This is a genomic window from Halomonas rhizosphaerae (assembly GCF_030012485.1).
GTDB lineage: Bacteria > Pseudomonadota > Gammaproteobacteria > Pseudomonadales > Halomonadaceae > Halomonas > Halomonas rhizosphaerae.
The window spans coordinates 338,127-391,567 of sequence record NZ_JASCQQ010000012.1; the positions used below are offsets into that span (position 1 = coordinate 338,127).

Annotated in this window: 52 protein-coding genes and 1 tRNA gene; 31 read left to right on the forward strand and 22 right to left on the reverse strand. The window is 66.8% G+C overall.

All coding sequences use genetic code 11. From position 1 onward, the window contains the following. Positions 1-10 precede the first annotated feature (10 nt). From QLQ86_RS07255 to QLQ86_RS07280, 6 genes are all read left to right on the forward strand, one after another. A complete protein-coding gene (locus QLQ86_RS07255) occupies positions 11-2,866 on the forward strand; it encodes a molybdopterin-dependent oxidoreductase (protein WP_282816384.1) in 2,856 nt (951 codons plus the stop codon). A 10-nt stretch (positions 2,867-2,876) separates the two neighbouring features. Beyond that, a complete protein-coding gene (fdh3B, locus tag QLQ86_RS07260; protein ID WP_106231288.1) occupies positions 2,877-3,491 on the forward strand; it encodes a formate dehydrogenase FDH3 subunit beta in 615 nt (204 codons plus the stop codon). A gap of 12 nt (positions 3,492-3,503) precedes the next feature. Then, positions 3,504-4,562 carry a formate dehydrogenase subunit gamma gene (locus QLQ86_RS07265; RefSeq protein ID WP_282816385.1) on the forward strand — a complete coding sequence of 353 codons (1,059 nt, stop codon included), beginning with the start codon at positions 3,504-3,506 and terminating at the stop codon, positions 4,560-4,562. Between the two features lie 94 nt (positions 4,563-4,656). Beyond that, positions 4,657-4,980 carry a DUF1244 domain-containing protein gene (locus QLQ86_RS07270; RefSeq protein WP_282735914.1) on the forward strand — a complete coding sequence of 108 codons (324 nt, stop codon included), beginning with the start codon at positions 4,657-4,659 and terminating at the stop codon, positions 4,978-4,980. Further along, entirely contained in the window at positions 4,977-5,498 is a 522-nt protein-coding gene (moaB, locus tag QLQ86_RS07275) for a molybdenum cofactor biosynthesis protein B (protein ID WP_282816386.1), read from the forward strand. Before QLQ86_RS07270 ends, moaB begins: the two co-directional genes overlap by 4 nt. Before the next feature lie 247 nt (positions 5,499-5,745). Next, positions 5,746-6,954, forward strand: a complete 1,209-nt coding sequence (locus QLQ86_RS07280; protein ID WP_282816387.1) for a molybdopterin molybdotransferase MoeA — start codon at positions 5,746-5,748, stop codon at positions 6,952-6,954. Here the strand turns inward: QLQ86_RS07280 and QLQ86_RS07285 are convergent. From QLQ86_RS07285 to QLQ86_RS07315, 7 genes are all read right to left on the reverse strand, one after another. Further along, a complete protein-coding gene (locus tag QLQ86_RS07285) occupies positions 6,941-7,528 on the reverse strand; it encodes an acyl carrier protein phosphodiesterase (RefSeq protein WP_282816388.1) in 588 nt (195 codons plus the stop codon). The genes QLQ86_RS07280 and QLQ86_RS07285 overlap by 14 nt on opposite strands. Positions 7,529-7,538: 10 nt before the next feature. Continuing rightward, complete coding sequence (locus QLQ86_RS07290; RefSeq protein ID WP_282816389.1) at positions 7,539-7,892, reverse strand: TusE/DsrC/DsvC family sulfur relay protein; 354 nt, start codon at positions 7,890-7,892, stop codon at positions 7,539-7,541. Continuing rightward, a complete protein-coding gene (gene tusB / locus QLQ86_RS07295) occupies positions 7,892-8,182 on the reverse strand; it encodes a sulfurtransferase complex subunit TusB (RefSeq protein ID WP_282816390.1) in 291 nt (96 codons plus the stop codon). Before tusB ends, QLQ86_RS07290 begins: the two co-directional genes overlap by 1 nt. Positions 8,183-8,203: 21 nt before the next feature. Continuing rightward, a complete protein-coding gene (tusC, locus tag QLQ86_RS07300) occupies positions 8,204-8,578 on the reverse strand; it encodes a sulfurtransferase complex subunit TusC (protein ID WP_282816391.1) in 375 nt (124 codons plus the stop codon). 20 nt (positions 8,579-8,598) lie between these two features. After that, entirely contained in the window at positions 8,599-8,991 is a 393-nt protein-coding gene (gene tusD, locus QLQ86_RS07305; RefSeq protein WP_282735907.1) for a sulfurtransferase complex subunit TusD, read from the reverse strand. Between the two features lie 69 nt (positions 8,992-9,060). Further along, positions 9,061-9,729: a Bax inhibitor-1/YccA family protein gene (locus tag QLQ86_RS07310; protein ID WP_133634050.1), complete on the reverse strand. Its 669-nt coding sequence runs from the start codon at positions 9,727-9,729 to the stop codon at positions 9,061-9,063. Positions 9,730-9,808: 79 nt separating this feature from the next. Beyond that, positions 9,809-10,279, reverse strand: coding sequence for an NUDIX hydrolase (locus QLQ86_RS07315; protein ID WP_282816392.1), 471 nt, complete (start codon positions 10,277-10,279; stop codon positions 9,809-9,811). A gap of 124 nt (positions 10,280-10,403) precedes the next feature. Here QLQ86_RS07315 and QLQ86_RS07320 point away from each other — a divergent pair. Next, positions 10,404-10,493 (forward strand) — tRNA-Ser (locus QLQ86_RS07320). Positions 10,494-10,589: 96 nt separating this feature from the next. On the opposite strand, the gene QLQ86_RS07325 is transcribed toward QLQ86_RS07320, so the two are convergent. After that, a complete protein-coding gene (locus QLQ86_RS07325) occupies positions 10,590-11,240 on the reverse strand; it encodes a metallophosphoesterase (protein ID WP_282816393.1) in 651 nt (216 codons plus the stop codon). A gap of 89 nt (positions 11,241-11,329) precedes the next feature. Here QLQ86_RS07325 and QLQ86_RS07330 point away from each other — a divergent pair, with 89 nt between their 5' ends. Next, positions 11,330-11,884 carry a YaeQ family protein gene (locus tag QLQ86_RS07330; RefSeq protein WP_282816394.1) on the forward strand — a complete coding sequence of 185 codons (555 nt, stop codon included), beginning with the start codon at positions 11,330-11,332 and terminating at the stop codon, positions 11,882-11,884. Positions 11,885-11,912: 28 nt separating this feature from the next. Here the strand turns inward: QLQ86_RS07330 and QLQ86_RS07335 are convergent, their stop codons facing one another. After that, positions 11,913-13,619: a potassium/proton antiporter gene (locus QLQ86_RS07335; RefSeq protein ID WP_282816395.1), complete on the reverse strand. Its 1,707-nt coding sequence runs from the start codon at positions 13,617-13,619 to the stop codon at positions 11,913-11,915. A 161-nt stretch (positions 13,620-13,780) separates the two neighbouring features. Between QLQ86_RS07335 and QLQ86_RS07340 the strand changes: the two genes are divergently transcribed. Next, entirely contained in the window at positions 13,781-15,004 is a 1,224-nt protein-coding gene (locus QLQ86_RS07340) for an ABC transporter substrate-binding protein (RefSeq protein ID WP_282816396.1), read from the forward strand. Here QLQ86_RS07340 and QLQ86_RS07345 read toward each other — a convergent pair. The 3 genes from QLQ86_RS07345 to QLQ86_RS07355 all read right to left on the reverse strand — a co-directional run bounded on the left by QLQ86_RS07345 (position 15,001) and on the right by QLQ86_RS07355 (position 18,587). Then, positions 15,001-15,780, reverse strand: coding sequence for an alpha/beta fold hydrolase (locus QLQ86_RS07345; protein WP_282816397.1), 780 nt, complete (start codon positions 15,778-15,780; stop codon positions 15,001-15,003). The two genes, QLQ86_RS07340 and QLQ86_RS07345, sit on opposite strands and share 4 nt — an antisense overlap. A gap of 22 nt (positions 15,781-15,802) precedes the next feature. Further along, on the reverse strand, positions 15,803-16,486 hold the full coding sequence (locus QLQ86_RS07350; RefSeq protein WP_282816398.1) for a 7-cyano-7-deazaguanine/7-aminomethyl-7-deazaguanine transporter: 684 nt from the start codon (positions 16,484-16,486) through the stop codon (positions 15,803-15,805). A 190-nt stretch (positions 16,487-16,676) separates the two neighbouring features. After that, positions 16,677-18,587 carry a propionyl-CoA synthetase gene (locus tag QLQ86_RS07355; protein WP_282816399.1) on the reverse strand — a complete coding sequence of 637 codons (1,911 nt, stop codon included), beginning with the start codon at positions 18,585-18,587 and terminating at the stop codon, positions 16,677-16,679. Between the two features lie 334 nt (positions 18,588-18,921). Between QLQ86_RS07355 and QLQ86_RS07360 the strand changes: the two genes are divergently transcribed. Next, on the forward strand, positions 18,922-19,251 hold the full coding sequence (locus QLQ86_RS07360; RefSeq protein WP_282735898.1) for an ArsR/SmtB family transcription factor: 330 nt from the start codon (positions 18,922-18,924) through the stop codon (positions 19,249-19,251). Positions 19,252-19,260: 9 nt separating this feature from the next. Here QLQ86_RS07360 and sohB read toward each other — a convergent pair whose 3' ends face one another. After that, positions 19,261-20,301, reverse strand: a complete 1,041-nt coding sequence (gene sohB, locus QLQ86_RS07365) for a protease SohB (protein ID WP_282816400.1) — start codon at positions 20,299-20,301, stop codon at positions 19,261-19,263. A 130-nt stretch (positions 20,302-20,431) separates the two neighbouring features. Between sohB and QLQ86_RS07370 the strand changes: the two genes are divergently transcribed. After that, positions 20,432-20,743, forward strand: a complete 312-nt coding sequence (locus tag QLQ86_RS07370) for an SCP2 sterol-binding domain-containing protein (protein ID WP_282735896.1) — start codon at positions 20,432-20,434, stop codon at positions 20,741-20,743. A 39-nt stretch (positions 20,744-20,782) separates the two neighbouring features. Here QLQ86_RS07370 and nudC read toward each other — a convergent pair whose 3' ends face one another. From nudC to QLQ86_RS07390, 4 genes are read right to left on the reverse strand one after another with little or no spacing between them, the layout of a single operon-like run. Further along, on the reverse strand, positions 20,783-21,556 hold the full coding sequence (gene nudC, locus QLQ86_RS07375) for an NAD(+) diphosphatase (RefSeq protein WP_282735895.1): 774 nt from the start codon (positions 21,554-21,556) through the stop codon (positions 20,783-20,785). Beyond that, the gene (dnaQ, locus tag QLQ86_RS07380) at positions 21,556-22,317 is read right to left on the reverse strand and encodes a DNA polymerase III subunit epsilon (RefSeq protein ID WP_282816401.1); all 762 of its coding nucleotides are present in this window, start codon (positions 22,315-22,317) and stop codon (positions 21,556-21,558) included. Before dnaQ ends, nudC begins: the two co-directional genes overlap by 1 nt. Positions 22,318-22,354: 37 nt before the next feature. After that, positions 22,355-22,825: a ribonuclease HI gene (gene rnhA / locus QLQ86_RS07385; protein ID WP_282735893.1), complete on the reverse strand. Its 471-nt coding sequence runs from the start codon at positions 22,823-22,825 to the stop codon at positions 22,355-22,357. After that, on the reverse strand, positions 22,818-23,591 hold the full coding sequence (locus QLQ86_RS07390) for a methyltransferase domain-containing protein (RefSeq protein ID WP_282735892.1): 774 nt from the start codon (positions 23,589-23,591) through the stop codon (positions 22,818-22,820). Before QLQ86_RS07390 ends, rnhA begins: the two co-directional genes overlap by 8 nt. 96 nt (positions 23,592-23,687) lie before the next feature. Here QLQ86_RS07390 and gloB point away from each other — a divergent pair, with 96 nt between their 5' ends. The 7 genes from gloB (at position 23,688) to QLQ86_RS07425 (ending at position 33,405) form a co-directional block, all read left to right on the forward strand. Next, positions 23,688-24,455 (forward strand): hydroxyacylglutathione hydrolase, encoded by a 768-nt coding sequence (gene gloB / locus QLQ86_RS07395; RefSeq protein ID WP_282816402.1) that lies wholly within the window; start codon positions 23,688-23,690, stop codon positions 24,453-24,455. A gap of 73 nt (positions 24,456-24,528) precedes the next feature. Next, entirely contained in the window at positions 24,529-25,716 is a 1,188-nt protein-coding gene (locus tag QLQ86_RS07400; protein ID WP_282816403.1) for a transglycosylase SLT domain-containing protein, read from the forward strand. A gap of 42 nt (positions 25,717-25,758) precedes the next feature. Beyond that, complete coding sequence (locus QLQ86_RS07405) at positions 25,759-27,588, forward strand: extracellular solute-binding protein (RefSeq protein WP_282816404.1); 1,830 nt, start codon at positions 25,759-25,761, stop codon at positions 27,586-27,588. A 59-nt stretch (positions 27,589-27,647) separates the two neighbouring features. Next, a complete protein-coding gene (locus QLQ86_RS07410) occupies positions 27,648-28,721 on the forward strand; it encodes a microcin C ABC transporter permease YejB (protein ID WP_282816405.1) in 1,074 nt (357 codons plus the stop codon). Positions 28,722-28,725: 4 nt separating this feature from the next. Beyond that, complete coding sequence (locus QLQ86_RS07415) at positions 28,726-29,820, forward strand: ABC transporter permease (protein WP_282735887.1); 1,095 nt, start codon at positions 28,726-28,728, stop codon at positions 29,818-29,820. Continuing rightward, positions 29,813-31,411, forward strand: a complete 1,599-nt coding sequence (locus QLQ86_RS07420; RefSeq protein ID WP_282816406.1) for an ABC transporter ATP-binding protein — start codon at positions 29,813-29,815, stop codon at positions 31,409-31,411. Before QLQ86_RS07415 ends, QLQ86_RS07420 begins: the two co-directional genes overlap by 8 nt. Positions 31,412-31,662: 251 nt before the next feature. After that, positions 31,663-33,405: a sensor domain-containing diguanylate cyclase gene (locus tag QLQ86_RS07425; RefSeq protein WP_282816407.1), complete on the forward strand. Its 1,743-nt coding sequence runs from the start codon at positions 31,663-31,665 to the stop codon at positions 33,403-33,405. Between the two features lie 55 nt (positions 33,406-33,460). Here QLQ86_RS07425 and QLQ86_RS07430 read toward each other — a convergent pair whose 3' ends face one another. Then, positions 33,461-34,159, reverse strand: coding sequence for a pseudouridine synthase (locus tag QLQ86_RS07430; protein ID WP_282816408.1), 699 nt, complete (start codon positions 34,157-34,159; stop codon positions 33,461-33,463). Beyond that, positions 34,159-34,974, reverse strand: a complete 816-nt coding sequence (locus QLQ86_RS07435; protein ID WP_282816409.1) for an amidohydrolase — start codon at positions 34,972-34,974, stop codon at positions 34,159-34,161. The genes QLQ86_RS07430 and QLQ86_RS07435 overlap by 1 nt, the downstream gene beginning before the upstream one ends. Positions 34,975-35,109: 135 nt before the next feature. On the opposite strand from QLQ86_RS07435, the gene rarD reads away from it, so the two are divergent. Next, positions 35,110-36,039 carry an EamA family transporter RarD gene (gene rarD / locus QLQ86_RS07440; RefSeq protein ID WP_282816410.1) on the forward strand — a complete coding sequence of 310 codons (930 nt, stop codon included), beginning with the start codon at positions 35,110-35,112 and terminating at the stop codon, positions 36,037-36,039. A gap of 76 nt (positions 36,040-36,115) precedes the next feature. Next, entirely contained in the window at positions 36,116-37,267 is a 1,152-nt protein-coding gene (locus QLQ86_RS07445) for an NAD(P)/FAD-dependent oxidoreductase (RefSeq protein WP_282816411.1), read from the forward strand. Between the two features lie 62 nt (positions 37,268-37,329). On the opposite strand, the gene QLQ86_RS07450 is transcribed toward QLQ86_RS07445, so the two are convergent. Beyond that, complete coding sequence (locus QLQ86_RS07450; protein WP_282735880.1) at positions 37,330-38,160, reverse strand: sterol desaturase family protein; 831 nt, start codon at positions 38,158-38,160, stop codon at positions 37,330-37,332. A 9-nt stretch (positions 38,161-38,169) separates the two neighbouring features. Continuing rightward, entirely contained in the window at positions 38,170-38,826 is a 657-nt protein-coding gene (locus tag QLQ86_RS07455) for an ArsR/SmtB family transcription factor (RefSeq protein WP_282735879.1), read from the reverse strand. Between the two features lie 107 nt (positions 38,827-38,933). Between QLQ86_RS07455 and QLQ86_RS07460 the strand changes: the two genes are divergently transcribed. The 4 genes from QLQ86_RS07460 (at position 38,934) to QLQ86_RS07475 (ending at position 41,096) form a co-directional block, all read left to right on the forward strand. Continuing rightward, entirely contained in the window at positions 38,934-39,278 is a 345-nt protein-coding gene (locus QLQ86_RS07460; protein WP_282816412.1) for a DsrE/DsrF/TusD sulfur relay family protein, read from the forward strand. 50 nt (positions 39,279-39,328) lie between these two features. Then, positions 39,329-40,546 (forward strand): MFS transporter, encoded by a 1,218-nt coding sequence (locus QLQ86_RS07465; RefSeq protein ID WP_282816413.1) that lies wholly within the window; start codon positions 39,329-39,331, stop codon positions 40,544-40,546. A 96-nt stretch (positions 40,547-40,642) separates the two neighbouring features. After that, the gene (locus tag QLQ86_RS07470; RefSeq protein ID WP_282816414.1) at positions 40,643-40,906 is read left to right on the forward strand and encodes a hypothetical protein; all 264 of its coding nucleotides are present in this window, start codon (positions 40,643-40,645) and stop codon (positions 40,904-40,906) included. 52 nt (positions 40,907-40,958) lie between these two features. Further along, positions 40,959-41,096, forward strand: a complete 138-nt coding sequence (locus tag QLQ86_RS07475) for a hypothetical protein (RefSeq protein ID WP_282816415.1) — start codon at positions 40,959-40,961, stop codon at positions 41,094-41,096. An 84-nt stretch (positions 41,097-41,180) separates the two neighbouring features. Here the strand turns inward: QLQ86_RS07475 and QLQ86_RS07480 are convergent, their stop codons facing one another. After that, a complete protein-coding gene (locus tag QLQ86_RS07480) occupies positions 41,181-42,455 on the reverse strand; it encodes an O-acetylhomoserine aminocarboxypropyltransferase/cysteine synthase family protein (RefSeq protein ID WP_282816416.1) in 1,275 nt (424 codons plus the stop codon). Between the two features lie 144 nt (positions 42,456-42,599). Between QLQ86_RS07480 and QLQ86_RS07485 the strand changes: the two genes are divergently transcribed. The 7 genes from QLQ86_RS07485 to QLQ86_RS07515 form a co-directional block, all read left to right on the forward strand. Further along, entirely contained in the window at positions 42,600-44,324 is a 1,725-nt protein-coding gene (locus QLQ86_RS07485) for a SulP family inorganic anion transporter (protein WP_282816417.1), read from the forward strand. 371 nt (positions 44,325-44,695) lie between these two features. After that, positions 44,696-45,859 (forward strand): TAXI family TRAP transporter solute-binding subunit, encoded by a 1,164-nt coding sequence (locus QLQ86_RS07490; protein ID WP_282816418.1) that lies wholly within the window; start codon positions 44,696-44,698, stop codon positions 45,857-45,859. Positions 45,860-45,933: 74 nt separating this feature from the next. Beyond that, on the forward strand, positions 45,934-47,946 hold the full coding sequence (locus QLQ86_RS07495) for a TRAP transporter permease (protein ID WP_282816419.1): 2,013 nt from the start codon (positions 45,934-45,936) through the stop codon (positions 47,944-47,946). A 43-nt stretch (positions 47,947-47,989) separates the two neighbouring features. Next, a complete protein-coding gene (locus tag QLQ86_RS07500) occupies positions 47,990-49,429 on the forward strand; it encodes an enoyl-CoA hydratase/isomerase family protein (RefSeq protein WP_282816420.1) in 1,440 nt (479 codons plus the stop codon). After that, on the forward strand, positions 49,426-50,622 hold the full coding sequence (locus tag QLQ86_RS07505; protein ID WP_282816421.1) for an acyl-CoA dehydrogenase family protein: 1,197 nt from the start codon (positions 49,426-49,428) through the stop codon (positions 50,620-50,622). The genes QLQ86_RS07500 and QLQ86_RS07505 overlap by 4 nt, the downstream gene beginning before the upstream one ends. A 9-nt stretch (positions 50,623-50,631) precedes the next feature. Then, on the forward strand, positions 50,632-51,753 hold the full coding sequence (locus QLQ86_RS07510) for an acyl-CoA dehydrogenase family protein (protein WP_282816422.1): 1,122 nt from the start codon (positions 50,632-50,634) through the stop codon (positions 51,751-51,753). A 27-nt stretch (positions 51,754-51,780) separates the two neighbouring features. Then, positions 51,781-53,441, forward strand: a 1,661-nt coding sequence (locus tag QLQ86_RS07515; RefSeq protein WP_282816423.1) for an electron transfer flavoprotein-ubiquinone oxidoreductase, incomplete at its 3' end; no start/stop codon positions are given.

The following is a 53,441-nucleotide window of genomic DNA, read 5'->3' on the forward strand; positions in this document are numbered from 1 at the left end:
GAGCGATGCCATGCGTCTGACACCTAGATCCGATACCCCGAGGGCCGGCGGGCTGGGCATTTCCCGCCGCCAGTTCCTCAAGCGCAGCGGGGCCACCACCGGCGGGCTGGCCGCCGCGGGCTTCATGGGGGCCCCCATGATGCAGCGCACCGAGGCGGACGAGAAGACCGCCTGGTCCGATGCCCCGGTGGAGACCAGGCGGACCGTCTGCTCCCACTGCTCGGTGGGCTGCGGCGTCTACGCCGAGGTCCAGGAGGGCGTCTGGACCAGGCAGGAACCCGCCTTCGACCATCCGATCAACCGCGGCGCCCACTGTGCCAAGGGCGCCTCGCTGCGTCAGCACGGGCACTCGAGCCGGCGCCTCAAGTACCCCATGAAGCTGGTGGGCGGCGAGTGGCAGCGGCTGAGCTGGGAAGATGCCATCGAGGAGATCGGCAGCAAGGTGCTGGAGCTGACCGAGGCGAATGGCCCGGACAGCATCTACTGGCTGGGCTCGGCCAAGTTCAGCAATGAACAGGCCTACCTGATGCGCAAGTTCGCGGCCCTGGCCGGGACCAACAACACCGACCACCAGGCACGCATCTGCCACTCCACCACCGTGGCCGGGGTGGCCAACACCTGGGGCTACGGGGCGATGACCAACTCGCTCAACGACATCCAGAACAGCAAGTCGATCATGTTCATCGGCTCGAACCCCACCGAGGCGCACCCGGTGGCCATGCAGCACATCCTGCTGGCCAAGGAGCGCAGCCAGGCGCAGATCATCGTCGTCGATCCACGCTTCACCCGCACCGCGGCCAAGGCCGACAGCTACGTGCGGATTCGCCCCGGGTCCGACGTGGCCTTCATCTGGGGCCTGCTGTGGCACATCTTCGAGAACGGCTGGGAGGACCAGGAGTACATCGACCAGCGCGTCTACGCCATGGACGAGGTGCGCGACGAGGTGGCCCAGTTCCCGCCCGATGTGGTCGAGAACATCACCGGCGTCTCCGAGGAGGCGATGCTTGACACCGCCCGGCGCCTGGCCGAGAACCGTCCGGGTTGCGTGGTGTGGTGCATGGGCGGCACCCAGCACACCACCGGCAACAACAATACCCGTGCCTACTGCATCCTCGAGCTGGCACTGGGCAATATCGGCAAGTCAGGCGGCGGGGCGAACATCTTCCGTGGCCATGACAACGTCCAGGGCGCCACCGACCTGGGCCTGATGTCCCACTCCCTGCCCGGCTACTACGGCCTGGCCGAGGGCGCCTGGAAGCACTGGGCCCGCGTCTGGGACCTGGACTACGAATGGCTGAAGGGACGCTTCGACCAGGCCGAGTACGCCGACGGCCAGCCGATGAATTCCAGCGGCATCACCGTCTCGCGCTGGATCGACGGCGTGCTCGAGCAGGAAGAGGACATCTCCCAGCGGACCCGGCTCAAGGCGATGTTCTACTGGGGACACGCGGTCAACTCCCAGACCCGCGGTCCCGAGATGCAGAAGGCCATGCAGCAGCTCGAGATGATGGTCATCGTCGACCCCTACCCCACCGTGGCGGGGGTCATGCATGACCGCCAGGACGGCGTCTACCTGCTGCCGGCGGCTACCCAGTTCGAGACCTACGGCAGCGTCACCGCCACCAACCGCTCCATCCAGTGGCGTGACAAGGTGATCGAGCCGCTGTTCGAATCCAAGCCCGACCACGAGATCATGTATCTGCTGGCCAGGAAGCTGGGCTTCGGTGACGAGCTGGTCAAGAACTTCGAGATGAATGGCGACGAACCGCTCGTCGAGGACATCACCCGGGAGTTCAACGCCGGCATGTGGACCGTGGGCTATACCGGCCAGAGCCCGGAGCGACTCAAGGCCCACCAGCAGAACTGGCACACCTTCAGCTTCCGCGATTTGCGCGCCGAGGGCGGCCCCGCCGACGGCGACTACTACGGCCTGCCCTGGCCCTGCTGGGGCACCGCCGAGATGGGTCACCCCGGCACGCCGATCCTCTACGACACCAGCAAGAAGGTGTCCGAAGGCGGGCTGACCTTCCGTGCCCGCTTCGGCATCGAACGTGACGGCGAGAACATCCTCGCCGACGGTTCATTCAGCGAAGGCTCCGAGCTCGAGGATGGCTACCCCGAGTTCACCGATGCCATGCTCAAGGACCTCGGCTGGTGGGATGACCTGACCGAGGAGGAGAAGGCCGAGGCGGAGGGCAAGAACTGGAAGACCGACCTATCCGGCGGCATCCAGCGCGTGGCGATCGCCCACGAGTGCGCCCCCTTCGGCAACGCCAAGGCGCGCTGCAACGTCTGGACCTTCCCCGACCCCATCCCCAAGCACCGCGAGCCGCTCTATACCAGTCGCCGCGACCTGGTGGCCGACTACCCGACCTGGGACGACGTGGCCTCCCACTACCGCCTGCCCACCCTCTACAAGACCATCCAGGAGAAGGACGTCACCGGGGACTACCCGATCATCCTCACCTCCGGACGCCTGGTGGAGTACGAGGGCGGCGGCGAAGAGACCCGCTCCATGTCCTGGCTCGCCGAACTGCAGCAGGAGATGTTCGTCGAGATCAACCCGGCACTTGCCAACGACCTCGCCATCGCCGAGGGCGACATGGTGTGGGTCGAGGGTGCCGAGGGCGGCCGTGTCAGGGTCAAGGCGCTGGTCACCCCGCGGGTCGCGCGAGAGGTGGTGTTCATGCCCTTCCACTTTGGCGGCATGTTCCAGGGCGAGAGCCTGCACAACCGCTATCCGGAAGGCTCGGCACCCTATGTGCTCGGCGAGGCGGCCAACACCGCCACCACCTACGGCTATGACTCGGTGACCCAGATGCAGGAAACCAAGTGCACCCTGTGTCGCATCGAGAAGGCAAGCTGAGGAGAACACCATGGCCACTATGAAGTTCATGTGCGACGCGGAGCGCTGCATCGAGTGCAACGGCTGCGTCACCGCCTGCAAGAACGCCAACGAGGTGGAATGGGGAGTCCAGCGCCGTCGCGTGGTCACCCTCAACGATGGCGAGCCCAGCGAGGTCTCCATCTCGGTCGCCTGCATGCACTGCGACGATGCGCCCTGCATCGCCGTCTGCCCCACCGAGACCTTGTTTCAGCGCGATGACGGCATCGTGCTGCACGACAAGGACCTGTGCATCGGCTGCGGCTACTGCCTCTACGCCTGTCCCTTCGGCGCCCCGCAGTTCCCGAAGCAGAATGCCTTCGGCGAACGGGGCAAGATGGACAAGTGCACCTTCTGCGCCGGCGGGCCGGCGGAGACCAAGGAGGAGGAATACCAGAAGTACGGGGCCAACCGGATCGCCGAGGGCAAGCTCCCACTGTGTGCCGAGATGTGCTCGACCAAGGCACTGCTGGCCGGCGATGCCCAGGAGGTCGCCGATATCTTCCGCCAGCGGGTCGTCCAGCGGGGACACAAGGATGGCGGCTGGTCGGGCAACCCCAGGGCCGACGCCGATTCCCTGGCCTACGACGCCACCCAGCAGGGGTAAGGAGGTCATGTCATGAGTAAATCCACTCCCTGGCAGGCGCTGTGGCGACTGCCCCTGCTGGTGCTGGCCCTCGTGGCCAGCCTGGGGCTTGCGCAGGTCGCCCTTGCCCAGGCCGACCCCGATCGGGAGGCAGCCACGGCGGTCCCGGCCCTGGACGCCGATGCCTGGCGGCAGATCAAGAGCGGCGAGACCGGACCCAACTATCGGGACAGTCGCTTCGATTCCGACTACAACCTGATCAACGCCAGCGGCGAGACCTGGCGTCAGCTCCGTGAGCGCTGGGTCTCTCCCTTCGGAGTGATCGCGGTGGTGGGCATGATCGTGGTGATCGCCCTCTTCTACCTGGTGGTCGGCCGCAAGAAGCTCGACGAGCCGCGAACGGGGCGCAAGCTCTTGCGCTGGTCGCTGGTGGTCAGGTCCCTGCACTGGACGGTGGCGAGCCTGTTCATCCTGCTCGCCCTCACCGGGCTCAACCTGGCCTATGGCAAGGCCGTCTTCCGACCGATCTTCGGCGATGGCTTCTGGGCGGCGATGATGTCCGGGACCAAGCTGATCCACAACTACCTGGGCCCCCTGTTCGGCATCCTGCTGGTGATCCTGCTGCTGCGCCTGCTGGCCCACAACATTCCCCGCAAGCATGACCTGGACTGGTTCGCCAAAGGAGGCGGCCTGGTCGGCAAGGAGCATCCGGATGCGGGCTTCGCCAACGCCGGCGAGAAGGTGTGGTATTGGCTGCTCGCCACCGCCGGCATCGCGGTGATCGTCAGCGGCCTCGTGCTGGACTTTCCCAACTACGGGCAGGCCCGCGACACCATGCAGTGGGCCAACATCATCCATGCCGTGGGCGCCTTCGGCCTGACGGCGGTAGCCTTTGGCCACATCTACATCGGCACGCTCGGCACCGAGGGCTCCTTCGAGGGCATGGCCACCGGCTACGTGGACGAGACCTGGGCCAAGGAGCATCACAACCTCTGGTACGAGGAGGTCAAGGACCAGGCCATTCCCGAGGAGCAGCTGACGGCCGGCCGGGCACACCCGCAGGGCGACGAGCCGGCCCCCCGCTCCGGCTGAGCGTTGGCAGGGACCCGTCCATTGACACCGCCGACGGGCGGTGTCTTTTGTTAAGCTGGTGCGACAGACGACACGCCCCCCGGAGGAGCCCGCCATGCAGCATCTCGACGACGCCACCCGCACCGAACTCGAGGCGGCCGCCTTTCGCCGCCTGCTCCGCCACCTGGACGAGCACAAGGAGGTGCAGAACATCGACCTCATGATCCTTGCCGACTTCTGCCGCAACTGTCTCTCCAAGTGGCTGGTGGCCGCCGCCGACGAGCGCGGCACCGAGCTCGACTACGACAGCGCCCGGGACTACGTCTACGGCATGCCCTATGCGGAGTGGAAGGCCAGATACCAGCAGGACGCCACCCCCGAGCAGATGGCCGCCTTCGAGGCGCGCCAGGCCGCCAAGCAAGAGCAGCAGCAAGGATGAGCGAGCCGATGATTCCCCTCTCCATCGCGGTATTGACCATCTCCGATACCCGCAACGACGAGACCGACCGCAGCGGCCAGGCCCTGGTCGAGCGCCTCACCGCTGCCGGCCACGTCCTGCACGAGAAACGCATCGTGCCCGACGATGTCTACCGCATCCGTGCCGTGGTGGCCGGCTGGATCGCCGATCCTGAGACTCAGGTGATCCTGACCACCGGCGGCACCGGCTTCACGGGCCGGGACTCCACGCCCGAGGCGGTCTCGGTACTGCTCGACAAGCAGATCGAAGGATTCGGGGAGCTGTTCCGACACCTTTCCTGGCAGGAGATCGGCAGTTCCACCGTACAGAGCCGCTGTCTCGGCGGACTGGCCAACGCCACCGTGGTGTTCTGCCTGCCGGGTTCCACCGGTGCATGCCGCACCGCCTGGGAAGGCATCCTGGCCGAGCAGCTCGACAGCCGACACAAGCCATGTAACTTCGCGAATCTCGTCATCCCCGAACGAGGCCAGCATGTCTGAAAGGATCACCAAACGTCACAAGCCATGTCACTCTCTACACGTTCAGGCGAATCTCGTCATCCCCGAGCGAGGCCAACATGTTTGAGACCATTCGCAACCGACACACGCCATGCCACTCTCTACAAGTTCAGGCCAATCCCGTGATCCCCGAGCGAGGCCAACATGTTTGAGACCATTCGCAGACGACACACGCCATGCCACTCTCTACACGTTCAGGCTAATCCCGTGATCCTAGAGCGAGGCCTGCATGGCTGAGCTGCAATCGGTCGAGGCGGCACTGGCGGCGCTGCTTCGTGACGTGGCCATGACACCACCGGAACCCCTTCCCTGTGACGAGGCGGCGGGCCGCGTTCTTGCCGAGGCCATCGAGGCCCGGCTGGACGTGCCGGCCTTCGACAACAGCGCGATGGACGGCTATGCCCTCCACCACCGGGATGCCGGCAAGCGACTGGCCGTCTCCCAGCGTATCGCGGCGGGCTCGCCGGCCACGCCCCTGGCGCCCGGCACCTGCGCACGCATCTTCACCGGGGGCGAGATCCCTCCGGGAGCCGACTGCGTGGTGATGCAGGAACGCGTCGAGGTGGAGGCCGATCTGGCCGCGATACCGCCCGATATCCCGGCAGGCGACAATGTTCGCCGCCGCGGTCGTGATGTCGCGTCAGGCGATCTCCTGCTGCCTGCCGGCGAGCGGCTGGAGGCCGCGGCGCTGGGCCATCTGGCCGGCCAGGGCATCACCGACGTGGTGGTTCGCCGACGGCCGAGAGTCGCGCTGCTCTCCACCGGCGACGAGATCGTCGACCCGGGACAACCCCTTGCCGCGGGACAGATCTACAACTCCAACCGGGCGATGCTCAGGCGGCTTCTCGAACGCTTCGGCGCGGAACTGACGCGGGTCGCCTCGATTCCCGATGACCCCGTGGGAACCCGCGAGACGTTGCGCGCCGCCGCCCTGGAGGCCGACCTGGTGATCAGCACCGGGGGCGTCAGTGTCGGCGAGGAGGATCACGTCAAGGCTGCCCTGGCCTCACTGGGCCAGCTGGACCTGTGGCGACTGGCGATCCGCCCCGGCAAGCCCCTTGCCCTGGGCCGCCTGCCGGGGCGGGAAGGTCGAGAGGTTCGCTTCGTCGGTCTGCCCGGCAATCCCGTCTCCTGCTTCGTCGGGGCCTGGCTGTTCCTGCGTCCCCTGCTGGGTGCCCTGCAGGGGTGCCCGGCACTCGCACACCTGCCTTGCCTCCCGGCACGGGCGGAGTTCTCCACGCGAACCGGCCCGCGACGCCATTACATGCGCGTAGGACTCGAGTTCGGGAGAGACGGAATCGTGGCCCGGGCCTTCCGGGACCAGAACTCCGGTGTGCTGTCCTCCTGCATCAGCGCCGATGCGCTGGCGGTGATTCCGGCCGAGAGCCGGGTCGAGCAAGGTGATCCGGTCGACTGCCTGTGGCTCAGGGTCGACTGACCGGCCCATCTTGCGGGGCAACCTCCAGGGCATCGTTGACCGCGGGCCAGAGCGTCGCGAAGTCCCGGGCGAGTCGTTCGTAGTCTTCCTCCAGCCAGGGCACCAGTTCGGCCAGCCGGTTGGGCCCCGAAAGGCGTCGACCGATCCCCTCGATGGCACAGCATGTGAAGGCGAAATCGGCATAACGGTTGAGCCAGTCCTGCTCCACCAGGACCGGCATCATCGCCGCCAGCCGTGCCGGGGCGGGCCGCGTCGCCAGCACCCGATAGCAGCGATGGACCAGCCAGCGCCGCTCGTCGCTCTTGAGCGACCGTGCCGCGAAGTGGTCCCAGACCAGGTCCAGGGCGATGCCGGCATAGCGGCGCTGCCTGCGGGGCGATCGCTCAAGCACAGCCGAGACCACCGGATGGCCATCGACGAAGGCATCCACCCGTCGATGGTGGCGAATGCCGGCGGCCTGCTCGGCGCTCCAGGCCGAGAGGTCCGCGCCCTTGACCCCGTCGGCGATCAGGTTGCCATAGAGGAAGTCATCGGTGCCGCCCCGGGCGAGCCAGCCATGTGCAAGGAAGTTCACGGTCGGCGGCTCACAGGCAATGGGTGGGCTTGGGCAAGCCGGCGAGACGGGCGGCCACCTTGGCCGGACTGCCCGGGAAGAGGCGCATCAGGTGGATGGAACGTCCCTTCGCCGGCCCCAGCGCCTGCCCCACTGCCTTGACCAGAGGACGCATGGCGGGCGCCATCTCGTAGCGGACATAGAAGTCGCGCAGCACCTTGAGGATTTCCCAGTGCTCTGCCGTCAGCACGATGCCCTCCTCGCGGGCCAGGGCCTCGGCGACCTCCGGAGACCAGTCGTCCATGTCGACGAGATAGCCTTCCGGATCGAGAGCGTATCCTTTTTCATCAACAGATAGATAACGGTATATTTCTGTGGTTGCCATCAGTACCAGCTCACCGTCCGTTCGGCTTCCTCGGTCAGGTCCACGAAGCCGTCCACGTCGACCACCTGCACGCTGGCGTCGCAGTGCCCGAGCAACCCCCGGGACTCCAGATCCTCCTTCAGGGCAAACAGACGCCCCTCCAGCCCAGCGTAATAACGCACCAGTTGGGGGAGCGCCCCCTGGACGCCATCCTCGATCAACAGCAGACGATCCTCCGGCGCCATGCCAGCCAGGGCCTGCTGATAGACCCGGCTGGTCGCCGGGGAGCGGTTCACGACATGCAACAGCATTGGCGCACTCCTTGCGTCTGGCTAGAAGGTCAGCACCAGGCGATGCCCGGAGAGGACACGCGCCAGTGCCGAGGGCGACAAGCACTCTACCTCGAGCATCAACTCGTCGCTCGAGAGGCCGAGGCAGGACAGCCCCTGCTCGTCCACCAGCAGGGTATCGATATCATACATCTCCAGCATCTCCAGCGTCGCGGCCGTGCCCTTCTGCCCCAGGGGGCCCACCTGCTGACCCTGCATCAGGGCCGTCACTCCCTCCCCCATGAACAGCAGGGAGACGCGGCGCCCGAAGGCGGCGGCGACCAGGGCGGCATCAAGACCCTCCCTCAGCCAACTGCTGCCGTGGGGACCGTGTCGCAGGATGACCAGCAGATCACAGTCGTCATGGTGTTCTTGCATTGCGACTCCGTCGAACGCGCTCAAGGGCCGAAGGTGACCAGGCGGTCGCAGCGGGTGCCGAGATCGATCAGTTGGCCCAGCCCGGTCAGCTCGAAGGGGGCCTCCACGCTGATGCCGTCCTTGCCATGTCGGGCCGCTTCCCGTTCGTCCAGCAGGCCACGGCGCAACGCGGCGGCGATGCAGACCTGCAACGCTACCTGATGCTCGTTGGCCAGCGCCGCCCAGGCATCCACCAGGTGCGGTTCATCCTGAGGGGGCGCGGCCAGTCGGGCGGCATTGTGCACCCCATCATGGTAGAAGAACACTGCCTCGAGCCGGTGCCCTCGCGACACCAGGGCACGGGCGAAGCGCAGGGCGGAGTGGCTCGCCTGGTCACTGTAAGGGGTACCCATCAGCAGGATGGCATAGCGCATGGGGTCCTCCTGAAACAGCCTGGCCCCGCCGGAAGGCGGGGCCAGGAATCCGTGATGCGGCGGTGGCCGTCAGTCCTGACTCATGATCCCCAGGATGGAGAGCAGGCTGACGAACAGGTTGTAGATCGAGACGTAGAGGGTAATGGTGGCGAGGATGTAGTTGGTCTCGCCGCCCCGATGAACGATCTCGCTGGTCTGGTAGAGGATGGCGGCCGAGGCGAACAGCACGAAACCGGCCGAGACCATCAGCGACAACGCGGGGATCTGCAGGAAGATGCCCGCTACCATGGCGATGATCAGCACGATGGCACCGGCCATCAGGAAGTTCGCCAGGAAGCTGAAGTCCTTGCGCGTGATCAGCGCCACGGCCGAGAGGCCGACGAAGGTCACCCCGGTCATGCCCAGCGCGGTCATGATCAGCTGGGCACCATTGGGCAGGGTGAGGTAGGCGCTGAGGATCGGCCCCAGGGTGAAGCCCATGAAGCCGGTGAAGGCGAAGGTGGACAGCAGGCCGATCGCCGAGTTGGCGGTCTTGTGCACCAGGAACATCAGGCCGTAGGCACCGATGAAGAACACCAGGATGTTCATCCGCTCGATGCCCATGGCCATGGCGGCACCGGCCGTCGCGGCGGAGAACAGCAGGGTCATCGCCAGCAGGCCATAGGTATTGCGCAGGACCTTGCTGGTACCGACAGCCTGGGTCTGCTGCCGTGTCATCTGCGTGTCTTGGTAAGCCATGGATCCGAAGCTCCCTGTGTAGTTGGTCTAGGCACTTGACCTAGAATGCCGCCAGAAGGTTCCCGACGCAAGAGACTGGCTAGCCTGGCTTCAACGCGCTTTCTGCGGACATCGCCTCGGCCAGCACCCGTCGCGCCACGCGAGAGGCCGAATCACAGACCTCCCCGTCATCCTGTTCGAGTGCCTCGAGGTCCATCCAGCGCAGCTCGGTGGCATCGTCGGCTGCCGCCTCCACCCCACCCTGCCACTCAAGCTGCACCACCACGATGACAAAATGCATTCTCAGCAGACCCGCATCATCGTGGTCGAACAGGTCGATGGCCGTCAGTATGCGCCGGGGCGCCGCGAGCACACCGGTCTCCTCCAGTAGTTCCCTCGCCGCTGCCTGCTGGAGACTCTCGCCCGCCTCCACCTTGCCACCGGGTAGGGCCAGCATGCCCGCGCTGGGCGGGTTACGTCGTCGCACCATGAGGATGCGGTCACCCTTGATCACGGCGGCCGAGACAGCGGGGACCGGACGCACCCCGTCATTCGCGGTGGGGTCAAGCATGATGCTCTCCTGCAGTCACCGATCTCTCCATTGTGCCTCACCTCGTCATGAGAGGCCTAACATCTTGATCCCTAGGCGCTCTTGACCCGGCGGGGAAAGCTGGTAGTATACCCAACCGTGAGCCGGAGGGATGGCAGAGCGGTTGAATGCACCGGTCTTGAAAACCGGCGAAGGTGAGAGCCTTCCCAGGGTTCGAATCCCTGTCCCTCCGCCACTTCTTCTTTAGAATCAGGCGCCTAAGGGCGCCTTTTTCATGGGTGCGGCATCTTGACTGTCTTCCCGGGCAAGGCTTGCCATTGTCGTACCTCCCTCACCTCAGCAACTCGCGTGCATCGACCAGCGTCAAGCGGCCGGTACAGAAGGCCCCGGTATCGATGTAGTGGACGTTGCCCAGGGTCAGCGGCCGCTCCACGATGGTGTGGCCGACGACGACGGCGTCGACGTCCGCCACCGGCGTCTCGTCGCCCCGCTGAATACGGGAGCGCTCCCAGACCAGCGCTCGAGGGTCGGCCTCCTCGATTCGCGACCAGTCCGTCGGCGGTTCGGCGTGCACCATGCCGATGCGCTTTCCCTTGACCGTGACTTCGCGCGCAAGCGGCAGATGGCGAAGCGCCGCCTGCAGGACCCTCCGCGTCTCGCCCACCCCGCTCTCGACGACCCAACCACCGCCATTGATCATCCACAACGCCCAGGCGCTGCTGCCCTCGCCCTCTCGCAGCGCGTTGCTGGCCAATTCCTCATGATTGCCGCGCACGGCGTGAAACCACGGCATGAAGACGAGTTTCAGACAGTCGAGCGAATCGCCTCCCCGGTCGATGAGGTCGCCAACGCAGAACAGGCGATCCTCCGACTTGCTGAAGGCGACACTCTGCAAGACTTCCTGCAGCAGGCGGTACTGACCGTGAATGTCCCCCACGAAGAAATCGCGCCCCCTGATGTTCGCTTGGTGCCTGGTCAGCATGGTACGACCTCCTCATTAATCCCCCGACGCCGCCGACTATGTCATGATGGCAGGCCTTAATTTCCCCGACGGACGAGTGACTTGGTCAAATGGCGCTAAAGGCAACGATTCACAAGGTACAGCTGCAGATCGCCGACATGGACCGGCACTATTACGCGGATCATGCCCTGACCGTGGCTCGTCACCCCTCGGAAACCGACGAACGCATGATGGTGAGGCTGCTGGCCTTCGCCCTGAATGCCGACGAGGCACTGGCCTTCGGTCGTGGCGTGAGCACCACGGACGAACCCGACCTCTGGCGCCAGGACCTGACCGGCACCATCGACCAATGGATCCAGCTCGGGCAGCCCGACGAGAAGGCCATTCGCCGCGCCTGCGGCCGGGCCAGGCAGGTCATCATCTACACCTACAGCGGCAACGGTGCCGCCATCTGGTGGGAGCAGATCGCCGGCAAGCTCGCCACCCTCGACAACCTGACGGTCGTGGATATTGACCCGGCCTCGGTGCAGGCCCTGGCTGCGCTGGCGACAAAGGGCATGACGCTGAGTGCCATGATGCAGGATGGTGGCGTCTGGCTGACCAGCCCGGATAACTCGGTGGAGGTTCACCTCACCGTACGCAAGTCCTCGATGGCACAGCGTTGAACGCGCCCCACCGCTATTCCATGCCGGCTCAGTAGAGCCGCAGCCCCACCCGAGTAACCTTGTTGCCGTCCATCTCGCTGACCACCCAGTGTATACCGTGCCAGTCCACGTCATCGCCCACCACCGGATGACCGCCGACCCGCAGGGAGATGAACTCGGCGAGCGTCATGTCCTGCTCGCCGGGGCTCAGGGTCAGGCCATAGGCATCGGCGATATCACGCATCTGTGCCTCCCCGTCGAAGGTGAAGGTCCCGAAGAAGGCCCGCTCGCGCTTGAGCTTGGCATCCCCGTTGAACAGGCGATTGAGCGCCGGCAGGTCGTCCGTGCGACCGATCACGCAGATCACGTCACCCAGCCGAAGCCGGGTGCTGCCCTTGGGATGGAGCATGGCGTGCTCGCGGAACAGTGCCGAGATCAGCGCCCCGGAGGGAAAGCGCAACAGCCGGATCGGTACGTCCTCGAGGTCGCCGTTCTCGACCTCGTAGACGAACATCTCGTAGTCGTTCTCGGGCAGGATGCCCAGTGGCCCGCGACGGTTCGGGGTGACGCTGGGCGGCAGCTCGACCTTCATGCGCCGCGCCATCCACGGCAGGCTGCCGCCTTGAATCAGCAGTGACAGCAGCACCACCGCGAAGGCGACGTTGAAGTAGAGCGAGGCATTCTCCACCCCGCCGATGACCGGGAAGATCGCCAGCACGATGGGCACCGCCCCGCGCAGGCCCACCCAGGCTATGAAGCCGATCTCCCGCCAGCGGAACTTGAAGAAGGGCTTCACGGCGACCAGCACCGCCAGCGGCCTGGCGATGAAGATCAGCGCCAGGGCGACCAGCAACGCCGGCAGCGCGTAATCGAGCATCTCGCTCGGCGTGACCAGCAGCCCCAGCACCAGGAAGAGGCCGATCTGGGAGAGCCAGGCCAGGCCGTCATGCACCGGCAGGATGAAGTTGAGGTGGCGGCCGGGGCGATTGCCGATCATCAGGCCTGCCAGGTAGATGGCCAGGAAGCCACTGCCACCCAGCGCACTGGTCAGTCCGAAAACGCAGAAGCCAAGCCCCAGGGCCAGCAGCGAATAAAGGCCCGGGGCCAGGTCCAGCCAGCTCAGCAGGCGCGCACTCAGCCAGCCGATGCCCACGCCGATGACGATGCCCAGGCCGAACTGCTGCACGAAGAACAGCAGGGTCTCGCCCATCCCGCCGATCTCGCCGACCAGGACTTCCACCAGCATCAGCGTGAGGAAGATCGCCATGGGGTCGTTGGTCCCCGACTCGATCTCCAGCGTCGCGCCGACCCGCTCGTTGAGATTGACGCCCCGGCCACTGAGCATGGAGAACACCGCCGCGGCATCGGTGGACCCCACGATGGCCCCTACCAGCAGCCCCTGCACCAGGCTCAGGTCGAACAGCCACATGGCAAACACGCCCACCAGCGAGCTGGTGATGAAGACCCCCAGCGTGGCCAGGGAGAGCGCCGGTCGGAAGCCGACGCGGAAGGTCTTGAGGCGGGTGCGCAACCCGCCATCAAGGAGGATCATGGCGAGCGCCAGGTGGCCAATCAGAAACGCCAGTGAATAGTCGTCGAACTGGATACCCAGCAGCCCCTCCTCCCCGGCCAGCATGCCAAGACCCAGGAAGATCAGCAGCAGGGGGACCCCGGCCATCGAGGAGAGCCGGCTGGCGAGGATGCTCAGGGCCAGCAGGAAGCCGCTGAGCAGGAAGAGGCTGTTGATCGAATCCATGGCATCCTGCCTAGGCTGCGAGAAACCGGATTATCGCATGCAGCGCCGGGCACGGCGATTTCCGTTTGTGGCCATGTCTGGCCGCGGCCCGTGGGCAGCGGTTAAGCTTGCGCGGCACTGACGCAAGGCCGGGTAGCGCGCATGGCAGGAGTCCAGTACCGATGATCACATCCGTTTTTCGGCGGCCTCTCCGCTGGCGCCTGTTGCTGCCGGCAGCCGCCCTGCTGTCGACGCTACCTGCCGCGGCCGAGCCACCGGTCGCCGTCGTTGAGACTCAGGAGGGCTTCCCGCCACTGGGCACAGAGGTGATGGTGCCCGACCTTGAGGCCCTTGCCGACAAGGCGACAAGGGAGGCCGCCCAGGCCGCCGCCTGGGCACAGGTTCGCCGTCGCTACCGAGAGGCCCCGACCGGGCCCAGTGTCGACACGCCCTCGCGTCCCAGCATCCCCGCCATCGCCTTGCGCCCGGCGGAACCGATCGAGCCACCGCCGGCCACCTCGCTCAAGATCATGCTGGACGGCTATCCCAGCCCTCGCCATGCCGCCCTGTTCGTCGCCAGGGAGAGAGGCCTGTTTGCCAGCCGCGGACTGGAGGTGACCCTCGCGACACCGGCCGATCCGGACGTTCCCAGCAAGCTGCTGGCGGCGTCACGGATCGACCTGGCGGTGGCCCGCCAGCCACTGCTGCATCTCCAGGTAGATCGCGGCCTGCCGCTGGTCCGTGTCGCCAGCCTGATCGCCATGCCCTTGAGCGCCTTGGTAGTGCCCGAGGACGGGGCCATCGAGACCCCCGGTCAACTGGCCGGCTCGCGCATCGGCCATGCCGATGTCGACAGCCGTGACGTGCTGCTGGCTGCCCTGCTGCACGGCGCAGCGATCCGCGACGACGAGATCGAAACCGAGGCGCTGCACTTCCGGCTCGACGACGCCCTGCGCGAAGGGCGAGTGGATGGCGTTATCGGCGCCATGCGCCACCTGCTGCCGCGACAGCTCGCCGACGTGGGGCTGGCCACCCGCGTACTGCGCATCGAGGATCTGGGCATCCCGCTCCATGATGGCCTGGTGCTGCTCGCCAACCGCGACCACCTGGCACCGCAGCGGGATGCCATCCGCCGCCTGGTGGCGGCCATCGAGGAGGCCACGGCCTGGATCGCCAACCATCCGGACGAGGCCTGGTCATTGATAGCGAAAACGGAGCCGGCCCTGGACACCGCGGTCAATCGCGAGGCCTGGGAGATGGTCCGCTCGCGCCTTAACCTCAGCCCCGCAGCCCTGGATCAGGGCCGCTATCGCCGCTTCGAGGAGTACCTCTTCGAGGCCGGCCTGATCCGGGAGCGCCACCCGGCATCGCGACTGGCCATCGACCTGGGGGCGTCGCCCCGCTAGGCCTCCACGCGCTCGAGGAAGGCGTTGACCGCCGACTGGAAGGCCTTGGGCTGCTCGGCGTGCAGCCAGTGGCCCGCCTCCAGGGTCTCGATCTCGGCCCTCGGCAGCACCTCGCGCAGTGCCGGCAGCATCTCGTCGGTCACGTACCGCGAACGGGCACCGCGCAGCACCAGGGTCGGCCCCTCGAAGGCGCCCTCTCCCGCCGGCTCCCCCATGATCGTCTCGTAGTCGTCCTGGATCTCATCGAGGCCGATGCGCAGGCGCAGGATGCCCTCGTCGTCGCGCTCGAGGTTGGTGGCCAGGAAGAGGCGCACGGCGGACTCCTCGACATGCTCGGCGAGCAGCGCGTCGGCCTCGCGGCGATTGCTGGGCCGGCCCGCCTCGACGCGGCGCAGGGCGGCGAAGACGCTATCGTGGTCATGGCCGTAGGCGAGCGGCGCGATGTCGGCGACGATCAGCGAGGCCACGCGGGTCGGCGCCAGCCGAGCCAGGCTGATCACCACCTTGCCGCCCATGGAGTGTCCGAGCAGGTGGGCCCTGGCCACCCCGAGCCGGTCCAGCAGGGCGAGGAGGTCCTCGGCCATGGCGTGGTAGCCCATCCCATCGACATGGGGCGAACGACCATGGTTACGCAGGTCGACGGCAATCACCCGATGCCGGCGCTGCCACTGCTTGAGGTGGGAGCGCCAGTTGTCGGCGCTGCCGAGCAGGCCGTGGACGACCACCAGCGGGGTGGCGTCGCCCCCGGTGTCGATGTAATGGAGTTCGATGGGCATCTCAGTCTCCTCGGGTGGGGGGTCAGATTCGGGCCCGTGCCGCGTCAGGCATCAGGTCAGCGCTGCCCGTCACGGCCACCAGGCGGCGGCTGAGCCAGGCCAGCAGCACGCCGTAGAGAGGCAGGAAGAACGCCAGGCTGATACCGAGCTTGATCACGTAGTCGACCCAGGCGATCTCCGGCCAGTTGGCGGCCATGAAGGGGTCGGGGCTCTCGTGGAAGGCGATGGAGAAGAAGGCGAAGGTATCGGCCAGGTTGCCGAGCACCGTGGAGACCGCCGGGGCCACCCACCAGGCCTTGAGGGCGCGCAGGCGGTCGAAGACCTGCACGTCCAGCAACTGGCCTAGCACGTAGGCCATGAAGCTCGCCAGCGCGATCCGCGCGACGAAGAGGTTCCACTCGCCCAGCCCCTCGAGCCCCGCATAACCACCGCGCGGGAAGACGACCGAGACGACATAGGAGATCACCAGTGCCGGCAGCATGACCCTCAGCACGATGGCACGCGCCGGCTCCTTGCCGAACAGACGCACGGTGAGGTCGGTGGCCAGGAAGATGAAGGGGAAGCTGAAGGCGCCCCAGGTGGTATGGAACCCGAAAAGCGTGAAAGGCAGCTGGACCAGGTAGTTGCTGGCGGCGATGACCAGGATATGGAAGGCAACCAGCAGCGTCAGGCAGCGCCGGTACTGGGCATCGGAAAGCACGAACATCAACGGCATCCTTTTTTGGGGAGGGGTGAGGGAACCCTCGTGGAACGACAATCGCCCCGGGGCGGACAGGCCGGGCATTATACGGCCTGGCCCGGTGCCTGGCCATGGCTCGCCCTGCCGTGGAACGACGCCGCCGCCCTCCCGGGCGGCGGCGTCTTGCGGTCGAGACCAGGCGCTCTCGCGACGGACGTCAGACCTGGCGGGCCTCGTGGGCGGTACCCACCGAGCGCTCCTTCATGGCCTCGTGCACGTCCTGCAGGCTCGCCGGGTCATCGATGGTCGAGGGCACGCCGAACTCCTTGCCGTCGGCGATGTTGCGAAGCAGCTTGCGCAGGATCTTGCCGGAACGGGTCTTGGGCAGGCGGTCGACCACCAGTACCTGCTTGAAGCAGGCGATGGGCCCGATCTTCTCGCGCACCAGGGCGATCAGTTCCTCCTCGAGATCCGCCTCGCGGCCTTCGAAACCGTCCTTGGGGATCACCAGCCCTACCGGCAGCTGGCCCTTGAGGGCATCGTGGATGCCGATCACCGCGCATTCGGCCACGGCGGGATGGGCGCCGACGACCTCCTCCATCTCGCCGGTGGAGAGGCGGTGGCCGGCAATGTTGATGACATCATCGGTGCGCCCCATGATGAACAGGTAGCCATCCTCGTCGAAGTAGCCTCCGTCACCGGTCAGGTAGTAGCCGGGGAAGGCTGCCATGTAGGCGCTGTGGAAGCGCTTCGGGTCACCCCATACACCGGTCAGACAGCCCGGCGGCATCGGCTGCTTGATCACGACGCTGCCCTGCTCCATGGGGGCGACAGGCTCCCCCTCGCGATTCAGGACCTGGACGTTGAAACCGGGCACCGGCACCGTCGCGCTCCCCGCCTTGGTGGGCATCGGTTCCAGCCCCTGGAGGTTGGCGGCGATCGGCCAGCCGGTCTCGGTCTGCCACCAGTGGTCGATCACCGGCACGTCCATCAGGTCGTCCAGCCAGTGGAAGGTCGGGGGATCCAGGCGCTCGCCGGCCAGGAACAATGCCTTGAGACAGGAGATGTCGTACTGGGCCATCAGCTTGGCGTCCGGGTCTTCCTTCTTCATGGCGCGGAAGGCCGTGGGCGCGGTGAAGAAGCTCTTGACCCGGTACTCGCTGATCAGGCGCCAGAAGGCACCGGCATCCGGTGTCTTCACCGGCTTGCCCTCATAGACCACCGTGGTGCAGCCGCGCAGCAGGGGGGCATAGACGATGTAGGAATGGCCGACCACCCAGCCCACGTCGGAGGCCGAGAAGAAGACGTCGCCGGGGGCCACGTCGTAGATGGTGTCCATGGAATAGGTCAGCGCCACGGCATAGCCCCCGGTATCCCGCACGACCCCCTTGGGCTTGCCGGTGGTCCCGGAGGTATAGAGGACATACAACGGATCGCTGCCCTTGACCGCAACACAGTCGGCAGGCTCTGCCTTCTCGACCAGGGCCGCCCAGTCGTGGTCGATCGTTCCCAGTTCGGCCCGATGCTGCTCGCGCTGGAACACCACGCAAGCCTCGGGCTTGTAGCTGCTCTGCTCGATCGCCGCATCGATGATCGGCTTGTAGGGCAACACCCGGTCGACCTCGACGCCACAGGAGGCGGCGACGACCACCTTGGGCTCGGCATCCTCGATGCGTACGGCCAACTCGTGGGGGGCGAAGCCGCCGAACACCACCGAGTGCACGGCGCCCAGGCGCGCGCAGGCGTACATGGCCACCAGTGCCTCGGGCACCATGGGCATGTAGATCACGACCCGGTCGCCCTTCTCCACGCCCAGCGATCTCAGGGCCCCGGCGAACCGGGCCACCTGATCGCGCATCTCGGCGAAGGTGAGGGTCCGCTTGCTGTCGGTGACCGGGGAGTCCCAGAGGATGGCAGGCTGATCGCCACGCCCCTGATCGACATGATGGTCGAGGGCGGCATGGCAGAGGTTGAGCTCGCCATCCACGAACCAGCGGGCATGTCCCGCCTCGTCGTATTCGAGAATGGTCGTGGGCGGGGTGAACCAGGGAATGCGCCTGGCCTGCTCGGCCCAGAAGGCCTCGGGGTGGTCAATGGAGCGGCGGAACTCGTCTTGGTACATGCTCATCTGCATCCTGTCAGCAATCGAAGGGGGCGTTGATTGTTGACACTCTAGAGCAAGTTCACGGCCACAACCTCATACCATCGGCTAATCTTCGACAAAAGTGCAAGGTATAGCGGGCCCCATTGTCGACAACAAGGCGGGTAATACCCCGACGTCGGCATTGATCCAGCGTTGACTCGGCGACAGGCGCCAAGCTGGACTATTATTGAGGATAAGCTGTATCAGGATGTGCACGAGCAACAGACGCGACCCGCGCAAGGCGGGCTCATGGGAAGGCATTCAACAGCGCAGGCAATCGGCAATCGGGATGCCGGACCTGCCCGGCAGGGGACAGATCATGGGCAATACCAGCGGCGAAGCAGCACGTCTCCTGGAAGGCGGCTCAGCGGTCATCGACGAGGCCAGCGCCCTGCTCAAGGCAATGGCCAACGACAACCGTCTGCGGATACTCTGCCTGCTCGACGGCACCGAGCTGTCGGTGACCGAACTCAACCAGCGGCTCTCGCTCAGCCAGTCGGCGCTCTCCCAGCACCTGGCAATCCTGCGTCGCGAGAACCTGGTCAGCACCCGCCGGGAGTCCCAGACCATCTACTACTCCCTGCATGGCGAGCGTGCGAGAACCCTCATCGAGGCACTCGGCAGCCTGGAACTGGGCGGCAGAGCCTAGGCGACCCGATCAACGCTTCTGCCAGCGCCCGGCATCGAGCATCTCCAGTCCTCGCTCGATGCTCCGCTCGACGCCCCGCGAGACCGCCATGCCCAGACGGTCGCCGAGCTTGTGCTTCTGCTCCAGCTTCAGGCTGATCACCCGCGCCTGCTGCATGCGCTCGACCAGGTAGGCCTCGCTGGTTCCCAGGCCATCCACCAGGCCCTTCGTCAGCGCATCGCTGCCGTACCAGATCTCGCCAGTGGCCACCGCCTCGATGTCGAGTCCCGGACGCCGCTCGGCCACATGGCGCTTGAAGAGCTCGTGGGTGGTCTCGAGGTCCTCGAGGAACTTTTCGCGGCCCTCCTCGGTATTCTCGCCGAAGATCGTGAGAGTGCGTTTGTAGCGCCCTGCCGTGAGCAGCTCCACGTCGATGTCGTGGCGCTTGAGCAGGCGATGCAGGTTGGGCAGCTGGGCGACCACGCCGATGGAGCCGATCACCGCGAAGGGGGCCGCTCGCAGCTGGTCGGCCGCGCAGGCCATCAGGTATCCGCCGCTGGCCGCGACCTTGTCGACACACACCGTGGTGGAGAGGCCCGCCTCGCGCAGGCGATCCAGCTCGGCGCCCGCCAGGCCGTAGCCATGCACGAGACCGCCGGCCGACTCCAGGCGTATCACGACCTCGTCCCCCTGGCCGGCCACCGCCAGCACCGCCGAGACCTCCTCGGCCAGCTGCCCGGTGCCACTGGCCTTGATGTCACCATGGAAATCGAGCACCCAGACCGTCGGCGAGGCCTCCCCTTCCCCCTTTCGACCGCGACGGTCATGCTCCTTGTCATCGCGGCGGAAGGCCTTGGCCAGCCGCTTGCGTGCGCCCGGCTGGCTGGCCGCCAGCTGCATCCGACGGCGGCGGTAGCGGCGCGTACCGTTGAGCTCCTCGAGCCGCAGGCGGGTGCGCTCCCCCGTCTCGCCCCGGACCCGCAGAAACACCGCCACCGCCAGGCCGCCGATCACCACCAGGGTCAACAGCTGCGCCACGAACATGCCGAATTCCGTCAGCCACTCGTTCACTGCCTTCTCCTTTCGCTCGCTGTCCCGACATCCTGCCCGGGGCCTTCCCGCCGGCACAAGGGCGCTTGAATCAAACAACCGTTTCAAATACGCTCTGACTTCGGACACCCTCCTGCGATCAAGGATCCCCATGTCAGACGCCATCATCGACAAGCTGAAGCGCCGCTTCGACGCCGAGGCCGCCAGCGGCATGCACGAAGTCTTCCAGTTCCACTTCACCGATGCCGGCGACCATTACCTGGTCGTGGACGACGGTACGCTGGAAGTCCACGAGGGCGAGCACGACGATCCCTCGGTCAGCCTCAGCATGCACAGCGAGACCCTCAAGGGGGTGATGAACGGCGAGATCAACGGCATGAACGCCTTCATGACCGGCAAGCTCAAGGCCACCGGCAACGTCATGCTGGCGACGCAGCTGACTAGCCTGTTCCCCGGCCACTGAGCCCCTGCTGGGCCGCCTTCCGCGGGCCGCCTCAGCCCTTCATTCCCGGGCCCCGACCTCCCTGAGGTGGGTCTCGATCAATGCCCGGGAGATGGAGTAGAGCGGCGGCAGCTGGGGCAGGCGCCGCGGGCTGAACCAGGCGGCATCGGCGATCTCGACGCCGTCGATGCGGATGCGCCGGCTGGCCGCCTCGGCGAAGAATCCCAGCATCAGCGAGTGGGGAAAGGGCCAGGCCTGGCTCCGGTAGTAGCTGACGCGCCCCACGCTGAGCCCTACCTCCTCGAAGATCTCACGACGCACGGCCTCCTCGGCCGATTCGCCGGGCTCGATGAACCCGGCCAGAGTCGAGTAGCGCCCAGGCGGAAAACGCGGACTGCGGGCCAGCAGCAGCGACTCGCCATGGGTGACCAGGGTGATGATGCAGGGCGAGATGCGCGGATAGTTGCGATGGCCGCACTGCTCGCAGTGCATGGCGAACTCGGCGCCGAGACGCCTCGCCGGCGCACCGCAGCGTCCGCAGAAGCGGTGGTTGTCGAGCCAGGCCGCCACCTGCAAAGCCGTGGAGACCAGCGGGAACCAGGATTCCGGCAGCCGGGCCAGCCAGGCCCGAGCGTCGAGCCAGTCATCCCCGGGCAGCGCCTCCATCGAGAGCGCCACCGGCTCCTCCTGCCACCAGCACAGCGGCTGCATCCGCTCATGCCAGGGCTGGAAGGCCTGCAGGGGGCCATCGTCGACCCCAGGTGCAATGCGCCCTCCGGCCAGGCGTATGACCCGCCCTGCCGTCTCCTCGCTGGGCAGTTCCCGCCGCAGCATCAGCGCGAGGCCTCGCCGCCGGGCAGGCCGGGGTGTGCATCCCAGCGACACTCGCCCGTCGCATCGCGGATACGGTCCAGCTTGGCCCGGTGTGCCGCCAGCTCCGCCTCGTCGGGTGGGACGACCCGCAGCTGCCCCGGCGAGAGGGACAACCGGCGGATGGCCATCCCCTGCTGCTCACCGGCACGTCCTTCCGATGTCGCCGAGGCGTCCAGGGAGAGCATGGTCTGCCCCCCGGTCATGGCCAGGTAGACATCGGCGAGGATCTCGGCATCGAGCAGGGCGCCGTGCAGGACCCGATGCCCGTTGTCGATCTCGTAGCGCTTGCACAGGGCATCCAGACTGTTGCGCTGGCCGGGATGCTTGTCCCGCGCCAGGGTCAAGGTATCGAGGATGCGGCAATGGTCGGCCACCGGGCCGAGCCGTGGCTCGCCGCGCCGTGCGTTGAGCATGCCGAGCTCATGGTCGATGAAGCCCACGTCGAAGGGGGCGTTATGGATCACCAGCTCGCCCCCCTCGATGAAGGCCCAGAAGGCGTCGGCGATCTCGGCGAAGACCGGCTCCTCGGCCACACGCTCGTTGGTGATGCCGTGCACGCCCACGGCCTCGGCCTCGATATCCCGCTCGGGATTGATGTACTGGTGATAGCGGTTGCCGGTGAGGCGGCGGTTGACCATCTCCACCGCCCCGATCTCGATCAGGCGATGACCCTCACGAGGATCGATGCCGGTGGTCTCGGTATCCAGGATGATCTGACGCATGGGTGTCTCTCGTCGGCTCGCAGGGAAAGGCGCGGGGTCAGGCGCGGGCCCGGTGCTCATCGATGGCCTGGTTGGCCAGCTCGTCGGCCCGCTCGTTGCCGGGATGGCCACTGTGTCCCTTGACCCAGTGCCACTCGATCTCGTGGCGATGCGTCTCCTCGTGGAGTTCACGCCACAGCTCGGCATTCTTGACCGGCTGGCGGGACGCGGTCTTCCAGCCGCGCTTGATCCAGTTATGGATCCACTCGGTAATGCCCTTGCGCAGGTACTCGGAGTCGGTCCACAACGCCACCCGGCAGGGACGCTTGAGCTCGCGCAGCGCCATGATCGCCGCCATGAGTTCCATGCGGTTGTTGGTGGTCACCGCCTCGAAGCCCTTGAGCGCCTTCTCGTGGTGCCCACTGACCAGCAGTGCCCCCCATCCGCCGGGACCGGGATTGCCGCGGCAGGCCCCATCGGTATAGATCGTCACTGTCTGTGGGGGCTCGGCGTGGCGTCTGTCAGTCACCCTTGCGGTTCCTTTCCGGTAGTGGCCCAAGCCGCGTGGCGTTGCCCAGCGCCGGCCCGGCCAGGGGGCGGGCCAGCTCGAAGCGCGAGCGCTGCGACTGGGCGAGCTGTGCCCGGCGGCGGGCATGAAGCATGTAGCTGTCGCCCAACGGCAGATTGTGGCGCCGCCCGAGGGTCTCCAGCATGGCATTGCGCGGCAGGCTGCCGGGCAGATGGAAGCCGCAATAGTCTACCCGCTCGATCTCGAAGTCGACAAACGCCAGCCAGTCGCCAAGCCGGCCGGGAGAGCGCCAGTGGCCTAGCCAGGGCATGCGTCGTCGCTTGCCCGGCCAGGCCCGCGAGAGTCCACCGGCGCTCAGCGGGCACCAGCCGAAGATGATCAGATGCCCATTGTCGGCCGTGACGCGAGCTGCCTCCTGCAGCATGTGGTGCGGTTCGTCCACCACCTCCAGCAGATGGTGGACCACCACCAGGCTCAGGCTGTCATCGGGGAGGGGCAAGGCATCCGGCGGGCACACCAGGGTCGACTCATGATCGGCCATCTCGCGACTCGGTGACCAGCCCAGGGCATGGGCGATCGGACAGATGTCACTGAGCACGGGGGCCATGCCCAGCTCCAGGCTGTGCCGCCCGACCAGGCGTTCGCAGACCGGTCCCAGGCAGGCACGCTCGGCCCGCCACAGGGCCTGGCCCGCCGGCGACGCCCAGTAGCGCCGTCCCTCCCGGACCAGCCGCGCCAGGGCATGGGGATCCCGCGAATTTGACATAGTGCCGTTTTCCCTCCACAGTGCCGGGTTTTGTAAACCATATCGCAACGAATCGCGGTAGCGTCTGGCAACGCCTCCGTCAAGGACCCCGATCCCATGTTGAGCGTGACACCGATACCCGCCTTTAGCGACAACTATATCTGGCTGCTGCGCCAGGACACGAGCCAGGCAGTCTGCGTGGTGGATCCCGGCGATGCAACGCCGGTGATCAAGTGGCTGGAGCGCGAGGGACTGGAACTGGGTACCGTACTCATCACCCACCATCATCACGACCACACCGGGGGCCTGGCGGAGCTGATCAAGCGCTACTCGCCGCGGGTGATCGGCCCAGACAATCCCGAGATCGAAGGCATCAACGAGCGGGTCGGTGACGGCGACGAGGTGCGGGTGATGGGCAGGCTGTTCGAGGTGCTCGCCCTGCCCGGCCACACGCTGGATCATATCGGTTTCTTCACGCCAGGCATCCCGCCTCTGCTGTTCAGCGGCGACGTGCTGTTCAGTGCCGGTTGCGGCCGGCTCTTCGAAGGCACCCCGACGCAGATGCATGAATCACTGTCGCGCCTCGACTCCCTGCCGGAGGACACCCTGGTGTTCGCCGCCCACGAGTACACCATGGCCAACCTGGCGTTCGCCCGCGCCGCCGACCCGGACAATGCCGATATCGAGGCCGCCGAAGCGGAGTGCCAGCGGGCCCGCGAGCTAGACCGCCCCACCCTGCCCACCACCCTGGGCCGCGAACGCCGTATCAACCCCTTCCTGCGCTGCGCCTCGGCCGGCGTGCGCCAGGCCGCATCGGCGCATGGGGACACCGACAGTGACCTGACGACCTTCACCACGCTGCGCGCCTGGAAGGATGCCTTCTGAACTCGCCGCTGATGGATGACACGAGGCCTGCCCGTAGCGGCAGTCCCCCGCATGACCAGGAGATCACCTTTCGATGACTTACTACACGACACGTCGACGGATCCTGGGCTTCACCAGCTGTCTCGCGCTGATGGGTTCACTGATGGCCACCACTGGCAACAGCCAGGCCTCACCGACGCCCCAGCGCGCCTTCAAGGAAGATTCGGCCAGCCATACGGCCCAACCCACCCCGCTTCCCTCGAACCAGACCTTCTGGGATGCCCTGGCCCTCGAGCCCAGGGATGCCTGGTCACGCCTCGCCGAGGCCTTCCAGTGGCAAGGGGACATCGATCAGCCACGCGTGCAGCAATGGATCGATCACTACCGCCAGAGCCCCCACAACATCGTCGAGATCACCGAGCGCGCCAGGCCCTGGCTCGCCTGGATCACCGAACGGGTCGAGGAGCGCGGACTGCCCGGCGAGGTCGCCCTGATCCCCTTCATCGAGAGCTCCTTCGACCCCACCGCCCAGAGCCATCGCGGGGCGGCCGGTCTCTGGCAGTTCATGCCGGGCACCGGCCATGCCCTGGGACTTCGTCGCGGCGGCGGCTACGATGGCCGTCTGGATGTGGCGCGCTCCACCCATGCCGCCCTGGACTACATCGAGATGCAGGCCGAGCAGTGGTACGAGGGTGACATCGAGCTCTCCCTCGCGGCCTACAATGCCGGCGCCGGCACCGTGAACCGTGCCCGCAGCGCCGCGCTCTCCGGGGGTCAGGCCGGTACCTACTGGGACCTAAAGCTGCCGCGTGAGACCATGGCCTACGTCCCCAAACTGATCGCCATCTCGGCGATCATCGCCGAGCCGGAACGCTATAACGTCGAGCTGCCCCGGATCGAGGCCGCGCCGGCCGTGGCCGAGGTCCCGGTGACCCGGCCCATGGACATCGGCGAGGCGGCTCGCCTGGCGGGCGTCCCCCATGCCGCCCTGGCCGACCTCAATCCCGGCCTGCTCGGCAACCGGGCCGACCCCCGCCACGTCAAGCGGCTGCTGGTGCCCGCCGACAGCGCCGAGCGGCTGGTGGCCCGTCTCAGCGGGGGCCCAAGCCGAAGAGCGGCCGCCACCGACGGCGATGATGTCTACGTGGTCCGCCGCGGGGACAGCCTCTCGGCGATCGCCTCGCGCCATGCCGTGGCGCTGGCCGACCTGGCCCGCTGGAACGGCATCGAGCGGCGCGACGCTTTACAACCGGGGCAACAGCTGACACTTTCCGGTAGTTGATGTCCGGGGCCACGGCCCCGCCTGCTACAAGGAACCTGATCGATGCGACACGCTGCCCCTGGCCTGGGCCTGCTGCTGGGCACGCTGCTCGGCGGACCGGCCCTGGCGGCCGAGCCGGCCGACGTGCCGACCGTGCACGGCCTGGCTCTCTATGGTGACCCGCGCCTGCCCGCGGACTTCGCACACTTCCCCCATGCGGACCCCGACGCGCCGAAGGGGGGCAGCCTGGTGCGCTCGGCCATCGGCAGCTTCGATTCCACCAACCCCTTCATCATTCGCGGCACCCCGGCCACCGGCCTGACCGAGATCTACGATACCCTGCTGACCCAGAACCCCGACGAGCCCTTCTCGATGTACGGCCTGCTCGCCGATGGCGTGCGACTCGATCCAGAGCGACAGTGGATCGAATTCGACCTGCATCCCGAAGCACGCTTTCATGACGGCGAGCCGGTGACCGCCGAGGACGTGGTATTCAGCTTCGAGACCCTGACCGAGAAGGGCCAGCCCTTCTACGGCGCCTACTATGCCGACGTCATCGACGTACAGGCACTCGACGAGGACACTGTCCACTTCGACCTCGCCGACAGCGAATCACGCGAGCTGCCGTTGATCATCGGCCAGTTGCCGATCCTGCCGGCGCACTTCTGGCAGGATCGTGATTTCGAGGCCACCACCCGCGACGCCCTGCTCGGCTCCGGCCCCTACCGCATCGGCGAGGTGGAGCCGGGACGGCGCATCGTCTTTGAGCGCGTCGACGACTACTGGGCGCGGGACCTCCCGGTGAACCGGGGCCGCCACAACGTCGATCGACTGGTCTACGACTACTACCGCGACCAGACGGTAGCCCTCGAGGCGTTCAAGGCCGGCAACCTCGACATGCGTATCGAGACAAGCGCCCGAAACTGGGCCACCGCCTACGACTTCCCGGCTCTGGAAGAGGGGTTCGTCAAGCGGCTTGAGGTACCGGACGGCCAACCGGCGGGCATGCAGGCCTATGTGATGAACCTGCGGCGCGACAAGTTCCAGGACATCCGCGTCCGCGAGGCCCTCAACCTGGCCTTCGACTTCGAGTGGCTCAACCGCAACCTCTTCTACGGCGCCTACCAACGCACCGAGAGCTACTTCGCCAACTCCGAGATGGCGGCCGAAGGCCTGCCGAGCGAGGCCGAGCTGGCCCTGCTCGAACCGCACCGAGAGGCCCTGCCCGAGCGAGTCTTCGAGGAGCCCCTGCCTATCGAGCACCCTGAGGAGATGCGTCCACGGCTCGCCAGGGCGCTCGAGCTGCTCAACCAGGCCGGCTATGTGGTCCGCGACGGCGTCATGACCCACCTCGACTCCGGCGCACCGCTGACGCTGGAGGTGCTGCTCTTCGACAGCCAGTTCGAGCGGGTCGTGCAGCCGCTGCTTCAGAACCTGGCCAAGCTGGGCATCGAGGGCGATATCCGCATCGTCGACGTCAACCAGTACCTCAACCGCCTGCGCGGCTTCGACTTCGATATCATCGTCGGCAGCTTCCCCCAGTCGGCCAACCCCGGCAACGAGCAGCGTGATTTCTGGACCAGCGAATACGCCGAGGTTCCCCAGAGCCGCAACCTGATCGGGCTCAGTGACCCGGTGATCGACGAGTTGGTCGACACCCTGATCGCCGCCGACTCCCGAGAGGCGCTGGACACGGCCGCCAGGGCGCTAGATCGGGTACTGCGCTGGGGCTTCTACGTCATTCCCCAGTGGCACCTGGGCCAGACGCGGATCGCCCTGTGGGACAAGTTCGGCTGGCAGGAACCCTTCCCCGAGTACAACCTGGACCTGGCCGCCTGGTGGGTGGACCCCGAGCGCGGCGCCGAGATCGAGAGCCGCCAGCGCAACCGCTGAAGGTGCATGACCGGCGCCCGGCCCGCCGGCTGCCGTCACCCGTGGAGTAAGGATACGCCGTGGCCCGCTATGTACTGCGCCGCCTGCTGCTGATGATCCCCACCCTGCTGGGGATCATGCTGCTCAACTTCATCATCGTCCAGGCTGCACCGGGCGGTCCCATCGACCAGGTGCTGGCCCGTTTCGAGGGCCTCTCCAGCCAGGCCAGCACCCGTATGGAAGGGGGGGGCGGGGACGTCGCGTCGGGCGGTGAGTCGCGAGGCGCCCGGGGCATCCCCCCCGCCTTCATCGAGAAGCTCGAGGCCCAGTTCGGGTTCGACCAGCCCGCCCACGAGCGCTTCCTCGGCATGATCGCCGACTATGCCACCTTCGATTTCGGCGAGAGCTTCTTCCGTGACGAGCAGGTCACCACCCTGATGCTCGAGCGGCTTCCCGTGTCGATCTCGCTGGGGCTCTGGACCACGCTGGTGGTCTATCTGGTATCGATCCCGCTGGGCATTCGCAAGGCCCTGCGACATGGCTCACGCTTCGACGTCTGGAGCTCGGGACTGGTGATCGTCGGTTACGCCATCCCCGGCTTCCTGTTCGCCATCCTGCTGATCGTGCTGTTCGCCGGCGGCAGCTACTGGGACCTGTTCCCATTGCGTGGCCTCACCTCACCGGACTTCGACGAGTTCTCCGCCTGGGGCAAGGTCAAGGACTACCTCTGGCACATCACCCTGCCGGTGATCGCCTCGGCGATCGGCAGCTTCGCGACCCTGACCATGCTGACCAAGAACAGCTTTCTCGACGAGGTCCACAAGCAGTATGTGCTCACCGCCCGTGCCAAGGGAGCCAGCGACCGACGAGTGCTCTACGGCCACGTCTTCCGCAACGCCATGCTGATCATCATCGCCGGGCTGCCGGCCGCCCTGGTCGGCATCTTCTTTACCGGGTCGCTGTTGATCGAGGTGATCTTCTCGCTCAACGGCCTGGGCCTGCTGGGCTTCGAGGCCGTGATGCAGCGCGACTACCCGGTGATCTTCGGCACCCTCTACCTCTACACCCTGATCGGACTGGTCCTGAAGCTGATCTCCGACCTGACCTATGTGTGGGTGGACCCGCGCATCGACTTCGAGACACGGGAGTCCTGAACCGATGTCACTGCTCTCGCGCGACCTCTCCCCCATCACCCGCCGCCGCCTGGCGGTCTTCCGCGACAACCGCCGGGCCCGGTTCTCGCTGTGGATCTTCGCGGCCCTCTTCGTGGTCAGCCTGGTGGCCGAGCTGATCGCCAACGACCGGCCCATCGTCATGCAGTACCAGGGACAATGGTACGTGCCTGTCCTGGTGGACTATCCCGATACCGAGTTCGGGGGGTTCCTGCCGAGCCCTGCGGACTACCACGACCCCTTCGTGCGCGACGAGATCATGGCCAACGGCTGGATGCTCTGGCCACCGATCCCCTTCTCCTACGAGACCCTGGACAAGGAACTGGACCACCCGGCGCCGTCACCGCCCACCACCCGGCACTGGCTAGGCACCGACGACCAGGGCCGCGACGTCCTGGCGAGGGTGATCTACGGCTTCCGCCTCTCGGTGATCTTCGCCCTGGTGCTCACCGCGGGATCGCTGGTGCTGGGAGTCCTGGCCGGCGGCATCCAGGGCTACTTCGGCGGCAAGGTGGACCTGATCGGCCAGCGTTTCACCGAGATCTGGTCGGGACTGCCGATGCTCTTCCTGCTGATCATCCTGGCGAGCCTGGTGGAACCCAACCTCTGGTGGCTGCTGGGCATCATGCTGCTGTTCTCCTGGCTGGGTCTGGTCGACGTGGTGCGCGCCGAGTTCCTGCGCGCCCGGAATCTCGAGTATGTCCGTGCCGCTCGAGCCATGGGCCTGCCGTCGCGGCTGATCATGTGGCGCCATGTCCTGCCGAATGCCATGGTGGCGACCCTGACCTTCATCCCCTTCCTGTTCACCGGCGCCATTACCACCCTCACCGCCCTGGACTTCCTCGGCTTCGGCCTGCCACCGGGCTCGCCGTCCCTGGGCGAGCTGGTCGCCCAGGGCAAGAACAACCTGCAGGCCCCTTGGCTGGGCATCACCGCCTTCGTCACCCTCTCGGTGATGCTCTCGCTGCTGGTGTTCATCGGCGAGGGGCTTCGCGACGCCTTCGACCCCCGCCATATCCAGCATGCCGCCAGCCCCTCCCCGGCACCGAGCGAACCCCCGAGGAGCGGGCAAGATGCGTGAGCCCATGACCACCCCCCTGCTGCAGCTCAACGACCTGACCATCGCCTTCGATGAGGTCAGCGTGGTCGACCGACTGTCGCTGACCGTCAACCGTGGCGAGACCCTCGCCCTGGTCGGCGAATCCGGCTCCGGCAAGTCGGTCTCGGCACTCGGCGCCATGAACCTGCTGCCCCCCAATGCGCGGGTCGAAGGCGGGCGCCAATTGGCTGATACGGATCTCGCCACCCTGTCCGACCGGGGCTGGCGAGGGCTGCGTGGTAGCCGGGTGGGCTTCGTCTTCCAGGAACCCATGACCTCGCTCAACCCGCTGCACCCCATCGGCAAGCAGATCGGCGAGACCCTGCGCCTGCACCAGGGACTCACGGGCAGGGCCGCCCGGGCGCGCACCCGGGAACTGCTGGAACAGGTCAAGCTGCCGCGCGCCGACGAACTGCTGGATGCCTGGCCGCACCAGATTTCCGGCGGCCAGCGGCAGCGGGTGATGATCGCCATGGCCATTGCCAATGGACCCGAGCTGCTGATCGCCGACGAGCCCACCACCGCGCTTGACGTCACCGTGCAGCAGGAAATCCTCGCCCTGCTTGCCGAACTGCGCGATGCCCACGGGATGGGCATGCTCTTCATCACCCACGACCTCAACCTGGTGCGCCGACATGCCGACAGGATCTGCGTGCTGCATGCCGGCCGCGAGCAGGAGACCGGCCCAGTGGCCGAGGTGTTCACCCAGCCCCGCAGTGACTACACCCGGCAACTGCTGGAGGCAGAGCCTTCGGGCCGCCCGGCGCCCGTCGCGCGAGTCGCCCCGCTGCTGAGCGCCCGGGGGGTCGGGGTCCGCTTCCCTCGCCCGACACGGTTGTTCGCCCGACGCCCGCCCCCGTTTGAGGCGGTCAAGCCGCTGGACCTGCACGTGGCGCCCGGCGAGACCCTGGGCATCGTCGGCGAATCCGGTTCGGGCAAGACCACCCTGGCTCATGCGCTGCTGCGCCTGGGCCAGGGCAGCGGCGAGATCGACTTCGACGGCATCCGGCTCGACCAGCTGACCGGCAACGCCCTGCGACGCCAACGCCGCAGCCTTCAGGTGGTGTTCCAGGACCCCTATGGCTCGCTTTCGCCACGACTGCCGGTCTTCGATATCGTAAGCGAAGGATTGCGCTTCCATCACCCGGAACTCGCCATCGCCGAGGTCGACCGCCGCGTGCGTGCCACCCTACGCGAGGTGGGCCTGCCCGAGGAGTGCGCCTCCCGCTACCCCCACGAGTTCTCCGGCGGCCAGCGGCAACGCATCGCCGTGGCCCGGGCGATCATCCTCGAGCCACGGCTGGTGGTCCTCGACGAACCCACCTCGGCCCTGGACCGCAGCGTGCAGAAGCAGCTTGTGGAGCTGCTGCGTGACCTCCAGACCCGCCGTCGGCTCAGCTATCTGTTCATCAGTCATGACCTGGCGGTGGTGCGGGCCATGGCCCACCGAGTGCTGGTCCTCAAGGACGGCGAGGTGATGGAACAGGGCGACTGCCTGCAGGTCCTCGAGAACCCCGCCAGCGACTACACACGGGCCTTGGTGGCGGCCGCCGGGCTTGTCCCGCGCGAGTGAGCCGATCAGCGAAACGGTCCCAATGGCTGGGCAACGTTGCCGCATACAGCGGGAGGCTTGTAATGTCTTGCCACTCTCGCTCATGAGTCCGTATCCCGGGGCTTCTACTACCAGTCACATAGATAGATAACGGTATAATAGCGCCTCGCCCAGAATGTCTTGCGCCCTGCAGCGGGGCGTTGACAAAGGAGACATCCGCCACGGGTTACGCTGGGTTACACTGTCGATCTGATCCGAGGCCTCAGGACGCCATGCGTACACTCCTCTTCTCCCTGCTCGGGACCCTGTTGCTGGCGTTGCTGATGGCCGCGCCCGTCTGTGCCGGCCCCGCCCCGCTGGACCTCGACAAGGGCTGGGAATATCGCTGGGGGGACTCTCCCTTCCAGGCCGACGGCACCCCGGCCTGGGTCGACGACCCGGCCTCGCAGGGCGAGTGGCAGCCGATCGCCTTCCCCTCCAACCCTCCGGGCCGTGGAGGCAGCAAGCACGCCTGGTTTCGCATCACCCTCCCCGAGGGCGAGTGGCGCGACCCGGTGCTCTACATCTACAGCGTCGACCTGATCACCCAGGCCTGGCTGGAAGACGAGCTGATCTACCAGTACGGGCACTTCGATGCCCGCGGGGAGGGACGCTTCGAGGGCTGGCCCTGGCACATGATCAGCCTGCCCGAGGCCTTCGCGGGCAAGACCCTCCACTTCCGCGTCTTCTCCGACTACACCGACATCGGCCTGTGGGGCGAGGTCAAGCTGATGGACCGCCTCGACCTGCTGCACTACATCCTCGAGCGTTCGGCCGGGGACCTGGTCATCAGCGCCTTCCTGCTGCTGCTCGCCCTGCTCGCCTTCATCTTCGCCCTCGTACAGGCCAACCGGCGAAGCTTCTTCGGCATCGGGCTGTTCGCCCTCGGGGCGGGCAGCATGCTGCTGGCCGAGACGCAGGCCAGCCAGCTGCTGCTGGAGGTCCCGCTGCTTTGGGACACCCTGGCTGCTATCGGCTACTACACCCTGCCGGTGGCCATGGGGCTGATGCTGGAGCACTGGTTCGCCGAGCAACGCCCGACGCTGCTGAGGCGCATCTGGCAGCTCCACCTGGGCTACCTGGTGATGGCGCCAGGACTGGCGCTGGCCGGGGTCATCGACCTCTCCAGCACCTTCCCGCCCTTCGATGCCCTGCTGCTGGTCACCCTGCTGGTGATGTTCACGACCATCGTCATACACCTGGGCGCCCTCAACGCCGAGCAGAAGCTGATCATCGCCAGCTACGGGCTCTTCGCCCTGCTGCTGCTGGTCGACATGGCCGTGGCCCATGGGCTGCTGCCCTGGCGCCGTGTTCCGGTCAGCGTGGCCGCGCTGGGCTTCGCGCTGGCCATCGTGATGATCTCGCTATGGCACTACCGGCATACCCAGCGCGAATTGCGCCGGCTCAACCTCTCCCTCGAGAAGCAGGTCGCCGAGCGTACGCGGGCACTGGAGCAGATGGTCGAGAAGCTGCAGGCCTACTCCTACCAGGACGCCCTGACCGGGCTGCACAACCGCCGCTACTTCGACGAGCTGCTCGAGCACGAGGCGGCCGTCGCACGCCGACACGACGCGCCGCTGACCCTGGCGATGATCGATATCGACCACTTCAAGCAGTTCAACGACCGCGAGGGGCACGAAGCGGGGGATACGGTGCTGGTCGGCGTAGGACGAGTACTGACCCACCACTTCCGCGATGCCGACGTGGTCTGCCGTATGGGCGGCGAGGAGTTCGTCATCATCATGCCGGGGGCCAGCGCGGCCATCGCCGAGGCGCGCCTCGCAGAGCTGCTGGAGGTGCTGAGCCGGACGCGTTTCCGTCACCGTGACAGGGTGCTCGGGCCCCTGTCGATCTCCTGCGGCATCGCGACCTACCCCGAGCATGCCGGCGACCCGCTGACGCTGATCGGGCTCGCCGACAAGGCTCTGTACTCGGCCAAGCACCGCGGACGGGCGAGAATCGAGACCTACGCCTGACGCCTCCGGCACCCAGGGGCCGAGGCGAGCGAAGACTCATGGCACTGCCCCGGCCTCAGAACAGCCCCACCTCATCCTCGGTGAGTTCGCGCCACTCGCCGGCACTCAGCTCACCGAGTGACAGCGGCCCGATCGACTCGCGATGCAGGGCCACCACGTGGTGGCCGATGGCCGCGAACATCCGCTTGACCTGATGGTACTTGCCCTCGAACAGGGTCAGCTCGGCAACGCACGGTGAGCGCATGGCCAGTTCAGCGGGACGGGTCGGCTTCTCTTCCCCGTCGAGCAGCACCCCCGCGGCGAAACGGGCCACGGCGTTGTCCAGCGCCTCCCCGTCCAGCGGCTCGGCCAGCCTGACCTCGTAGACCTTGCCACAGCGGCGCTTCGGCGAGGTGACTCGATGGGACCACTGGCCGTCGTCGGTAAGCAGCACCAGGCCGGTAGTGTCGACGTCCAGCCGGCCCACCGTCTGCAGGCGTTCCACGTGGGGCAGGTCGACCAGCTCGCGGACCAGCGGGTAGAGGCCGCGACGGGCACTGCATTCGACCCCCTCGGGCTTGTGCAGCATCACGTAGCGCAGGCCGACCAGGGCCAGGCACTCGCCGTTCCAGGTGACACGGGTGTGCTCGTCGACCTGGGTGGCGGGGTTCTTGATTACCTCGCCGTCCACCTGGACCTCCTCGCGGTGCAGGGCCTTCTTGGCCAGGCTGCGCGTCAGGTCGGTGGTCTCGCAGAGGAAACGGTCCAGGCGCATCAGTAGCCCACCCCGTCGGCGAGGCCGAAGTGGTCGGCATCACGCCAGGCGGGAAACTTCTCGCGGAAGCCGTGCAATTCCTCGAGCGAGAGGCTGCCGGTCTTCAGGAAGGGGATGTCACGAGGCTCGTCGATCAGCGCCTCGCCCTTGGCATCGACCAGCATGGAATCGCCGGCATAGGCGAGTCCCTTGGCATCCTCGCCGACCCGATTGACGCCGATCACCGGGCAGAGGTTCTCGATGGCCCGGGCCTGCAGCAGCACCCGCCAGGGGTGGCGGCGCGGCGCCGGCCAGTTGGCCACGCAGAGCAGGGCGTCATACTCGAAGTGCTCGTCGGGCCCGGGCTGCTGGCGCAGCCAGACGGGGAAGCGCAGGTCGTAGCAGACGCTGAGCAGGATGCGGAATCCCTTGAGCTCGACGATCACCCGCTCGTGGCCCATGGCGTAGCGCTCGTGCTCCCCGGCCATGCGGAACAGGTGACGCTTGTCGTAGGTGACCAGGCTGCCGTCCGGGCGCGCCCAGACCAGGCGATTGAAGTAGTCGCCGTTCTCCACCACGGCCACACTGCCGGTGACCACGCAGCCGCGGCGGGCCGCCTGGTCCTTGAGCCAGGCCACGGTCCGGCTCTCGGCCATGGGCTCGGCCATCTCCCGGGAATTCATGGTAAAGCCGGTGGCGAACATCTCCGGCAGCACGATCAGGTCGGTGTCGTCGGCGCCGAGCCCGCCCAGGGTCTCCTCGAGCATCCGGCAGTTGGCATCGGGGTCTTCCCAGCGCAGGTCGCACTGCACCAGGGTTGTTCTCAGTTCGCTCATTGGGGGACTCCCGTCGAGGTAATGGGCCCGTCACAGCCTACCCCAGGAGCCCCGTCATCGTCAGCCGCCGCACGAGACCCATGGCGGCACGGCCAATAGCCTGCTAAGGTCTACGCGTTTCGATTCGAGGCCTTCATGTCCAGCCATTCCACCTCTGCCCCGCACCAGGAAACCGGCAAGGGCGTCGCCTTCGGCCTGACCGCCTATGTGGCCTGGGGCTGCTTCCCGCTGTTCTTCGCCCTTTTCCAGGGCGTTCCCGCCTTCGAGATACTGGTTCATAGGGTGATCTGGTCCTGTGTCTTCCTGGTCGGGCTGGTCACCCTGCTCGGCCGCTGGGCCCCCATCCGCCGGGCCATTGCCGAGCCCAGGCGCCTCGGTCGGGTGCTGGGTTGCGCCCTGCTCATCGCCCTGAACTGGGGGCTCTACATCTATTCGGTGGAGACCCGGCATGTGCTCCAGGCGAGCCTGGGCTACTTCATGACGCCGCTGGTCAACGTGGGGCTCGGCATGCTGGTACTGCGCGAGCGCATGGCGCGCCTGCAGGGCGTGGCGGTGGGACTCGCGGGACTGGCCATCGCGATCCAGCTGGTGATGCTGGGCGAGCTGCCCTGGATCAGCCTGGCCCTGGCCTTCTCCTTCGGTACCTATGGCCTGCTGCGCAAGCAGGTGCCACTGGACGGGCTGTCGGGACTCTTCGTCGAGACCCTGCTGCTCCTGCCCCTGGCCCTGATGGCGCTGGGGTGGCTCACCCAGGCCGAGCTCTCCCACTTCCTCGGGGATGGCCGTACCACCGCCCTGCTGGTGGCCAGCGGCGTGATCACTGCCCTACCCCTGCTGGCCTTCGCCGGGGCCGCGCGGCGGCTGCGTCTGGCCACCCTGGGCTTCCTGATGTACCTCAACCCGACCATCCAGTTCGTCATCGCCCTGCTGGTGTTCCATGAGCCCCTGGCACCGGTACAGCTGGCCACCTTCATGCTGATCTGGACAGGACTGGCCCTCTACTCCTGGTCGGCCTGGCAGTCACGCCCCCGGGAGGCGAGCGCACCGGCCACCTCGTCGCGTTGACACGCCCCGTTCGCTGCGGCCTGTCAATCCGGGCGCCCGTGTCGCCTGTCCTGCGCCTTTCCGCTACCATCGCCGGATGGATCCCACACCTCCTCGCGCCGGACGACCCCGCCTGCTGCTGGTCGGTGCCGGGCACGCCCACCTGCACCTGATCCGACATCGCCACCGCCTCGAGGCCGCCGATGTCACCCTCGTCGACCCCGGGAGCTTCTGGTACTCGGGACGGGCCACCGGCATGCTCGGGGCCCACCACACCGCCGCCGAGGATCGCCTGGACCCGACCCGCCTGGCGGCCCCCTTTGGCGTGCAAGCCCTGCGGGGTCGCCTCGCTCACCTCGACCCGGAGGCACGGATTGCCCGGCTGGATGACGGTCGCGAGCTCGACTTCTCGCTGCTCTCGCTGAACCTGGGGTCGCGCACGCCCTGCCCCGCCAGGCGCACGCCGGGACCGCGTGTCTGGGCCGTCAAGCCGATCCCGCGGCTGCTCGCCCTGCGCCACTGCCTGGAACAGGAATTCTCCCGTGGCCTCACCCCCCGGCTGGTCGTCGTCGGGGGTGGCCCGAGCGGGGTGGAGGTAGCCTGTCAGTTGCGCGAACTGGCCAGGCGCCATGCCGCCCGCCCCGAGATCCTGCTGGTGACCCGCGGCGAGCGGTTACTCGAAGGCGCCCCCGCAGGGGCCGTGCGCTGGCTGATGCGCCAGCTCGAGCGTCGCGAGATCCGGGTCCGGTTCGGCCTCAACGTCACCGGCCATGCCGCCGGCGGGGTGACCTTCGCCACCGAGACCAACGCCTGGGGCGAGGACAGCCTGCAATGGTTGGCGGCCGACCATGTCGTGCATGCCTCGGGGCTGGCCCCGCCCGAGGTGGTCGAACGACTGGGCCTGCCACTGATTCCCGGACGTGGCCTGGCCGTGGAAGCCACCCTGCAGAGCCCCGGCCATCCCGACATCTTCGCCGCCGGCGACTGTGCGGCCATGCTGCACCACGAGCTGCCGCGCCTGCGCATCCACGGCATCCGCCAGGCCCCGGTGCTGCTCGACAACCTGGCGGCACGCCTGGCCGGTGGCCCCCTGACCCCCTACGTTCCCCAGCGGCTGGCCCTGGCGATCCTCGACCTGGGCGCCGGCCAGGGACTCGCCATCCGCGGCCGCCGCTGGTGGGGCGGGCGCCTGGCCCTGGCCTGGAAGCGACGACTGGACTGCCGCTTCCTTCGCCAGTTCCGGACATGACAATGGGGTGGAATCTGTAGGCAGAGGGTCGACGGGGACCCGCCCGAATCGGTCGCCTTACGTCAAGACCGGGGCGGCTTCCCATGCGGTCGCGCCTTCATGAAGGGCTGGATCAGCATGCGGTCCAGCCGGAGATCGCGCGCCTCCCTGAAGGCCTCGATGCCGATCGTCATGCCGAGGTGGCCAGCGGCTGGCTGGTCCCGGTAGGTGGCGAAGAGCCGATCCCACCACGGCAGGTTGAAGCCGAAGTTGCTGTCCGTTTCCTCACGAACGATGGAGTGGTGGACACGATGCATGTCGGGTGTCACCACGAGAAGGCGCAGCCAGCGGTCGATCCTGGCGGGCAGGCGGACATTGCCATGGTTGAACATCGAGGTGGCATTGAGCAGGACTTCGAAGAGCACTACCGCCACCGCCGGTGCCCCCAGCACGGTCACCACGGCGAGCTTGACGCCCATCGACAGCAGGATCTCCAGGGGATGGAAGCGCAGGCCGGTGGTCACGTCGAACTCCAGGTCCGCGTGATGCATGCGATGAAGGCGCCATAGCCAGGGAACGGCATGGAATAGCCGGTGCTGGAAGTAGATGGCCAGATCCAGCACGACGACTGACGCCACTATCGCCAGCCATCCCGGTACTACCACCAGGTTGAAGAGGCCCCGGCCCTGTTCGGCAGCGACCAGGGCAGCGCCGACGGCGGCAAGGGGAAACACCAGGCGAACCGCCAGCGTATCGAGGACCACGATCAGGAGGTTGCCTGGCCAGCGCCTGGCGCGACCTATCCGTTGGGGACGCCGCCTGGCGACGACCTCCCAGACGGCCATCACCAGCAGGATAGTAATGAAGACGGCGCCCCGAACCACCGGTTCATGGGTCAAGAGCAGGTCACTCATGGCCTGGCCTCAGGTCACGGGAAGACCCGCCGCCTTCCATTCGGGATAGCCTTCCTCGAAGCGCCTGACGCGATAGCCGAGCTGGCGCAGCCGCTGCACGGCCTCATGGGACAGCGCACAATAGGGGCCACGGCAGTAGGCGATGATCTCCCTGTCGTGGGGCAGCCTGTCCAGCATCTCCTCCAACTGTGCCAGGGGGATATTGATCGCCTCGGGCAGGTGGCCGGACTCGAACTCGTCCGTGGGGCGCACGTCCAGCAGTACCACCTTGCCGCTTTCCAGCCCGGCCAGCAGCTCGTGTCGAGAGACCGCCTCCAGGCTTCCCCCCGCATCGTCCTCGGCAAACAGTCGTCCGACCAGGCGTTCCATCTCGGCCAGGTTGGACTCGGCCACCTGCCGCATCAGCCCCATCAGGCTGACGATGCGCTCGTCGGTCAGGCGGTAGATCATCTGCTTGCCGGCGCGAGTGGCGGTGACGAGCCCCGCACGCCGCAGCTGCTGCAGGTGCTGGGAGGCATTGCCCACCGTGAGGCCGGTGGTGACGGCCAGCGTCTCCACCGCGGCATCCCCCTGCGCCAGCCGCTCCAGCAGCGCCAGGCGATGGCCGTTGCCCAGGGCACGTGCGACCTGGGCCAGGGTATCGAGAAGGTCTTGTTGCGAGGTCATCGGTTCATCTCGGCTCGGAAGGCGAAGGGGCTCTGTCGCTTGACAGCAGATCGTGGTCACGACCATCATTCTATCACTTCATAGAATGACAGCAAGGAAACCGCGCCATGCAGACCCTCATCATCATCAACGATCCCCCCTACGGTACCGAAAGGCTCTACAACGGCCTTCGTCTGGCCCATGCGTTGATCAAGCGCGAACATGAGGTCACCCTCTTCCTGCTGGGCGATGCGGTATCCAGCGCCAAGACGGGACAGAAGACCCCGGACGGCTTCTACAACACCGAACGCATGGTCAAGCGCGTCACGACCAAGGGGCGGGTCCTGCTGTGCGGCACCTGCATGGATGCCCGCGGGCTTACCGATGACGAGGTGGTGACGGGTGCCAAGCGCAGTACCATGGACGCCCTGGCCGAGGCCACCGAACAGGCCGACAGGGTGCTGACATTCTGAGACCTGTCCCCTTGAGCCGAACCACCCCATCCCGAACAAGAGAAATACCCATGGCGCCGGTACCCCGGGAAAAGCGCAACGTGGCCATCCTGGTCACCAGCCAGACCCTGTTCATCATCGCCATGGTGACGGTGATGACCCTGAGCGGCGTGGTCGGCCAGCAGTTGAGCCCCACCCCGGGGCTCGCCACGCTGCCCATTGCCATCATGATGCTGGGTACCGTGATCTCCACCCTGCCGGCGTCCCTCTACATGAAGCGGGTGGGCCGGAGAAGCGGGTTCATCACCGGGGCCACCCTGGGCGGCGTGGGTGGCGGGCTGGTCAGTTTCGCGGGCATCGCCACGGGTTCCTTCTGGCTGTTCTGCGCCGGCAACCTGCTGCTCGGCCTCTATCAGGGGTTTGCCATGTACTACCGTTTCGCCGCGGTCGACGTGGCAAGCCCGGGGTTTCGCAGCCGGGCGATCTCCTTCGTCCTGGCCGGCGGCATGGTGGCAGCCTTCCTGGGTCCCTGGAACGCCAGTGCCGCCAGGGACCTGATCGCTGGCGTGCCCTCGGGTGGCCCCTATCTGGTGATCGCGCTGCTCGCCCTGGTGGCCATCGGCCTGCTGAGCCGACTCAGGGTGCCCGCCAGCGGCGAGCCAAAGCCCGGTGACGCCTCACGCCCCATGAGCACCATTGCCCGTCAACCCAGCTTCGGGGTTGCCGTGCTGGCCGGCGCCGTCGGCTACACTGTCATGACCCTGGTGATGACTGCTACCCCGCTGGCCATGCGTGCCCAGGGCTTCGAGATGGGCCAGGTCGCCTTCATCATGCAGTGGCACGTGCTGGGCATGTTCGCCCCGTCGTTCATCACCGGCAGCCTGATCGCGCGCTTCGGCGTGGACCGTATCCTGCTGATGGGGGCCGCGCTGTTGGCCGGTTCGGCGGTGGTGGCCGCCACGGGCCTCAGCATCGTCCATTTCTGGATATCGCTGGTGCTGCTGGGCATCGGCTGGAACTTTCTGTTCGTGAGCGGCAGTGCCCTGCTCTCCTCCGTCCACTCCGAGGTCGAGCGCGGCAAGGTGCAGGGCATCAACGACCTGATCATCTTCTCGCTGGTGGCCCTCGGCGCACTGATGGCCGGGCAGCTGCTCCATCGGCTGGGCTGGGAAGCCCTCAATCTGGCGATGTTGCCCCTGGCCCTGCTGGTAACCCTGGCCACGCTATGGTTCCGACTGAGTACTGACCCACAGCCGGCGGGCAGTTCCTCGACGACATCCGAAAGGTAGGGACGCTCTGGTGTTCCCTGGCGACTCCACCGAGGCCAACCACCTGGCGAGGTATCGACACCGGCCAGTCCCAGTACCAGTACCAGAGGAAACACCATGACACCCGACCCGGCCCAGGAGCGCTACACGCACGGCATCCGCGAGAACCTCCACCAGTTCAGCCATCAATTGGGCCAGGTGTTTCTGGTCGGCCTGACCATCGGGATGATGCGTACCGTGGTCCCGGCGCTGGCCGAGTCGGAGTTCGGCGTCGCCGAGGGCTCCTTCATGATGCTGACGTCGTTCGTGGTCGCCTTCGGCTTCGTCAAGGGCACTCTCAACTTCGGGGACTGGGCATGGCGCTACTCTACCCGAACCTGAGTGCGGCAGTGGCCGATATCTCGCACCCCAACTCCAGGTACGGGAGCTGTTGATGGGAGATGACCTCATGGTCTCTGATGGCGGCGAGATCATGTACCCCCAGGACAGGAAGTGGCTGGTCAACGAGTTGGATGAGCTGATCGACCGCCACGGCCTCGATGCTCCCGCGAAGGAGGTCCTTGGCGACTGACGCGCCGCAGCCCCCAGGATGCCCCTCTCACCCCCGCCACCGTGGCTGGACCCGGTGGCGGGGATTCGATGGCCCGATGCGCCGTCAGGCCTGACTGGCGGCCAGGGCCTGCTCCAGGTCGGCGAAGATGTCGTCGACATGCTCGATGCCGATGGAGAGGCGCACCATGTCGGGCCTCACGCCGGCTGCCTCGAGCTCCTCGTCGTTGAGCTGTCGGTGGGTGGTGGCGGCCGGGATCGACGAACAGGTCTTGGCGTCGCCGATATTGACCAGCCGCAGGATCATGCCCAGCGCGTCATAGAAGCGCGCCCCGGCCTCACGACCGCCCTGGATGCCGAAACTGAGGATGCCCGAGGCACGCCCGCCCATGTAGCGCTGCGCCAGGGCGTGATCCTTGTGACTCTCGAGGCCCGCGTACTGCACCCAGGTCACCGACGGGTGTCCCTCGAGGTACTGAGCCACCTTCTGGGCGTTGTCGCAGACACGCTCGATGCGCAGCGACAGGGTCTCAAGGCCCTGCAACAGGTTCCAGGCCGCCTGGGCGGAAAGCGCCGCCCCCATATTGCGCAGCGGTACCACCCGGGCACGGCCGATGAAGGCGGCCTCGCCCAGGTCGCGGGTGTAACAGACACCGTGGTAGGAGACATCCGGCTCGTTGAGCAGCGGGAAGCGGTCGGGGTGATCGGCCCAGGGGAAACGGCCGGAATCGACGATCACCCCGCCCACGGTGGTGCCATGGCCGCCGATATACTTGGTCGCCGAGTGGATAACGATGTCGGCACCGTGCTCGATGGGCCGCCACAGGAAGGGGGTCGGTACGGTGTTGTCGACGACCACCGGCACGCCATGGCGATGGGCGACATCAACCAGAGCCGCCATGTCCACCACGCTGCCAGAGGGATTGCCGACGCTCTCGCAGAACACCGCCTTGGTGCGGGCATCGATCAGCGACTCGAGGCCGGCGATGTCATCCTTGTCGGCGAAGCGCACCTCGATCCCCTGGCGTGGCAGCGTATGGGCGAAGAGGTTGTAGGTGCCGCCGTAGAGCTCGCTGATGGAGACGATGTTGTCACCGGCCTCGGCGATGGTTTGGATGGTGTAGGTGATGGCCGCCATGCCCGACGCCACCGCCAGCCCGGCGATGCCCCCTTCCAGGGCCGCCACGCGCTGCTCGAGCACCGCACAGGTGGGGTTCATGATACGCGAGTAGATGTTGCCTTCGACCTTCAGGTCGAAGAGGTCCGCGGCATGCTGCGCGCTGTCGAACGAGAACGAGGTAGTCTGGTGGATCGGCACCGCCACCGCGTGCTGGTCATCGGGGGCATAGCCGTGGTGCAGGGCGAGGGTCTCGGGCTTCATGGCGTGTCCTTCTGCGTTGTCATGCGGATCTACTGATTTATCGAATGCTACCCAACCCTGAACCCGGGGACCAATATCGTTTAGTCTGGTAGGCATGCCTCGGGTCCGCTCTCGTCGACCCTGCCACCGACATGGCGAGTAAGGATGCTCAAGCGCTACCTGCCGATCCTCACCTGGCTACCCCACTATACCCGACGACTGGCCGGCGCCGACCTGCTGGCCGGAGTCATCGTCACCGTGATGGTGATACCCCAGTCGCTGGCCTATGCCCTGCTGGCCGGCCTGCCGGCGGTGGTCGGTCTCTATGCCAGCATCCTGCCGGCCATCGCCTACGCCCTACTCGGCACCAGCCGCACCCTGGCCGTGGGCCCGGTGGCGATCATCGCCCTGATGAGCGGCGCGGCCCTCTCCGAGGTGGCCGCCCCGGGCACCTCAGACTACCTGCAGGCGGCCCTGGTGCTCTCGCTGCTCTCCGGACTGATGCTCACGGCCATGGGCCTGCTGCGCCTGGGCTTCTTCGCCAACTTCTTGAGCCATCCGGTGATCGCCGGGTTCCTCTCCGCCTCGGCGGTGCTGATCGCCGCCAGTCAGGCCGCCCATCTGCTGGGCATCCAGGCGAGCGGCTTCACCGCGCTGGACCTGCTGGTCAGCCTCGGCGGCGAGTTGGGGCAGACCCACTGGCCGACCCTGCTGCTCGGCCTGGGCTGCCTCGTCTTCCTGGTCGGAATGCGACGCTACGGGGAACGGATGCTGCGGGCACTGAGACTGCCAAAGGGGCTCGCCTCACTGCTGGCCCGGGCGGGCCCGGTGCTCGCGGTGGTCGTGACGACGCTGCTGAGTTGGTGGCTGGGACTCGCGGACCGGGGGGTGGCGGTGGTCGGCGCCATCCCCGGGGGGCTGCCACCCCTGAGCCTGCCACCGCTGGATCTGCCGCTGTGGCGCACCCTGCTGATCCCGGCCCTGTTGATCAGTGTGGTGGGGTTCGTCGAATCGATCTCCATGGCCCAGATGCTGGCGGCCAAACGTCGCGAGCGCATCTCGCCCAACCAGGAACTGGTAGGCCTGGGGGGTGCCAACCTCGCCGCGGCCTTCTCCGCTGGCATGCCGGTCACCGGGGGGCTGTCGCGCACGGTGATCAACTTCGAATCCGGGGCCCGCACGCCCATGGCCGGCCTCTTCGCGGCGTTAGGCATCGGCGCGGCGACCCTGGCGCTGACCCCGTTGCTGCAGCACCTGCCCATCGCCACCCTGGCGGCCACCATCACCGTCTCCATCCTGACCCTGGTGGATATCCCCCTGGTACGCCAGACCTGGCGCTACTCGCGTAGCGACTTCTCGGCCATGGCAGTGACCATCGTGCTGACCCTGGTGGAGGGGGTGGAGGCCGGCATCATCTCGGGCGTGCTGCTCTCCATCGCCCTCTTCCTCTACCGCACCAGCCGCCCGCACAGCGTACTGGTGGGACGCATCGACGGCACCGAGCACTTCCGCAGCATCGAGCGTCACGAGACCGAAACCGTCAGCCACCTGGCCATGCTGCGCGTCGACGAGAGCCTCTACTTCGCCAATGCCCGCTATCTCGAGGACACCGTCTATGCGCTGGTGGCAAGCCGTCCGGAACTCGAGCACGTGGTGCTGATCTGCTCGGCGGTCAACCTGATCGACGCCTCGGCACTGGAGAGCCTCGACGCCATCAATGCCCGGCTCGAGGACTCGGGGGTCACCCTGCACCTGGCCGAGGTGAAGGGACCGGTGATGGACCGCCTCAAGCACAGCGACTTCCTCGACGACCTCACCGGACGGGTCTTCCTCAGCACCTACGCCGCCTGGGCCGAGCTCAAGCGGCGACCCGAAGACGAGCGCTCTTGACGGGTGTCCTGCGGTCGCCACTTTGCCTGCGCCATCCCCTCCCCCTAATCTCCGCCTCCCACCTTGCGGCTCACTGTCGGGCCTGCGCACTTGGCTACTGATCCAGACGATGTTTTACCGCTAGTTGCGTAACTAGACATTGGTCGCACATCAAGGCGCAAGGGCGCCCTCCTTGCCAGCTTTCACATGATGAAATTGATTTTGAATTCATGATATTGCGATAACAATTTCGCCAAGCGGAAGAGGTCGTCTTGTGGCGCCTACGAACAGGCGTTGACACCCTCCTACTGCCTTCCCTAGTATCGGAATGCAAGCGAAACAGAGTACCGCATAGCAAAACAACTAGCATCACCACGACTCAGGAGCCATTCATGCGTCAGCACGCCCGTCATCTCGTTATTGCCACACTTCCACTCGCGCTGCTCACCGCTGCTGCTCAGGCCAGCGAGGAAGTGGAACTTCCGCGCACCATGGCGTGGACCGCGTACGGCACCAATTCCAGTGGTTATGCCCAGGCCGTCGCCATCGGCGGCATGCTGCAGGACCACTACGACACCTCAGTGCGCATTCTGCCTGGCGACAACGACGTCTCGCGCATGACCCCGCTCAAGCAGGGGCGAGTCGACCTGTGCGCCTGCGGCATCTCCAGCTACTATGGCGCCGAGGGCGTGTTGATGTTCGCCCATCCCGACTGGGGGCCCCAACCGCTGAGAGTAATCACCACCTCGACGGCTTCCTTCGGACTCTCGCTGGCGGTGGCAGGCGATCTGGATGTCGAGACGCCGGCCGACCTCAAGGGCAAGCGCGTGGCCTATATTCGCGGCGACGATGCCCTGAACAAGGGCACGGAGGCCTACCTGGCCTTCGGCGGCCTGACCTGGGACGATGTCGAACGCGTCGAGTACCCCGGCTACGGCCGCTCCTTCGACGGTCTCATCGCCGGCAACGTCGATGCCTCCTTCACGACCACCGTCACGCCTCCTGCCCAGCAGCTCGCCAGCAGTCCGCGCGGCATCAGCTGGCCGACGCTCGACCCGGACGATGCAGAGGGCTGGGAGCGCATGCAGGCGATCGCCCCCTATTTCCGCCCCCATGAAGTCACCTCCGGGGCCGGCGGTATCAGTGCCGACAACCCGGTGCCCAGTGCCAGCTACCCCTATCCCATCGTAGTCGCCAACCAGGACCTCGACGACAAGGTCGCCTACGGGCTGATCAAGGCCCTGCAGGACAACTACGACGACTACAAGGATGCGGCACCGGGCGCGGTGGGCTACGCGCTCGAGCATCAGGACCTGCAGTGGGTAATCCCCTTCCACGACGCCGTGGTGGCGTACTACGAGGAGGTCGGTGTCTGGACCGACGAGATGCAGGCGCACCAGGAATCCCTGGTTGAGCGGCAGGCCTTGCTGCTCGAGACCTGGAACGCCTTCATCGAAGAGGGTGCCCCGGATGACGAGGACGCATTTCGCGAAGCCTGGATGACGGCACGGGCCGACGCCCTGCGTGACGCCGGTCTCGACCCCGTCTTCGAGTGATTCCCCGCCGGGGCGGCCCAGGCTGCCCCGCTTCGCCTTCCCGAGAGTAACGCTCCAATGCCCTGGACCCCGACATGACCACAGCGAAGACACAAGGCGGCTCACCGCAGAAGGTGAGGGAGAAGATCAGTCAGATTCGCCAACTGCCATCCTGGCTGAGCTGGATCCCGGGTACCGTCACGATCGCACTGATGCTGATGACCCTGGACTACCTGTTCAATCTCGGCATGCTGAACATCGTCACGGGCCTCGAGACACGTTTCTACTATGCGGTGGTGGCGCTGCTGCTGCCCCTGGTCTACCTGCTCTGGCCTCTCCGTGCCGCCGCACAGCACAGGCCCATTCCCTGGTACGACTACCTGCTCAGTGCCCTGACCCTAATCGTTGGCGGCTATTTCGTTTTCCACGCCGAGTCCATCCTCGAGCGCGGCTGGGCCTTCGCCGCCCCGGAGACCGCCATCTGGGCCAGCTACGCCTTCTGGCTGCTGATCATCGAGGCAGCGCGACGTGCCGGCGGCTGGCCCATCGCCGTGATCGTCACCGCTTTCTCGCTCTACCCCCTGGTCGCCGACGTCATGCCAGGACCGATCCAGGCCTTCCCCTCCTCCCTCGAGGAGACGGCCATGTACCACACCATGAGTACAGAAAGCATCATGGGGGTGCCGTTGCAGGCCTTCGCCGGCCTGGTCATCGGCTTTCTGGTGTTCGGGGTAGTGCTGCAGAAGAGTGGCGGCGGCAAGTTCTTCATCAACCTGGCCTTCGCCCTGCTCGGCCATGTGCGAGGCGGCCCGGCCAAGGTATCAATCTTCTCCAGCGGCCTGATGGGCTCGATGAGCGGCAGCGTGATCAGCAACGTGCTGACCACCGGCGTGCTGTCGATTCCCGCCATGCGACGCATCGGCATGACCCGCTCCTTCGCCGGCGGGGTGGAGGCCTGTGCCTCCACCGGCGGAGTTCTGATGCCACCGGTGATGGGCGCCACGGCCTTCGTCATGGCCATGTTCCTCGACGTGCCCTATGCCGCCGTGGCACTGGCAGCAGTGATACCGTCGGTCCTCTATTTCCTGGGCCTGTTCATCCAGATCGACGCCTATGCCGCGCGCCATGACATCAAGGGACTTCCCAGCGAGGAACTGCCGTCGCTGTGGGCCACCATCAAGGAGGGCTGGTACTTCATCTTCGTCTTTGCCCTGCTGGTATGGATGCTGCTGGTCATGCAACGCGAGGCGGTGGCCCCCTTCTATGCCACGGCGCTGCTTCTGGTCCTCAACCAGCTCTCCAGGCACAACCGCTGGGGCTGGAAGGACGTGGGTGACACGCTGTCGGGGGCGGCAAGGCTGTTCGCGGAGCTGATCGCCATCCTTGCCGGGGTCGGCATGCTAGTGGGTGCCCTGTCGATGACCGGACTCTCCGGCACCATCGCCAACGACTTCATCCACCTGGCGGGTGGCAGCGTGCCGCTGCTACTGATCATGGGGGCCCTGACTAGCTTCGTGCTGGGCATCGGCATGACCGTGACCGCCGCCTACATCTTCCTGGCGGTGGCCCTGGCGCCGGCCCTGATCCAGGGCGGCGGCCTCGACCCCATGGCGGTGCACATGTTCATCCTCTACTGGGGCATGCTCAGTTTCATCACGCCGCCGGTGGCGCTGGGCGCCTTCGCCGCCGCCACCGTCGCCGGGGCGCGGCCGATGGCGACCGGCCTGCAGGCCATGCGACTGGGCAGCGTGATCTACTTCATCCCCTTCCTGTTCGTGCTCAATCCGGCACTGATCATGCAGGGCGAGCCCCTGCAGATCGTGCTGGTGTTCGTCCAGGCACTGGTGGGCATCGTGCTGTTCGCCTCGGCCATGCAGGGCTATCTGCTCTGGGTCGGGCGACTGGGCCATGGCGCTATCCTGGAAACGGCGATCCGCGCCCTGGTGCTGGTCGCGGGGCTGACACTGGCCCTGCCCGGGGGCGGCATGGTGCCGCTCAGTCAAGTCGAACTGCTCGGCATCTCGCTGGCTGCCCTGGTGCCTGCCGTGCTGCTGGCCCGCTGGAGTCAGCGCCACGCCCGAAACGGCTCGCCCGAACCGGGGCTGTAAGCGGCCCCGCCCCATACGATGACTATCACCTGGAGCTCATTGCATGCCTGCGTGTGTCCACTACCAGCGCCATGGCGACATCGGCGTGATCCGCATCGACAATCCACCCGTCAACGCCCTCGGCCACGCCGTGCGCAGCGGCCTGCTCGACGCGCTCGACCAGGGCCTGAATGATGACGGCGCACGTGCCCTGGTACTGATGGCCGAGGGCCGTACCTTCATCGCAGGCGCCGATATCCGTGAGTTCGGCCAGCCGCCCCGACAGCCGATACTGCCGGAGGTCATCGCAGGGCTCGAGGCCAGCACCAAGCCCCTGGTGGCAGTACTGCACGGCACCGCCCTCGGCGGCGGCCTCGAGGTGGCACTGGGCTGTCACTACCGTGTAGCACTGCAGGGCACCCGGGTCGGCCTGCCCGAGGTCAAGCTCGGCCTGTTACCCGGTGCCGGCGGCACCCAGCGGCTACCCCGCCTGGTCGGTGTGGACTGCGCCCTGGAGCTGATCACCAGCGGGCGTTTCGTGCCTGCCGACGAGGCGTTGACGCTGGGTATCATCGATGCCATCGACGCGACCGATGCCCCGCTCGAAGCCGGCCTCGGTGCCGCCCGCGCCATCCTGGAGGGCCAGCGCACCGCCCGCCGGACCGGCGAGCTGCCCGCACCCGCCGCCGACCCCGCGGCCATCGCCCGCCATCGGGCTCGGCTCGAGGCCGAAGCACCCGACCTGTTCTCGCCATTCCGTTGCATCGAGGCCATCGCGGCCAGCACCGAAGGCAGCCTGGCCGAGGGGCTGCGACGCGAGCGCGAGTTGTTCCTCGCCTGCATGGACTCCCCCCAGCGGGCCGGGCTGATCCACGCTTTCTTCGCCGCCCGCGCCCCGCACCGGGTCCCCGAGGCCGGTGATCCCCCGACGCTGACCCGCATCGCCCTGCTCGGCGAGCATCCGCTCTTCGAGCGCCTCAAGGGCAATGTCGGGCGTACCGACATCGAGCTCACCGACCACCCGGACGAGTCGACCCAGGCCTGCCTGATCGCCCCCGACGAAGCGTCCCCCGCTTGCCCGGCGGCGTGCCTGCGTATCGCCCTGCAGCCGGCCGATGCCGAGGGCCGGCTGGATCACCTGAACGCGGAGCTGGTCCTGGTCACGCCGCCGCAGGGCACGCTGGTGGAACTGGTCGCCACTCGCGCCAGCGCCGACCAGCAGCAGGCCGCGGCCACGGCCCTCAAGGCCCTGCGCCAGGCCGTCGTGGTGAGCCGCCACGAGGGCCTGCTCGCCGCGTTGTACAAGGCGGCGAATGCCTCGCCTGATGACCGGTACGCCGCCATGGTAGCGGCCAGCCTGGCCCTCGCCGAGCAGGGGCGCTGCTACCGCACCAGCGATATCGACCTGCTGGCCGTCGAGGCCCTGGGCTACCCACGTCACCTCGGCGGTCCCCATCGCCAGGCCACCCTCACCGCATCCGCCAGTTCGGAGACGTCCCCATGAACCTGACCTACAGTGCCGAGGAGCAGGCATTCCGCCAGGAGGTACGCGACTTTCTTGCCACCTCCCTCCCCGACGACATCCGCGAGCGCGTGCGGCTCGGACGGCGGCTCTCCGCCGACGATCACGTGCGCTGGCAGAATATTCTCAGTGAGCGCGGCTGGCTCGCCGCCAACTGGCCCCAAGAGCACGGTGGTCCCGGTTGGGGACCCGTGCAACGCCATATCTTCGACGAGGAGTGCGCCGCCGCCCATGCCCCGACCGTGGTGCCGTTTGGCGTCAACATGGTCGCTCCGGTGATCATGAAATTCGGTAGCGAAGCGCAGCAGTGCCACTACCTGCCGCGCATCCTCGCCAACCAGGACTGGTGGTGCCAGGGCTACTCCGAGCCCGGTGCCGGCTCCGACCTGGCCAGCCTCAAGACCCGAGCCGTGCGCGACGGCGATCACTATATCGTCAACGGGCAGAAGACCTGGACCACCCTGGGGCAGTACGCCAACATGATGTTCTGCCTGGTGCGTACCGACCCCGACGCCAAAAAGCAGGCCGGCATCAGCTTCCTGCTGATCGACATGGCGAGTCCGGGCATCACGGTACGGCCGATCATCACCCTGGATGGCGCCCACGAAGTCAACGAGGTATTTCTCGACGAGGTTCGCGTGCCGGTGGCCAACCGCATCGGCGAAGAGGGTGAGGGCTGGAGCTGTGCTAAGTTCCTGCTGACCCATGAACGCACCGGTATCGCCGGGCTCGGCCACGCCAAGCAGGCGCTGCGCCATCTCAAGTCGCTAGCCACACGGGTGCAGCATCGTGGCCGCCCGCTGATCGAGCTGGCGAGCTTCCGTCAGCGGGTGGTGAAGGCCGAGCTCGAGCTGATGGCCCTGGAGGTCACCAACCTGCGCGTCATCGCCGCGTCCCGCGACGGAGGCGTACCGGGGGCGGAGAGTTCGCTGCTCAAGGTACGCGGCTCCGAGCTGCGTCAGGAGCTCAGCGAGCTGACCCGACGCGCCCTGGGGCCGGCTGCGCTGCCCTACTTCCCCGACTTCCTCCACGGCGACGCCGAGCTCGATGATCCGGCCCTCGCCGAGAGCGCCGCGGGCGCCGCCCAGTACTTCAACCGACGCAAACTCTCCATCTATGGGGGTGCCAACGAGATCCAGAAGAGCATCGTCGCCAAAACAATTCTTGGCATGTAAGGAGCCAACATGGACTTTTCCCTGAGCGACGAGCAGCGCATGCTCGCCGATACCCTGAACCGCCTTATCGACGACCGGGTCTCTCCCGAGCAACGCCGCGCCATGCTCGAGGCACCGGCCGAGGAATGCTCGGCACTGTGGCAGACCTTCGCCGAACTGGGGCTGCTGCACATGCCCTTCGCCGAGGAGGTCGGTGGTCTCGGCGGCAACGGCATCGACCTGATGATCATCATGCAGGCCCTGGGACGCGGCCTGGTCCCCGAACCCTATCTTGCCGGCCTGGTGCTGCCCGGCGAGCTGCTCGCCCGGCTCGGCGACGCCGGGCAGCAGGAACTCTGGTTGACTCCGCTACTGGAGGGCGAGCATCAGCTGGCGTTGGCCTGTCAGGAATCCACCGCCCGCCATGATGTCCACGGTATCGCCACCACGGCGAAACGTGACGGCGAGGACTGGGTGCTAGAAGGCAGCAAGCAGGTGGTACTCAATGCCGCTACGGCCGCCGCCCTGCTGGTCACGGCACGTCTCGATGACCATCGCCTGGGCCTGTTCGTGGTCCCCGCCGACACCGCCGGCCTGAGCCGTCGCGACTACCGAACCATCGATGACCAGCCGGCCAGTGACCTGCAGCTGTCGGGGGTAGCCCTCCCCCATGCGGCCTGCCTGGGCGAGGATGCCGGCGATGCACTCGACGCCACCCTGGCCCTCGGCCGCGCGGCGCTATGCGCCGAAGCGGTCGGTGCCATGGAGGTGGCCTGTGAGCAGACCCTCGACTACCTCAAGGAACGCCAGCAATTTGGCCAGCCCCTGTCCAGCTTCCAGAGCCTGCAGCACCGCATGGTCGACATGCACCTGCACCTCGAGCAGGCCCGCTCAATGGCGATTCTTGCCGCGACCAGCCTCGTACTTCCCGCTGCCAAGCGCGACTATCGCCTCGCCGCGGCCAAGGCCTATTGCGGCGAGGCAGCCCGCTTCGTCGCCGAGCAGGCCATCCAGTTGCATGGTGGCATGGGCATGACCGAGGAGTGCTATGTGTCCCACTACGCCAAGCGCCTGGTAATGTTCGATCACTACTTGGGTGACATCGATCATCACCTCGAGCATGTCAGCGAACACCTCGCCGACGTGGTCTGACCCCAAGTTCCAATAAAGGAGAACACCGTGGAAGTGGTCGAACGCGATTCCATGGACTTCGATGTGGTCATCGTCGGCGCCGGACCCTCGGGCCTCTCGGCGGCGGCTCGCCTGATGCAGCAGGCCAACGAGGCGGAGCAGGAGCTGACGGTGTGCGTGGTGGAGAAGGGCTCCGAGGTGGGCGCCCATATCCTTTCCGGGGCGGTCTTCGAACCCCGCGCCCTGGCCGAGCTCTTCCCCGACTGGGAGGAGCGGGGCGCCCCGCTGACCACGCCGGCCACCCGCGACGAGGTCTACCTGCTCAAGGACGCCGAAAAGGGCCAGAAGCTGCCCAATGCGCTGGTGCCGCCCTCCATGCACAACACCGGCGGGGACATGACACGCTACGTGATCAGTGCCGGCAACCTATGCCGCTGGCTGGCCGAGCAGGCCGAGGCGCTGGGCGTGGAGATCTTCCCCGGCTTCGCCGCCCAGGAGGTGATCCAGGACGAGGACGGTACCGTGCGCGGCATACTGATCGGCGACATGGGCGTGGGCGCCGACGGCCAGCCCAAGGATGGCCATATGCCGGGCATGGAGCTGCGCGCCAAGTACACCCTGTTCGCCGAGGGGGCGCGGGGCCATCTGGGCAAGCGGCTGATCGAGCGCTTCGGGCTCGATGAGGGCAAGGACCCGCAGCACTATGGCATCGGCTTGAAGGAGCTGTGGGACATTCCCGCCGAGCAGCATGAACCCGGGCTGGTGCTGCACGGCTCCGGCTGGCCGCTGGACAAGCACACCCACGGCGGCTGGTTCCTCTACCACGCCGAGAACCAGCAGGTGGTGGTCGGCCTGATCATGGACCTCTCCTACCAGAACCCCTGGCTGTCGCCCTTCGACGAGTTCCAGCGCATGAAGCACCATCCGGTGCTGGCGACACATCTCGAGGGCGGCAAGCGCGTCGCCTATGGGGCTCGCGCCATCGCCAAGGGCGGGTTGAATTGCCTGCCGAAGATGACCTTCCCCGGGGGGCTGCTGATCGGCTGCGACGCCGGCACGCTCAACTTCGCCAAGATCAAGGGCCTGCACACCGCCATGAAGTCCGGCCTGGTGGCCGCGGAGAGCGTCTTCGAGGCCCTCGCGGAGGGCGACGAGGGCGGCCAGGAGCTGACGCGCTTCACCGAGAAGTGGGAGACCAGCTGGGCCTACGCCGAACTCAAGGAGAGTGCCAGCTTCGGCCCGGCGATCCACAAGTACGGCACCTTCCTGGGCGGCGCCTACAACTTCGCCGACCAGCTGCTCGGCGGCAAGCTGCCCAGCCTCCACGACACCACGCCGGACCATGCGACGCTCAAGCCCGCCAGTGAGTGCGAGAAGATCGACTACCCGAAACCGGACGGCAAGCTCTCCTTCGACAAGCCCTCCTCGGTGTTCCTGTCGAACACCAACCACGAGGAAGACCAGCCCTGCCACCTGAAGCTGGCCGACCCCGAGCTGCCGATCCGCGACAACCTGCCCGAATATGCCGAACCGGCCCAGCGCTACTGCCCGGTGGGGGTCTACGAGGTGGTCGAGGACGACGACGGCAAGCCACGCTTCCAGATCAACTTCCAGAACTGCGTGCACTGCAAGACCTGCGACATCAAGGACCCGGCCCAGAACATCACCTGGGTGGCACCGGAAGGCGGCGGCGGGCCCAACTACCCCAA

Coding starts and splice junctions, on each gene's coding strand:
- QLQ86_RS07470 (WP_282816414.1), top strand. CDS start 40,643: ATGACACCCGACCCGGCCCAGGAGCGCTACACGCACGGCATCCGCGAG.
- QLQ86_RS07370 (WP_282735896.1), top strand. CDS start 20,432: ATGTCAGACGCCATCATCGACAAGCTGAAGCGCCGCTTCGACGCCGAG.
- QLQ86_RS07280 (WP_282816387.1), top strand. CDS start 5,746: ATGGCTGAGCTGCAATCGGTCGAGGCGGCACTGGCGGCGCTGCTTCGT.
- gloB (WP_282816402.1), top strand. CDS start 23,688: ATGTTGAGCGTGACACCGATACCCGCCTTTAGCGACAACTATATCTGG.
- QLQ86_RS07355 (WP_282816399.1), bottom strand. CDS start 18,587: ATGAGCATGTACCAAGACGAGTTCCGCCGCTCCATTGACCACCCCGAG.
- tusC (WP_282816391.1), bottom strand. CDS start 8,578: ATGCAAGAACACCATGACGACTGTGATCTGCTGGTCATCCTGCGACAC.
- QLQ86_RS07420 (WP_282816406.1), top strand. CDS start 29,813: ATGCGTGAGCCCATGACCACCCCCCTGCTGCAGCTCAACGACCTGACC.
- fdh3B (WP_106231288.1), top strand. CDS start 2,877: ATGGCCACTATGAAGTTCATGTGCGACGCGGAGCGCTGCATCGAGTGC.
- QLQ86_RS07485 (WP_282816417.1), top strand. CDS start 42,600: ATGCTCAAGCGCTACCTGCCGATCCTCACCTGGCTACCCCACTATACC.
- tusB (WP_282816390.1), bottom strand. CDS start 8,182: ATGCTGTTGCATGTCGTGAACCGCTCCCCGGCGACCAGCCGGGTCTAT.
- QLQ86_RS07505 (WP_282816421.1), top strand. CDS start 49,426: ATGAACCTGACCTACAGTGCCGAGGAGCAGGCATTCCGCCAGGAGGTA.
- QLQ86_RS07325 (WP_282816393.1), bottom strand. CDS start 11,240: ATGCTGACCAGGCACCAAGCGAACATCAGGGGGCGCGATTTCTTCGTG.
- QLQ86_RS07360 (WP_282735898.1), top strand. CDS start 18,922: ATGGGCAATACCAGCGGCGAAGCAGCACGTCTCCTGGAAGGCGGCTCA.
- QLQ86_RS07405 (WP_282816404.1), top strand. CDS start 25,759: ATGCGACACGCTGCCCCTGGCCTGGGCCTGCTGCTGGGCACGCTGCTC.
- QLQ86_RS07265 (WP_282816385.1), top strand. CDS start 3,504: ATGAGTAAATCCACTCCCTGGCAGGCGCTGTGGCGACTGCCCCTGCTG.
- QLQ86_RS07390 (WP_282735892.1), bottom strand. CDS start 23,591: ATGTCAAATTCGCGGGATCCCCATGCCCTGGCGCGGCTGGTCCGGGAG.
- QLQ86_RS07460 (WP_282816412.1), top strand. CDS start 38,934: ATGCAGACCCTCATCATCATCAACGATCCCCCCTACGGTACCGAAAGG.
- QLQ86_RS07290 (WP_282816389.1), bottom strand. CDS start 7,892: ATGGCAACCACAGAAATATACCGTTATCTATCTGTTGATGAAAAAGGA.
- QLQ86_RS07480 (WP_282816416.1), bottom strand. CDS start 42,455: ATGAAGCCCGAGACCCTCGCCCTGCACCACGGCTATGCCCCCGATGAC.
- QLQ86_RS07455 (WP_282735879.1), bottom strand. CDS start 38,826: ATGACCTCGCAACAAGACCTTCTCGATACCCTGGCCCAGGTCGCACGT.
- QLQ86_RS07510 (WP_282816422.1), top strand. CDS start 50,632: ATGGACTTTTCCCTGAGCGACGAGCAGCGCATGCTCGCCGATACCCTG.
- tusD (WP_282735907.1), bottom strand. CDS start 8,991: ATGCGCTATGCCATCCTGCTGATGGGTACCCCTTACAGTGACCAGGCG.
- QLQ86_RS07350 (WP_282816398.1), bottom strand. CDS start 16,486: ATGTTCGTGCTTTCCGATGCCCAGTACCGGCGCTGCCTGACGCTGCTG.
- QLQ86_RS07465 (WP_282816413.1), top strand. CDS start 39,329: ATGGCGCCGGTACCCCGGGAAAAGCGCAACGTGGCCATCCTGGTCACC.
- QLQ86_RS07315 (WP_282816392.1), bottom strand. CDS start 10,279: ATGCTTGACCCCACCGCGAATGACGGGGTGCGTCCGGTCCCCGCTGTC.
- QLQ86_RS07330 (WP_282816394.1), top strand. CDS start 11,330: ATGGCGCTAAAGGCAACGATTCACAAGGTACAGCTGCAGATCGCCGAC.
- QLQ86_RS07425 (WP_282816407.1), top strand. CDS start 31,663: ATGCGTACACTCCTCTTCTCCCTGCTCGGGACCCTGTTGCTGGCGTTG.
- QLQ86_RS07490 (WP_282816418.1), top strand. CDS start 44,696: ATGCGTCAGCACGCCCGTCATCTCGTTATTGCCACACTTCCACTCGCG.
- QLQ86_RS07400 (WP_282816403.1), top strand. CDS start 24,529: ATGACTTACTACACGACACGTCGACGGATCCTGGGCTTCACCAGCTGT.
- QLQ86_RS07500 (WP_282816420.1), top strand. CDS start 47,990: ATGCCTGCGTGTGTCCACTACCAGCGCCATGGCGACATCGGCGTGATC.
- QLQ86_RS07435 (WP_282816409.1), bottom strand. CDS start 34,974: ATGAGCGAACTGAGAACAACCCTGGTGCAGTGCGACCTGCGCTGGGAA.
- QLQ86_RS07495 (WP_282816419.1), top strand. CDS start 45,934: ATGACCACAGCGAAGACACAAGGCGGCTCACCGCAGAAGGTGAGGGAG.
- QLQ86_RS07450 (WP_282735880.1), bottom strand. CDS start 38,160: ATGAGTGACCTGCTCTTGACCCATGAACCGGTGGTTCGGGGCGCCGTC.
- QLQ86_RS07430 (WP_282816408.1), bottom strand. CDS start 34,159: ATGCGCCTGGACCGTTTCCTCTGCGAGACCACCGACCTGACGCGCAGC.
- nudC (WP_282735895.1), bottom strand. CDS start 21,556: ATGCTGCGGCGGGAACTGCCCAGCGAGGAGACGGCAGGGCGGGTCATA.
- QLQ86_RS07255 (WP_282816384.1), top strand. CDS start 11: ATGCGTCTGACACCTAGATCCGATACCCCGAGGGCCGGCGGGCTGGGC.
- rarD (WP_282816410.1), top strand. CDS start 35,110: ATGTCCAGCCATTCCACCTCTGCCCCGCACCAGGAAACCGGCAAGGGC.
- dnaQ (WP_282816401.1), bottom strand. CDS start 22,317: ATGCGTCAGATCATCCTGGATACCGAGACCACCGGCATCGATCCTCGT.
- QLQ86_RS07340 (WP_282816396.1), top strand. CDS start 13,781: ATGATCACATCCGTTTTTCGGCGGCCTCTCCGCTGGCGCCTGTTGCTG.
- QLQ86_RS07270 (WP_282735914.1), top strand. CDS start 4,657: ATGCAGCATCTCGACGACGCCACCCGCACCGAACTCGAGGCGGCCGCC.
- QLQ86_RS07335 (WP_282816395.1), bottom strand. CDS start 13,619: ATGGATTCGATCAACAGCCTCTTCCTGCTCAGCGGCTTCCTGCTGGCC.
- QLQ86_RS07415 (WP_282735887.1), top strand. CDS start 28,726: ATGTCACTGCTCTCGCGCGACCTCTCCCCCATCACCCGCCGCCGCCTG.
- moaB (WP_282816386.1), top strand. CDS start 4,977: ATGAGCGAGCCGATGATTCCCCTCTCCATCGCGGTATTGACCATCTCC.
- QLQ86_RS07445 (WP_282816411.1), top strand. CDS start 36,116: ATGGATCCCACACCTCCTCGCGCCGGACGACCCCGCCTGCTGCTGGTC.
- QLQ86_RS07310 (WP_133634050.1), bottom strand. CDS start 9,729: ATGGCTTACCAAGACACGCAGATGACACGGCAGCAGACCCAGGCTGTC.
- QLQ86_RS07475 (WP_282816415.1), top strand. CDS start 40,959: ATGGGAGATGACCTCATGGTCTCTGATGGCGGCGAGATCATGTACCCC.
- QLQ86_RS07345 (WP_282816397.1), bottom strand. CDS start 15,780: ATGCCCATCGAACTCCATTACATCGACACCGGGGGCGACGCCACCCCG.